General features: G+C 66.4%; 53 protein-coding genes (1 of these 53 cut by a window edge). 24 read left to right on the plus strand and 29 right to left on the minus strand.

Going from position 1 to position 56,918, the window contains the following annotated elements; translation table 11 throughout:
* The first annotated feature begins 141 nt into the window (after nucleotides 1-141).
* The 13 genes from rplO (at nucleotide 142) to ACFFU4_RS17415 (ending at nucleotide 14,109) form a co-directional block, all read left to right on the plus strand.
* Nucleotides 142-615 carry a 50S ribosomal protein L15 gene (gene rplO / locus ACFFU4_RS17355; RefSeq protein WP_377071137.1) on the plus strand — a complete coding sequence of 158 codons (474 nt, stop codon included), beginning with the start codon at nucleotides 142-144 and terminating at the stop codon, nucleotides 613-615.
* Between the two features lie 110 nt (nucleotides 616-725).
* Nucleotides 726-2,096: a preprotein translocase subunit SecY gene (secY, locus tag ACFFU4_RS17360; RefSeq protein ID WP_377071138.1), complete on the plus strand. Its 1,371-nt coding sequence runs from the start codon at nucleotides 726-728 to the stop codon at nucleotides 2,094-2,096.
* Entirely contained in the window at nucleotides 2,093-2,671 is a 579-nt protein-coding gene (locus ACFFU4_RS17365; RefSeq protein WP_377071139.1) for an adenylate kinase, read from the plus strand. The genes secY and ACFFU4_RS17365 overlap by 4 nt, the downstream gene beginning before the upstream one ends.
* Before the next feature lie 195 nt (nucleotides 2,672-2,866).
* Entirely contained in the window at nucleotides 2,867-3,235 is a 369-nt protein-coding gene (gene rpsM / locus ACFFU4_RS17370; RefSeq protein WP_377071140.1) for a 30S ribosomal protein S13, read from the plus strand.
* 15 nt (nucleotides 3,236-3,250) lie between these two features.
* Nucleotides 3,251-3,649, plus strand: a complete 399-nt coding sequence (gene rpsK, locus ACFFU4_RS17375; protein ID WP_377071141.1) for a 30S ribosomal protein S11 — start codon at nucleotides 3,251-3,253, stop codon at nucleotides 3,647-3,649.
* Between the two features lie 112 nt (nucleotides 3,650-3,761).
* Nucleotides 3,762-4,778 (plus strand): DNA-directed RNA polymerase subunit alpha, encoded by a 1,017-nt coding sequence (locus ACFFU4_RS17380; protein ID WP_377071142.1) that lies wholly within the window; start codon nucleotides 3,762-3,764, stop codon nucleotides 4,776-4,778.
* 146 nt (nucleotides 4,779-4,924) lie between these two features.
* The gene (rplQ, locus tag ACFFU4_RS17385) at nucleotides 4,925-5,344 is read left to right on the plus strand and encodes a 50S ribosomal protein L17 (protein ID WP_377071144.1); all 420 of its coding nucleotides are present in this window, start codon (nucleotides 4,925-4,927) and stop codon (nucleotides 5,342-5,344) included.
* Between the two features lie 169 nt (nucleotides 5,345-5,513).
* The gene (locus ACFFU4_RS17390; RefSeq protein ID WP_377071145.1) at nucleotides 5,514-6,893 is read left to right on the plus strand and encodes a trypsin-like peptidase domain-containing protein; all 1,380 of its coding nucleotides are present in this window, start codon (nucleotides 5,514-5,516) and stop codon (nucleotides 6,891-6,893) included.
* Between the two features lie 2 nt (nucleotides 6,894-6,895).
* Complete coding sequence (locus ACFFU4_RS17395) at nucleotides 6,896-8,206, plus strand: replication-associated recombination protein A (RefSeq protein WP_377071146.1); 1,311 nt, start codon at nucleotides 6,896-6,898, stop codon at nucleotides 8,204-8,206.
* A 216-nt stretch (nucleotides 8,207-8,422) separates the two neighbouring features.
* On the plus strand, nucleotides 8,423-10,033 hold the full coding sequence (locus ACFFU4_RS17400) for an ABC transporter substrate-binding protein (protein ID WP_377071147.1): 1,611 nt from the start codon (nucleotides 8,423-8,425) through the stop codon (nucleotides 10,031-10,033).
* A gap of 169 nt (nucleotides 10,034-10,202) precedes the next feature.
* Nucleotides 10,203-11,159, plus strand: coding sequence for an ABC transporter permease (locus tag ACFFU4_RS17405; RefSeq protein WP_377071149.1), 957 nt, complete (start codon nucleotides 10,203-10,205; stop codon nucleotides 11,157-11,159).
* A 12-nt stretch (nucleotides 11,160-11,171) separates the two neighbouring features.
* Nucleotides 11,172-12,410, plus strand: coding sequence for an ABC transporter permease (locus ACFFU4_RS17410; RefSeq protein WP_377071150.1), 1,239 nt, complete (start codon nucleotides 11,172-11,174; stop codon nucleotides 12,408-12,410).
* A gap of 4 nt (nucleotides 12,411-12,414) precedes the next feature.
* Nucleotides 12,415-14,109, plus strand: a complete 1,695-nt coding sequence (locus tag ACFFU4_RS17415; RefSeq protein ID WP_377071151.1) for an ABC transporter ATP-binding protein — start codon at nucleotides 12,415-12,417, stop codon at nucleotides 14,107-14,109.
* Between the two features lie 610 nt (nucleotides 14,110-14,719).
* Here ACFFU4_RS17415 and carB read toward each other — a convergent pair.
* Nucleotides 14,720-18,043: a carbamoyl-phosphate synthase large subunit gene (gene carB / locus ACFFU4_RS17420; RefSeq protein WP_377071152.1), complete on the minus strand. Its 3,324-nt coding sequence runs from the start codon at nucleotides 18,041-18,043 to the stop codon at nucleotides 14,720-14,722.
* Between the two features lie 108 nt (nucleotides 18,044-18,151).
* A complete protein-coding gene (locus ACFFU4_RS17425; protein ID WP_377071153.1) occupies nucleotides 18,152-18,667 on the minus strand; it encodes a hypothetical protein in 516 nt (171 codons plus the stop codon).
* Between the two features lie 166 nt (nucleotides 18,668-18,833).
* On the opposite strand from ACFFU4_RS17425, the gene ACFFU4_RS17430 reads away from it, so the two are divergent.
* Nucleotides 18,834-19,958 (plus strand): aminodeoxychorismate synthase component I, encoded by a 1,125-nt coding sequence (locus ACFFU4_RS17430; protein WP_377071154.1) that lies wholly within the window; start codon nucleotides 18,834-18,836, stop codon nucleotides 19,956-19,958.
* Between the two features lie 4 nt (nucleotides 19,959-19,962).
* On the opposite strand, the gene ACFFU4_RS17435 is transcribed toward ACFFU4_RS17430, so the two are convergent.
* Complete coding sequence (locus ACFFU4_RS17435) at nucleotides 19,963-21,195, minus strand: class I SAM-dependent methyltransferase (protein ID WP_377071155.1); 1,233 nt, start codon at nucleotides 21,193-21,195, stop codon at nucleotides 19,963-19,965.
* Between the two features lie 199 nt (nucleotides 21,196-21,394).
* Between ACFFU4_RS17435 and aspS the strand changes: the two genes are divergently transcribed.
* Both aspS and ACFFU4_RS17445 read left to right on the plus strand, forming a co-directional pair.
* Nucleotides 21,395-23,176 carry an aspartate--tRNA ligase gene (gene aspS / locus ACFFU4_RS17440; RefSeq protein ID WP_377071157.1) on the plus strand — a complete coding sequence of 594 codons (1,782 nt, stop codon included), beginning with the start codon at nucleotides 21,395-21,397 and terminating at the stop codon, nucleotides 23,174-23,176.
* An 8-nt stretch (nucleotides 23,177-23,184) separates the two neighbouring features.
* Nucleotides 23,185-23,907, plus strand: coding sequence for a GNAT family N-acetyltransferase (locus ACFFU4_RS17445; protein WP_377071158.1), 723 nt, complete (start codon nucleotides 23,185-23,187; stop codon nucleotides 23,905-23,907).
* 39 nt (nucleotides 23,908-23,946) lie between these two features.
* On the opposite strand, the gene ACFFU4_RS17450 is transcribed toward ACFFU4_RS17445, so the two are convergent.
* The 13 genes from ACFFU4_RS17450 to ACFFU4_RS17510 all read right to left on the minus strand — a co-directional run bounded on the left by ACFFU4_RS17450 (nucleotide 23,947) and on the right by ACFFU4_RS17510 (nucleotide 36,812).
* Entirely contained in the window at nucleotides 23,947-24,660 is a 714-nt protein-coding gene (locus ACFFU4_RS17450) for a BglII/BstYI family type II restriction endonuclease (RefSeq protein ID WP_377071159.1), read from the minus strand.
* Nucleotide 24,661: 1 nt separating this feature from the next.
* Nucleotides 24,662-25,294, minus strand: a complete 633-nt coding sequence (locus ACFFU4_RS17455) for an MT-A70 family methyltransferase (protein WP_377071160.1) — start codon at nucleotides 25,292-25,294, stop codon at nucleotides 24,662-24,664.
* Nucleotides 25,295-25,390: 96 nt separating this feature from the next.
* Nucleotides 25,391-25,711: a DUF8846 family protein gene (locus ACFFU4_RS17460; protein ID WP_377071162.1), complete on the minus strand. Its 321-nt coding sequence runs from the start codon at nucleotides 25,709-25,711 to the stop codon at nucleotides 25,391-25,393.
* 62 nt (nucleotides 25,712-25,773) lie between these two features.
* On the minus strand, nucleotides 25,774-26,808 hold the full coding sequence (locus ACFFU4_RS17465) for a sodium:calcium antiporter (protein ID WP_377071163.1): 1,035 nt from the start codon (nucleotides 26,806-26,808) through the stop codon (nucleotides 25,774-25,776).
* A gap of 80 nt (nucleotides 26,809-26,888) precedes the next feature.
* Nucleotides 26,889-27,716, minus strand: a complete 828-nt coding sequence (gene dapD / locus ACFFU4_RS17470) for a 2,3,4,5-tetrahydropyridine-2,6-dicarboxylate N-succinyltransferase (protein WP_377071164.1) — start codon at nucleotides 27,714-27,716, stop codon at nucleotides 26,889-26,891.
* A 166-nt stretch (nucleotides 27,717-27,882) separates the two neighbouring features.
* Nucleotides 27,883-30,330 (minus strand): GcvT family protein, encoded by a 2,448-nt coding sequence (locus ACFFU4_RS17475; protein WP_377071165.1) that lies wholly within the window; start codon nucleotides 30,328-30,330, stop codon nucleotides 27,883-27,885.
* 57 nt (nucleotides 30,331-30,387) lie between these two features.
* Entirely contained in the window at nucleotides 30,388-31,284 is an 897-nt protein-coding gene (locus ACFFU4_RS17480; RefSeq protein ID WP_377071166.1) for a homocysteine S-methyltransferase family protein, read from the minus strand.
* Complete coding sequence (locus tag ACFFU4_RS17485; protein ID WP_377071205.1) at nucleotides 31,281-32,345, minus strand: zinc-binding dehydrogenase; 1,065 nt, start codon at nucleotides 32,343-32,345, stop codon at nucleotides 31,281-31,283. Before ACFFU4_RS17485 ends, ACFFU4_RS17480 begins: the two co-directional genes overlap by 4 nt.
* 2 nt (nucleotides 32,346-32,347) lie before the next feature.
* Complete coding sequence (locus ACFFU4_RS17490) at nucleotides 32,348-34,798, minus strand: GcvT family protein (protein ID WP_377071167.1); 2,451 nt, start codon at nucleotides 34,796-34,798, stop codon at nucleotides 32,348-32,350.
* 12 nt (nucleotides 34,799-34,810) lie between these two features.
* The gene (locus ACFFU4_RS17495) at nucleotides 34,811-35,182 is read right to left on the minus strand and encodes a GFA family protein (protein ID WP_377071168.1); all 372 of its coding nucleotides are present in this window, start codon (nucleotides 35,180-35,182) and stop codon (nucleotides 34,811-34,813) included.
* Complete coding sequence (locus ACFFU4_RS17500) at nucleotides 35,175-35,576, minus strand: GFA family protein (RefSeq protein WP_377071169.1); 402 nt, start codon at nucleotides 35,574-35,576, stop codon at nucleotides 35,175-35,177. Before ACFFU4_RS17500 ends, ACFFU4_RS17495 begins: the two co-directional genes overlap by 8 nt.
* Nucleotides 35,576-36,196 carry a LysE family translocator gene (locus ACFFU4_RS17505; RefSeq protein WP_377071170.1) on the minus strand — a complete coding sequence of 207 codons (621 nt, stop codon included), beginning with the start codon at nucleotides 36,194-36,196 and terminating at the stop codon, nucleotides 35,576-35,578. The genes ACFFU4_RS17500 and ACFFU4_RS17505 overlap by 1 nt, the downstream gene beginning before the upstream one ends.
* A gap of 13 nt (nucleotides 36,197-36,209) precedes the next feature.
* On the minus strand, nucleotides 36,210-36,812 hold the full coding sequence (locus tag ACFFU4_RS17510; RefSeq protein WP_377071171.1) for a helix-turn-helix domain-containing protein: 603 nt from the start codon (nucleotides 36,810-36,812) through the stop codon (nucleotides 36,210-36,212).
* 158 nt (nucleotides 36,813-36,970) lie between these two features.
* Between ACFFU4_RS17510 and rnr the strand changes: the two genes are divergently transcribed.
* Nucleotides 36,971-39,226, plus strand: coding sequence for a ribonuclease R (gene rnr / locus ACFFU4_RS17515; protein WP_377071172.1), 2,256 nt, complete (start codon nucleotides 36,971-36,973; stop codon nucleotides 39,224-39,226).
* Nucleotides 39,227-39,323: 97 nt separating this feature from the next.
* Entirely contained in the window at nucleotides 39,324-40,652 is a 1,329-nt protein-coding gene (locus ACFFU4_RS17520) for a lytic murein transglycosylase (RefSeq protein ID WP_377071173.1), read from the plus strand.
* 10 nt (nucleotides 40,653-40,662) lie between these two features.
* Here the strand turns inward: ACFFU4_RS17520 and ACFFU4_RS17525 are convergent, their stop codons facing one another.
* From ACFFU4_RS17525 to ACFFU4_RS17555, 7 genes are all read right to left on the minus strand, one after another.
* Entirely contained in the window at nucleotides 40,663-41,016 is a 354-nt protein-coding gene (locus ACFFU4_RS17525) for an H-type lectin domain-containing protein (RefSeq protein WP_377071174.1), read from the minus strand.
* A gap of 117 nt (nucleotides 41,017-41,133) precedes the next feature.
* Complete coding sequence (locus tag ACFFU4_RS17530) at nucleotides 41,134-41,559, minus strand: F0F1 ATP synthase subunit epsilon (RefSeq protein WP_377071175.1); 426 nt, start codon at nucleotides 41,557-41,559, stop codon at nucleotides 41,134-41,136.
* Between the two features lie 51 nt (nucleotides 41,560-41,610).
* The gene (atpD, locus tag ACFFU4_RS17535; protein WP_377071176.1) at nucleotides 41,611-43,035 is read right to left on the minus strand and encodes a F0F1 ATP synthase subunit beta; all 1,425 of its coding nucleotides are present in this window, start codon (nucleotides 43,033-43,035) and stop codon (nucleotides 41,611-41,613) included.
* A gap of 19 nt (nucleotides 43,036-43,054) precedes the next feature.
* Nucleotides 43,055-43,930, minus strand: a complete 876-nt coding sequence (locus ACFFU4_RS17540; protein WP_377071177.1) for a F0F1 ATP synthase subunit gamma — start codon at nucleotides 43,928-43,930, stop codon at nucleotides 43,055-43,057.
* Between the two features lie 15 nt (nucleotides 43,931-43,945).
* Nucleotides 43,946-45,484 carry a F0F1 ATP synthase subunit alpha gene (gene atpA / locus ACFFU4_RS17545; RefSeq protein ID WP_377071179.1) on the minus strand — a complete coding sequence of 513 codons (1,539 nt, stop codon included), beginning with the start codon at nucleotides 45,482-45,484 and terminating at the stop codon, nucleotides 43,946-43,948.
* Nucleotides 45,485-46,051: a F0F1 ATP synthase subunit delta gene (locus ACFFU4_RS17550; RefSeq protein ID WP_377071206.1), complete on the minus strand. Its 567-nt coding sequence runs from the start codon at nucleotides 46,049-46,051 to the stop codon at nucleotides 45,485-45,487. It abuts the gene before it with no gap.
* Between the two features lie 274 nt (nucleotides 46,052-46,325).
* Nucleotides 46,326-47,354, minus strand: a complete 1,029-nt coding sequence (locus ACFFU4_RS17555) for a ribose-phosphate pyrophosphokinase (protein ID WP_377071180.1) — start codon at nucleotides 47,352-47,354, stop codon at nucleotides 46,326-46,328.
* A gap of 106 nt (nucleotides 47,355-47,460) precedes the next feature.
* Here ACFFU4_RS17555 and ACFFU4_RS17560 point away from each other — a divergent pair, with 106 nt between their 5' ends.
* Entirely contained in the window at nucleotides 47,461-48,060 is a 600-nt protein-coding gene (locus tag ACFFU4_RS17560) for a 2-hydroxychromene-2-carboxylate isomerase (RefSeq protein ID WP_377071181.1), read from the plus strand.
* 3 nt (nucleotides 48,061-48,063) lie between these two features.
* Entirely contained in the window at nucleotides 48,064-48,900 is an 837-nt protein-coding gene (locus tag ACFFU4_RS17565; protein WP_377071183.1) for an alpha/beta fold hydrolase, read from the plus strand.
* Here the strand turns inward: ACFFU4_RS17565 and ACFFU4_RS17570 are convergent.
* The 5 genes from ACFFU4_RS17570 to ACFFU4_RS17590 all read right to left on the minus strand — a co-directional run bounded on the left by ACFFU4_RS17570 (nucleotide 48,857) and on the right by ACFFU4_RS17590 (nucleotide 54,704).
* On the minus strand, nucleotides 48,857-49,831 hold the full coding sequence (locus ACFFU4_RS17570; RefSeq protein WP_377071184.1) for a glutathione S-transferase family protein: 975 nt from the start codon (nucleotides 49,829-49,831) through the stop codon (nucleotides 48,857-48,859). The two genes, ACFFU4_RS17565 and ACFFU4_RS17570, sit on opposite strands and share 44 nt — an antisense overlap.
* Nucleotides 49,832-49,977: 146 nt before the next feature.
* The gene (ptsP, locus tag ACFFU4_RS17575) at nucleotides 49,978-52,221 is read right to left on the minus strand and encodes a phosphoenolpyruvate--protein phosphotransferase (protein WP_377071185.1); all 2,244 of its coding nucleotides are present in this window, start codon (nucleotides 52,219-52,221) and stop codon (nucleotides 49,978-49,980) included.
* A gap of 67 nt (nucleotides 52,222-52,288) precedes the next feature.
* Nucleotides 52,289-53,527, minus strand: a complete 1,239-nt coding sequence (locus tag ACFFU4_RS17580; protein WP_377071186.1) for an aspartate kinase — start codon at nucleotides 53,525-53,527, stop codon at nucleotides 52,289-52,291.
* A 104-nt stretch (nucleotides 53,528-53,631) separates the two neighbouring features.
* A complete protein-coding gene (locus ACFFU4_RS17585; protein WP_377071187.1) occupies nucleotides 53,632-54,279 on the minus strand; it encodes an SDR family oxidoreductase in 648 nt (215 codons plus the stop codon).
* A gap of 8 nt (nucleotides 54,280-54,287) precedes the next feature.
* Entirely contained in the window at nucleotides 54,288-54,704 is a 417-nt protein-coding gene (locus ACFFU4_RS17590) for a DUF1178 family protein (RefSeq protein ID WP_377071188.1), read from the minus strand.
* A 215-nt stretch (nucleotides 54,705-54,919) separates the two neighbouring features.
* Between ACFFU4_RS17590 and ACFFU4_RS17595 the strand changes: the two genes are divergently transcribed.
* From ACFFU4_RS17595 to bfr, 4 genes are read left to right on the plus strand one after another with little or no spacing between them, the layout of a single operon-like run.
* The gene (locus tag ACFFU4_RS17595; RefSeq protein WP_377071189.1) at nucleotides 54,920-55,084 is read left to right on the plus strand and encodes a hemin uptake protein HemP; all 165 of its coding nucleotides are present in this window, start codon (nucleotides 54,920-54,922) and stop codon (nucleotides 55,082-55,084) included.
* Complete coding sequence (locus ACFFU4_RS17600; RefSeq protein WP_377071190.1) at nucleotides 55,081-55,554, plus strand: hypothetical protein; 474 nt, start codon at nucleotides 55,081-55,083, stop codon at nucleotides 55,552-55,554. Before ACFFU4_RS17595 ends, ACFFU4_RS17600 begins: the two co-directional genes overlap by 4 nt.
* A gap of 17 nt (nucleotides 55,555-55,571) precedes the next feature.
* On the plus strand, nucleotides 55,572-55,865 hold the full coding sequence (locus ACFFU4_RS17605; RefSeq protein ID WP_377071191.1) for a (2Fe-2S)-binding protein: 294 nt from the start codon (nucleotides 55,572-55,574) through the stop codon (nucleotides 55,863-55,865).
* Nucleotides 55,813-56,298, plus strand: a complete 486-nt coding sequence (gene bfr, locus ACFFU4_RS17610; protein WP_377071192.1) for a bacterioferritin — start codon at nucleotides 55,813-55,815, stop codon at nucleotides 56,296-56,298. Before ACFFU4_RS17605 ends, bfr begins: the two co-directional genes overlap by 53 nt.
* 18 nt (nucleotides 56,299-56,316) lie before the next feature.
* Here the strand turns inward: bfr and ACFFU4_RS17615 are convergent, their stop codons facing one another.
* A protein-coding gene (locus ACFFU4_RS17615; protein WP_377071193.1) for a cation:proton antiporter domain-containing protein crosses the window boundary here: on the minus strand, nucleotides 56,317-56,918 show its 3' end. Its footprint extends 1,309 nt past the window's final position; the window shows 602 of its 1,911 coding nt (coding positions 1,310-1,911); the start codon falls outside the window, past its right edge — the gene reads right to left on this strand; the stop codon is at nucleotides 56,317-56,319.

Genomic DNA, 56,918 nt, shown 5'->3' on the forward strand with positions numbered 1-56,918 from the left:
AACTCGGCCACAACTCGGCCCTTGATCCCCGCGCGGCCTGCGTCTATACGCCCCCGGTGGCCCGAGGGCCTTCATCAACCCGCAAAGCCGTGGTCGGCCGCTCCCGTCGCTGGGGGCCGCATCCGGCAAGGAGAAGCGACAATGAAACTGCACGACCTTCACGACAATGATGGCGCCACCCGCCGCAAGAAGCGCATCGGCCGCGGCCCCGGCTCTGGCATGGGCAAGATGGGCGGACGCGGCATCAAGGGCCAGAAATCCCGCTCCGGCGTGGCGATCAAGGGCTACGAAGGCGGCCAGATGCCGCTCTACCAGCGCCTGCCCAAGCGCGGCTTCACCAAGCCGAACCGCAAATCCTACGCGGTGGTCAACCTCGGCCTGATCCAGAAATTCGTCGAGGCCGGCAAGATCGACGCAGGCCAGCCCGTCACCGAGGACGTGCTCGTGGCCTCGGGCCTCGTGCGCCGCAAGCGCGACGGCATCCGCGTGCTGGCCAAGGGCGAGGTGAGCACCAGGCTCGACCTGCACGTGTCCGGCGCGTCGAAATCCGCGGTCGAAGCGGTCGAGAAGGCCGGGGGCAGCCTCACGGTCACGACGGCGCAGGCCGCCGAATAAGAGGTTGTGAGCGGGCCCGGGCCCGCTTACATACGCCTCAGGTTTTCCGATGACGCCGCCTGAGCTGAAAACCGGCTTTGGCGGCGTTCGCACATGAGAGAGACCCGCGCATGGTATCTGCAGCAGAGCAAATGGCCGCCAACACAAGCTGGTCCGCGCTTGGCAAGGCCACCGATCTCCGCAACCGCATCCTGTTCACGCTCGGGCTGCTGATCGTCTATCGCCTTGGCACGTTCATTCCCGTCCCCGGCATCGACGGCGCGGCGCTGCGCGAGTTCATGGACGGCGCGCAGGCCACCATCGGCGGGATGCTATCGATGTTCACCGGCGGTGCGCTGGGGCGGATGGGCATTTTCGCCCTCGGGATCATGCCCTACATCTCGGCCTCGATCATCGTGCAACTCCTGACCGCGATGGTCCCGAAGCTTGAGCAGCTCAAGAAAGAGGGCGAGCAGGGGCGCAAGAAGATCAACCAGTATACCCGCTTCGGCACCGTCGGCCTTGCCACGCTGCAAAGCTACGGTCTGGCGGTCTCGCTCCAGTCGGGAGACATGGTTACCGATCCGGGCCTGTTCTTCATCGCGTCGTGCATGATCACGCTGGTCGGCGGTACCATGTTCCTGATGTGGCTGGGCGAGCAGATCACCGCGCGCGGTGTGGGCAATGGCATCTCGCTGATCATCTTCGTGGGCATCATTGCCGAGGTTCCCGCGGCGCTGGCACAGTTCTTCGCGTCGGGCCGCTCGGGCGCGATCAGCCCGGCGGTCATCATCGGCGTGATCCTGATGGTGGTGGCGGTCATTGCCTTCGTGGTGTTCATGGAGCGCTCCTTGCGCAAGATCCACATCCAGTACCCGCGTCGGCAGGTGGGGATGAAGGTCTATGACGGCGGCTCGTCGCACCTGCCGGTCAAGGTCAACCCGGCGGGCGTGATCCCGGCGATCTTCGCCTCGTCGTTGCTGTTGTTGCCGGCCACGGTGGGAACGTTCTCGGGCAATGCCACCAGCCCGGTCATGTCCACGATCCTCGCCTATTTCGGCCCCGGACAGCCGCTCTACCTGCTGTTCTTCTCGGGCATGATCATCTTCTTCACCTATTTCTACACGTTCAACGTGGCGTTCAAGCCCGATGACGTGGCCGAGAACCTCAAGAATCAGAACGGCTTCGTCCCCGGCATCCGCCCGGGCAAGCGCACCGAGGAATTCCTCGAATACGTGCTCAACCGGCTGCTTGTTCTGGGATCGATCTACCTGACGGCGGTGTGCCTGTTGCCCGAGATTTTGCGTGGGCAGTTCGCGATCCCGTTCTATTTCGGCGGTACCTCGGTGCTGATCGTGGTCTCGGTCACGATGGACACGATCCAGCAGGTGCAATCGCATCTCCTGGCCCATCAGTACGAGGGGCTGATCGAGAAATCGCAACTGAGCGGCAAGGGCCGGAAGAAGGGCCGCCGCAAGGCCAAGGGAGGGGCACGCCGATGAACATCATTCTTCTGGGACCGCCGGGCGCGGGCAAGGGCACGCAGGCGCAGATGCTGGTCGAGAGCCGCGACATGATCCAGCTTTCGACCGGCGACATGCTGCGCGAGGCCAAGGCGAGCGGCTCGGAGATGGGCAAGGTGGTGGCCGACGTGATGGCGCGCGGCGATCTGGTGACCGACGACATCGTGATCGGCCTGATCCGCGAGAAACTGCAGGGCGACAAGCGCGGCGGGTTCATCTTTGACGGCTTCCCGCGCACGCTGGCGCAGGCGGACGCGCTCGCCGCGCTGCTCGAAGAGCAGGGCGAGACGCTCGACGCCGTGGTGGAAATGCAGGTCGATGACGAGACGCTCGTGAAACGTATCGTCGGTCGCGCCGCCGAGGCCGCCGCCGCCGGGCAACCCGTGCGCGCCGACGACAACGAGGACAGCGTCCGCCACCGGCTGATGGAGTACTACAAGAAAACCGCGCCGCTGATCGGCTATTACCACGCCAAGGGGCAGCTTGCCTCCGTCGATGGCATGGGCAGCATGGACGAGGTCAAGGCGGCGATTGCGGACGCGCTTGACAAATGACCGGACGGGGCTTGACGCCCCCTTCATTTCCCCATAACCAGCCCTATCTCTCGCGCGAGAGCGATTCCCACCGGGGGCAGCCCGGCGGTATCGACATCCCGAATTCAGCTGCGGCCCGGAGCGGTAAACGCCTCGGGCCTGCGTTGTGAAAAAAGGTTCTGGTGCTACGGAACCGCAACGAAAAGGAAAAGACACTTGGCACGTATCGCCGGCGTTAACATCCCGACATCGAAACGGGTGCCCGTCGCCCTCACCTACATCACCGGAATCGGCCCCTCCTCGGCGCGGGCCATCTGCGAGGCCGCTGGCATCGACCAGGCCCGCCGCGTCAACGAGCTGTCTGACGCCGAGGCGCTGGCCCTGCGCGAGCACATCGACGCCAACTACACCGTCGAGGGCGATCTGCGCCGCGAGACGCAGATGAACATCAAGCGTCTGATGGATCTCGGCTGCTATCGCGGGCTGCGCCACCGCCGCAACCTGCCGGTCCGCGGCCAGCGCACCCATACCAACGCCCGCACCCGCAAGGGCCCGGCGAAACCCATCGCCGGCAAGAAGAAATAAGGGAGGGCACAGGATATGGCACGCGATACACGCAAGACAAGCCGCACCAAGAAGAAGGCCTCCAAGAACATCGCCACCGGCGTGGCGCATGTGAACTCGTCCTTCAACAACACCAAGGTCCTGATCTCCGACGTGCAGGGCAATGCCATTGCCTGGTCGTCGGCGGGCACGATGGGCTTCAAGGGGTCGCGCAAATCGACGCCTTACGCCGCGCAGCTTGCCGCAGAGGACGCCGGCAAGAAGGCGCAGGAGCACGGTATGCGCACGCTCGAGGTCGAGGTGCAGGGCCCCGGATCGGGCCGCGAATCGGCGCTGCGCGCACTCGCCGCGGTGGGGTTCAACATCACCTCGATCCGCGACGTTACCCCGATCACCCATAACGGCTGCCGCCCGCCGAAGCGCCGCCGCGTCTGACCGGATCGTAATCCAGGCGGGCCGTGCCATCTGCGCGGCCCGTCACGTCATTTGAAAACCTCGGGCGTCGCAGCCCACCGGACATGGGGCTGCGACAGGAATGGAGGGATGCATGATCCACAAGAATTGGGCCGAGCTGGTCAAGCCGACACAGCTCGAGATCAAGCCGGGCAACGATCCGCTGCGTCAGGCGGTTGTCGTGGCCGAGCCTCTCGAGCGCGGCTTCGGCCTGACGCTCGGCAATGCGCTGCGGCGCGTGCTCTTGTCGTCGCTGCAGGGCGCGGCCATCACCGCCGTGCAGATGGACAACGTGCTGCACGAGTTTTCCTCGGTCGCCGGTGTGCGCGAGGATGTCACCGACATCGTGCTCAACCTCAAGGGCGTGGCCATCCGAATGGAGGTCGAGGGCCCCAAGCGGCTGACCGTCAACGCCAAGGGGCCGGGCGTCGTCACCGCCGGGGACATTTCCGACAGCGCGGGGATCGAGATCCTCAACCGCGATCACGTCATCTGTCACCTCGACGAGGGGGCGGAATTCTACATGGAACTGACCGTCAATACCGGCAAGGGCTATGTCGCCGCCGACAAGAACAAGCCCGAGGACGCGCCGATCGGCCTGATCCCGATCGACGCGATCTACTCGCCGATCAGCCGGGTCAGCTACGAGGTGCAGCCCACCCGCGAGGGCCAGGTGCTCGACTATGACAAGCTGACCATGAAGATCGAGACCGACGGCGCGATCACCCCCGAGGATGCCGTGGCCTATGCCGCGCGGATCATCCAGGACCAGTTGTCGATCTTCGTCAATTTCGACGAGCCGGAATCCGCCGGTCGGCAGGATGCCGACGACGGGCTCGAATTCAACCCGCTGCTGCTGAAGAAGGTGGACGAGCTCGAGCTCAGCGTGCGCTCGGCCAACTGCCTGAAGAACGACAACATCGTCTATATCGGCGATCTCATCCAGAAGACCGAGGCCGAGATGCTGCGCACGCCGAACTTCGGCCGCAAGTCGCTCAATGAGATCAAGGAAGTGCTGTCGGGCATGGGCCTGCACCTCGGCATGGATGTCGAGGACTGGCCGCCGGACGATATCGAGGACCTCGCCAAGAAATTCGAGGACGCCTTTTGAGATAGGGGGAACGGAAACTTCAAAGGTTTCCGTTCCGATTTCTTTCAAGGAAATCGGTTCCCCCGACACCCGGGCAATCCCGCCCCAAGGAGAGCGGCTGACACGCATCAGACCGCCGGACAAAGCAAAACACGAAGGAGAAAGACATGCGTCACGCAAGAGGATACCGCCGCCTCAACCGCACCCACGAGCACCGCAAGGCGCTGTGGGCGAACATGGCCGGCGCGCTCATCGAACATGAGCAGATCAAGACCACCCTGCCCAAGGCCAAGGAATTGCGCCGGGTGGTGGAAAAGCTCGTCACCCTGGGCAAGCGCGGCGATCTGCACGCCCGCCGCCAGGCCGCCGCGCAACTCAAGCAGGAGGCGCATGTCGCCAAGCTGTTCGACGTGATCGGACCCCGCTACAACGACCGGCAGGGCGGCTATGTGCGCGTGCTCAAGGCCGGGTTCCGCTATGGCGACATGGCCCCGATGGCGATCATCGAGTTCGTCGAGCGCGACCCCGACGCCAAGGGTGCCGCCGACCGCGCCCGCGTCGCCGCCGAAGAGGCCGAGGACGAATAAGCCCGTCCAACGCTTCTGAACGGATTTGCCCCCGCCCTCACCGGCGGGGGTTTTTCGTGCGTGGGATTTGGGTATTTGGGCCAGGAAGAAGCGCAGGAGCCTTGCATTGCGGCACCCGCCCCGCCTATCTCGGGGCACGCTGTGCGATAACAGAAAGGCCGCGCTACCCGTGTTCCGACGCCTCTGCCTTGTCCTGACCCTGCTCGCCGCGCCCGCCGCCATGGCCCAGATGCGCGTGCCCGGCACCGCCGCCGAAATCGCCACCGGCTTCGTGCCCGTGGTGCGCGAGGCGGCCCCGGCGGTGGTCAACATCTATGCCAGCCGCGTCGTCGAGAGCCGACGCAGCCCGTTCATGTCCGACCCGTTCTTCGGGCGGTTCTTTCGCGAGTTCGGGCGCGCGCGCCCGCGCGTGCAGAATTCGCTCGGCTCGGGCGTGATCCTGTCGCCCGATGGCATCGTGGTGTCGAATTACCATGTCGTCGGCGAGGCCACGGATATCCGCGTGGTGCTCAACGACCGGCGCGAATATGCCGCGCGGGTCCTGCTGGGCGACGAGGAATCGGACCTCGCCATCCTGCAGGTGGAGGACGCGCCGGACCTGCCCGCGCTCAAGCTGCGCGACAGCGACAGCGTCGAGGTGGGCGAGCTGGTGCTGGCCATCGGCAACCCGTTCGGCGTGGGCCAGACGGTCAGCAGCGGGATCGTGTCGGGGCTGGCCCGGTCGGGCACGGCGATGGGCTCGGCGCGGGGCTATTTCATTCAGACCGACGCGCCGATCAATCCCGGCAATTCCGGCGGCGCGCTGGTGGACGTGAACGGCCAGCTCATTGGCATCAACACCGCCATCCTGTCGCGCTCGGGCGGCTCGAACGGCATCGGCTTTGCCATCCCCGCTGACCTCGTGGCGCAGTTCGTGGCACAGGCACGGGCGGGTAACAAGAGCTTCGAGCGGCCCTGGGCCGGGCTTTCGGGGCAGATCGTGACCCCTGACATGGCCGAGGGGCTGGGCCTCGACCGGCCGCGCGGGCTGGTGATCTCGCAGGTGCACAGCCGGAGTCCCTTTGCCGGGCATCTCGTCCCCGGCGACGTGGTCACCGCCGTCGATGGTGAGCCGGTGAACAGCCCCGCCGAGATGGTCTATCGCCTGTCGCTGGCGGGCATCGGGGCCGAGGCCACAGTCACCCGGCTGCGCGACGGACAGGCCGCGCAAATCCCGGTGGCGCTCATCGCCGCGCCCGGGACGCCGCCGCGCGACCGGCGCGTGACCGGGCGGGCGGCGGCGCTGCCGGAGGTGACACTGGTGACAATCAATCCCGCCGTCATCGACGCGCATGACCTGCCGCTGGCGGCCTCCGGCGTGCTGATCGAGGCACCGGGCCCCTATGGCGGGCGCGTCGGACTGCGGGCGGGCGACATCCTGCGCGAGATCAATGGTCAGGAGACGCCCGACACCGCCACCGCCGCTGCCGCGCTGCGCGCCGCCGGGCGCACGCTCGTGCTCGGGCTCGTGCGCGACGGGCGCCGCCTGTCGCTTCGGCTCAGGCTCTGAGCGTGGCGGACCTGTTCGATACCGCCCCCGGCGCAGAGCCGCCCGCGGGCGCTCCCCGCCCGCTCGCGGACCGGCTGCGGCCGCGCGCGCTGTCCGAGGTGATCGGGCAGCAGGACCTGCTCGGCCCCGAGGGCGCGCTTGGCGCGATGCTGGCGGCGGGCAGTCTCGGCTCGCTTATCCTGTGGGGGCCGCCGGGCGTGGGCAAGACCACCATCGCGCGGCTTCTGGCCGACGAGACCGATCTGCATTTCGTGCAGATCAGTGCCATTTTCAGCGGCGTGGCCGAGCTGCGCCGCGTGTTCGACGAGGCGCGCCACCGGCGCGCGCAAGGACAGGGCACGCTGCTATTCGTGGACGAGATTCACCGCTTCAACCGCGCGCAGCAGGACGCGTTCCTGCCGCATATGGAGGACGGCACGATCCTGCTGGTGGGGGCGACCACGGAAAACCCGTCGTTTGAATTGAACGCCGCGCTGATGAGCCGGGCGCAGGTGCTGGTGCTGGCGCGGCTGGGCCTCGCCGACCTGGAATTGCTGGCGCAGCGGGCCGAGCAGGATCTGGGCCGCGCGCTGCCGCTCGACGGCCCGGCGCGCGAGACCCTGCTGGAGATGGCCGATGGCGACGGGCGCGCGCTTCTCAACCTGATCGAGCAGGTGGCGGCGTGGCGGGTGGAGGGCAGGCTCGACACGCAGGCGCTCACCTCGCGGCTGATGCGGCGCGCGGCGCAATACGACAAGTCGGGTGACGCGCATTACAATCTCATCTCGGCGCTGCACAAATCGGTACGCGGCTCGGACCCGGATGCGGCGCTCTACTGGCTGGCGCGGATGCTGGCGGGGGGCGAGGACCCGCGTTACCTTGCCCGGCGCATCACGCGGATGGCGATCGAGGATATCGGCCTCGCCGACAGCCACGCGCAGACCGTGTGCCTGCACGCATGGGAGATATACGAGCGCCTCGGCAGCCCCGAGGGCGAGCTGGCGCTGGCGCAGGCAGTGATCTATCTCGCGCTGGCACCCAAGTCGAACGCGGGCTACGCCGCCTGGAAATCCGCCCTGCGCGACGCGAAGAAGACCGGCTCCGAGCCGCCCCCCAAGCATATCCTGAACGCGCCCACCTCCCTGATGAAGGAACAGGGTTACGGCGCGGGCTACGAATACGACCACGACGCCGAGGACGGGTTCTCGGGGCAGGACTATTTCCCCGAGGGCATGAAACGCCCGGTTTATTACCTGCCGCCCGAGCGCGGATTCGAGCGCGAGCTGAAAAAGCGGCTCGATTACTTCGCGCGCCTGCGCGCGCGGCGGGGCTGATCTGCGCGCGATGCTGCGGCGCGGCGATCCGGTTCACCTTATCTTATTGATTTGCAAAAGCTTGTTATCAAGGCTGGAAACCGGGGTTATTTCGTGTTTTGATAAAGTCATGTCGTTTTTGAGCATCCTGACAGGGCCTCTGACACGGAAGCTGAACCCCAAGGCCGCGCAAGCGAGTCTTGCAACGACAGATCAACCACAAAACAGGGAAGTCCCATGACGAGGAAAACCGACCAGATCCTTATGGATCGCCTGGCGATGGCTGCCCGCGAGGGCAAGATCTCGCGGCGCTCCTTTATGCATTACGCGGGGGTCGCGGGTGTCACCGCCACCGCCGCCACCGGCTTGTGGAGCAAATCCGCAGCCGCCCAGCCGCAGCGCGGCGGCACGTTCCGCTGGGGTGTTCATGACGGCAACAGCTCGGACACCCATGATCCGGGCACCTATGTGACGCGGCAGATGATCTTCCTGGCGCACACGCACCGCAGCTACCTGACCATGATCACACCCGAGAACGGTCTCGGCCCCGATCTCGCGACCGAATGGTCGGCCACCCCCGACGCGGCGGAGTGGACGTTCAAGCTCAACGAGAACGCCACCTTCCACAGCGGCAGGAAATGCACCGCGCAGGACGTGGTGGACAGCCTCAACCACCACCGCGGCGACGACTCGACCTCGGCGGCCAAGGCGCTGCTGACCGACGTGACCGACGTCAAGGCCGATGGCGATTACACGGTGGTCATCACGCTGTCGCGCGGCAATGCCGACCTGCCCTGGCTGATGACGGACTATCACTTTGCCATCTGCCCCTCGGACGGCGAGGGCGGCATCGACTGGGCGTCCGGCGACGGCACCGGCCCCTACAAGATCGACTCGGGCGAGCCCGGCATCCAGTGGGAGCTGAGCCGCCACGACGGCTGGCACGGCGAGGGCGCGTATTTCGACAAAGTGGCCATGATCATCCTCAACGACCCGAACGCGCGCCAGACGGCGCTGGTGACGGGCGATGTGGATGCCGTGTCGCTGATCGAGCTCAAGACGCTGGCCCTGCTGGAGCGCAACCCGAACATCACGGTGGACAACATCCCCTCGGGCGGCGCGATCACCATGCCGATGCACTGCAACACCGCGCCGTTCGATGACGTCAACGTGCGCAACGCGCTCAAGCTCTCCATCGACCGCGACGAGATCATCGAGAAGATCTCGTTCGGCGCGGCGACCAAGGCCAACGACTTCCACCTGTCGCCGGTGCAGCCCTACTGGCCCGACGACATCCCGCAGCGCGAGTATGACCCGGATCAGGCGAAATCGCTGCTCAAGAAGGCGGGGCAGGAGGGGCTTTCGGTCAACATGTCGGTGGCCGAGAGCGTCTATACCGGCGCCGTGGACATGTGCGTGCTCTATGCAGAGCAGGCCAAGGCCGCGGGCATCAACATCAACGTGGTGCGCGAGCCCAATGACGGCTACTACTCCGATGTCTGGCTGAAAAAGCCGTTCTCGGCCGTCTCCTGGGGTGCGCGTCCGACGCCCGACGTGATGTTCACGCTGGCCTACAAATCCGACGCCGCCTGGAACGAGACCTACTGGAAGAACGAGCGCTTCAACGAGTTGCTGCTTCAGGCCAAGGGCGAGCTTGACAACGATCTCCGCGCCGAGATGTACCGCGAGATGTGCCTGCTGATGCGCAACGACGGCGGTACGCTCCTGCCGTTCTTCAACAACTGGGTCTATGCCCGCGGCAAGGGCGTCGAGCGCGGCGAGAACGTCGCGGCAAGCTGGTCCTGCGACGGCGCGCGCGCCGCGAGCCGCTGGTGGTTCTCCACCTGACCGGTCGACACGACATGGCGGCGGCCCCCGCGTGACGGGGGCCGCTCGCGTCACTCAAAGGCGGGAGAAAACGCGAAAAATGTTTCGCCGCCCACGAAAAAAACCGCTAGCCTGACCGGATAACAACGCAGCCGGCAAAGGCGCGGATGCACAACAGCAGGAGGGAAAGATGGGGGACATTCTTGGACTTGTCGCCAAGCGACTGGGTCTGGGACTGATCATTCTACTGGTCATTTCCGTGATTATCTTCTTCATGGTCGAATTATTGCCCGGCGATATCGCCACCGCGGTGCTGGGGCAGGGCGCGACGCCCGAGAACCTCGCCGCGCTGCGCAAGGAAATGGGCCTCGATCAACCGGCCATCGTTCGTTACTTCGACTGGCTTTCCGGCGCGGTGATGTTCGATTTCGGCAACTCCATCGTCACCGGGCAGAGCGTGACCGAGACCATCGGCGAGCGCTTCGCCAACACGCTGTTCCTCGCGACCTATGCCGCCGCGATCGCGGTGCCGGTGTCGATCGTGCTGGGTGTGCTCGTGGCGCTGGCGCGCAACTCGATCTTCGACCGGGTGGCCAACGTCGCCACGCTCACCTCGATCTCGAGCCCGGAATTCTTCCTCGGCTACATCCTGATCCTGTATCTCGCGGTCAACACGGGCATGTTCCCGGCCATCGCGAGCCTGCGCGAGGGCATGGATTTCTTCGAACTGCTGCACCGCACCTTCCTGCCGGCGCTGACGCTGGTGCTGGTGGTGACGGCGCACATGATGCGCATGACGCGCGCGTCGATCATCAACCTGCTGTCGTCGCCCTATATCGAGATGGCGCGGCTAAAGGGCACGCCGCCCTGGAAGGTGATCGTCAAGCACGCCCTGCCCAACGCCTGGGCGCCGATCATCAACGTGGTGGCGCTCAACCTCGCCTATCTCATCACCGGCGTGGTGCTGGTCGAGGTGGTGTTCGTCTATCCCGGCATCGGACAGGCGCTTGTGGACGCGGTGTCCAAACGCGACTTCCCGGTGGTGCAGGCCTGCTGCCTGATCTTCGCCGCGACCTTCATCCTGCTCAACCTGGCAGCCGATGTCGGCGCGATCCTCACCAATCCGCGTCTGCGGCATCCGAAATAAGGGGGCAGGGACATGAGTGTTTTCGTCATAATCTACTACACCCTGCTTCTGGGCGCATCCTGCCTGGCGGCGTATTACAACAAGCGGTCGGCCTTCCTGCTGCTGTTCTCGCTCACGCTCGTTTCCTTCGTGCTGGGCATCGTCGGCGGTGTCCCGGCGCTCAAGTTCGTGGCGATCTCGGCGGGGCTTCTGGCCATGGCCGCAATGGTCTCCTACGGGTTCCGCGAGTTTCTCGTCGCCATTTCCTCGGTCAACATGGCCAAGGAACTGCGCACCGCGCCGCTCACTGCGGGGTTCGGGATGTTCGTGATCTTCACCTACGCGGTGGCGGGCATCTTCGCGCCGATCATCGCGCCGTTCGGCGAGGCAGAGGTGATCGCCTCGGCCTTTGCCCCGGCGGATGAGACCATGCTCCTCGGGGGGGATCAGTTGGGGCGCGACATGTTCAGCCGTCTCATCTACGGCGCGCGCAATACCGTGGCGCTGGCGCTGGTGGGGACGGTTCTGGCCTTTGTCCTCGGCGCGCTTGCCGGGCTTCTGGCGGCGACGACGGGGGGCTATTTCGATCAGTTCCTCGGGCGGATGTCGGATGTCATCATGTCGATCCCGTCGCTGATCTTCGCGCTGCTGATGCTGTCGATCTTTGGCGGTGACCTCGCCAACAATACCACCAGCTTCTGGCTGCTCGTGGGCTTTGCGTCGGTGGTGGGCGTGCTGATGGTGGCCGCCGTGTCCGAGAGCAGCGTCATCGGCTGGGTCATCGGCCTCGCCGTCATGGCCGGGTTCGCGGCGGTGTTTGCCGGGGCCATGCTCACCATCTTCAACTCGTCCGAGGTGATCCTCGTGCTCGTGGTGGCGGTGATCTACAGCCCCCGCGTCTTCCGCCTCACCCGGGCGGTTGCGGGCAACGTGGTGGTCATGGACTATATCGAGGCGGCCAAGCTGCGCGGCGAGCGCAAGTGGTACCTGATCCGCCGCGAGATCCTGCCCAACTCCACCGCCCCGCTGGTGGCCGAGTTCGGGCTGGAATTCTGCTTCGTGTTCCTGCTCATCGCCGGCCTTTCGTTCCTTGGCCTCGGCATTCAGCCGCCCACGGCGGACTGGGGCTCGATGGTGCGCGAGAACGCGACGCTGATCTCGTTTGGCGAGATCACGCCGCTCATTCCGGCGGCCGCGATCGCGCTTCTGACCGTCGCCGTAAACTTCGTGGTGGACTGGATGCTCTACCGCTCCTCTGGCCTGAAGGTGTGAACCGATGACCAAGAAAAAAGACGTTCTGCTGAAAATCCGCGATCTCAAGATCGAGGGCTACTCCGACGAGACATGGGTGCCCATCATCAAGGGGGTGGACCTCACGCTCCACCGCGGCGAGGTGATGGGTCTCATCGGCGAGTCGGGGGCCGGCAAATCGACCATCGGCGCGGCCTGCATGGGCTATGCCCGCGACGGCACGCGCATCGTGGACAGCACCATCGAGTTCGACGGGATGGAGCTGACCACCGCGACGGAGGCCGACAAGCGCGCCCTGCGCGGCTCGCGGATCGCCTACGTGGCGCAATCCGCCGCCGCCTCGTTCAACCCCTCGCACAAGCTGATCGACCAGCACACCGAGGCCCCCCTGCAATACCGGCTCAAGAAACGGCTGGAGGCGCAGGAGGACGCGATGGAGCTTTACGAAAAGCTCCGCCTGCCCAACCCGCAGGAGATCGGTTTCCGCTATCCGCACCAGGTCTCGGGCGGGCAGTTGCAGCGCGCGATGACCGCGATGGCGATGTCCTGCCGCCCCGATCTCATCATCTTCGACGAGCCGACGACGGCGCTCGACGTGACCACGCAGATCGAGGTGCTCTCGGCGATTCGCGACATCGTGGACGAGTTCAACACCGCGGCGATCTACATCACCCATGACCTTGCGGTGGTGGCGCAGATGGCCGACACGATCAAGGTGCTCCTGAAGGGCGAGGAGGTCGAGGAGGCCCCCACCCGCGAGATGCTCGAGAACCCGCAGGAGGACTACACCAAGTCGCTCTGGGCGGTGCGCGGCTTCAAGAGCCCGCAGCGCAAGCGGCCCGATGACGGCTCTCCGCCGCTCATCTCGGTGCGTAACGTGGACGCGTCCTATACCGGCGGCGAAAAGGTGCTCGACGATGTCAGCTTCGATATCTACCCCGGCATGACTGTCGCGGTGGTGGGCGAGTCGGGCTCGGGCAAATCGACCACGGCGCGCTGCATCACCGGGCTGCTGCCGCCCTCCAAGGGCGAGGTGCTGTTCAAGGGCGAGCCGTTCCCGCCCGATTACCGCAACCGCACCAAGGATCAGTTGCGGCAGTGCCAGATGATCTACCAGATGGCCGACACGGCGCTCAATCCCAAGGTGCGCATCTCTGAGATCATCGGCCGCCCGGCGGCGTTCTACGGCGGGCTCAAGGGGGCGGCGCTGAAGAACCGGATCGACGAGTTGCTCGACCTGATCGAGCTGGAGCCGGCGCAATACTACAACCGCTATCCGCCGGAGCTGTCGGGCGGGCAGAAACAGCGCATCGGCATCGCCCGCGCGCTCGCCGCCGAGCCTACATTCATCGTCTGTGACGAGGTGACATCGGCGCTCGATCAGCTCGTGGCCGAGGGCATTCTGCGGCTTCTCGACCGGCTCCAGAACGAGCTCAACCTCGCCTACATGTTCATCACCCACGACCTCGCGACCGTGCGCTCGATCGCCGACGAGGTGGTGGTGATGCAGCACGGCAAGGTGGTCGAGCAGGGGCCCAAGGACGAGATGTTCACGCCCCCGCACCACCCCTATACCGACCTGCTGCTCAGCTCGGTGCCCGAGATGGACCCCGACTGGCTCACCACGCTTCTTGAAGAACGCGGCGTGGACAACGTGGGCGACGCGGCATCGGCCAAGATCGACCCGAACGACCCCAGGGTCTCGGGGGCGTCGGCCTGACAACGCAAAAGCCGCGACCGGACAATCCCGGTCGCGGCGAAATGCTGCGCGGTGCCGTGCTCAGGTGCGGCTCAGAGGACCGCCATGGCCGACAGCACAAAGGTGCCGACGATCGCGCCATAGACGATCAGGACAGCCTGCCAGGAGGCAGAGTGCATACGCAGTTCGCGGTTCAGCTCATCGCGGGTCATATCTTGCCTCCTTGGCGCCAGAGTTGTTCCTGCAAGCGGTGCATCGCTCACACCCGCCACATAAGGATAAATCGTGGCGGCGCAATGACCATCTGAACGAAAATCCATGCATTGGCGGAATGCCGCTGCGGCGTTTTTAGCATGGCGGGCAAAAGCGAAACGGCTGGGGGCGAAAACGACATTGACTCCCGGCCTGGAGGGGACCTTTGCAGCCTGGTGCCGATGCGCGGAATCGAGGCGTGCTCGCACGCCCCCGAGCGGGCGCCATTCACCCTCTCAACCTATTGCAATCGTTGGCATATGCCGCACCATAAAGCGCGCTGATGAACGGTTGGAGCGCCCACTCGCGGTCGGGCAGTGCGCGGCTCACCCGAATGTCCGCAACCGGCCGGAACCGCCCCGCCGGGCGCTTCGCGCCGTCACGCGGCGTTGCCCTGCAACGCCATCACCTCCAGCGCCCCCTCCTGCCGCGCACGGATCGCCTGCGCTGCCGCGTGCGCGCCCGCAAGCGTGGTGAAATACGGGATCTTGTCGTAGAGCGCGACCGAGCGGATGTCGCGGCTGTCCTCGACCGCCTGCGCGCCCTCGGTGGTGTTCATCACCAGCGCGACCTGCCCGTCCTTGAGCAGGTCCACGATGTTGGGCCGACCCTCGTAGACCTTGTTGACCACCTCGCAGTCGAGCCCCGCTTCGGTCAGGAACGCCGCCGTGCCGCGTGTCGCCACTAGGGTAAAGCCCAGCCCGGTCAGCACCTGCGCGGTCTCCACCAGTTGCGCGGTCTTGTCGCCGTCCCTGATCGACACGAACACGCGCCCCCCCTCGGGCAGGTGCACCCCCGCCCCCATCTGCGCCTTCAGAAACGCACGGGGGAAGGACACGTCCCAGCCCATCACCTCGCCAGTCGAGCGCATTTCCGGCCCGAGGATGGTATCGACGCCCGGAAAGCGCGCGAAGGGCAGCACCGCCTCCTTGACCGAGAACCACGGCATGTCCGGGTCCGCCAGCGTCATCTGGTCGGCCATCGGCAGGCTGCCGGGCACCGCCCCCTCGGGATAGGGGCCGCGCGCCGGGAAATTCTCCATCGTCTCGCCCGCCATCAGCCGCGCGGCAATGGCGGCGATAGCCGAATCGGTGGCCTTGGCGACAAAGGGCACGGTGCGGCTGGCGCGCGGGTTCACCTCGATGAGGTAGATCTCCTCGCCCTTGACCGCGAACTGCACGTTCATCAGCCCCACGACATTGAGCGCCCGCGCGAGCGCCTCGGTCTGGCGCCTGATCTCGCCGATGATCGCCGGCGGCAGCGAGTAGGGCGGCAGCGAGCAGGCTGAATCGCCCGAGTGCACGCCCGCCTCCTCGATATGCTGCATGATCCCCGCGACATGCACGCGCGTGCCGTCGCACAGCGCGTCCACGTCGCACTCGATCGCCCCCGACAGATAGCCGTCGAGCAGCACCGGGCTCTTGCCCGAGACCACGACCGCCTCGGCGATGTAGCGTTCCAGATGGGCCATGTCGCGCACGATCTCCATCGCCCGTCCGCCCAGCACGTAGGACGGGCGGATGACCAGCGGAAAGCCGATGTCCTCGGCAATGGCCAGCGCCTGCGCGTCGGTGCTGGCGATGCCGTTCTGCGGCTGCCTGAGGCCCAGCCGGATCACCAGGTCCTGGAACCGCTCGCGATCCTCTGCGAGGTCGATGGCGTCGGGTGTCGTCCCGAGGATCGGGATGCCCTCGGCCTCCAGCCCGCGGGCCAGTTTGAGCGGCGTCTGCCCGCCGAACTGCACGATCACGCCGTGCAGCGTGCCGTTCTCCTGCTCGACGCGCAGGATTTCCATCACATGCTCGAACGTCAGCGGCTCGAAATAGAGCCGGTCCGAGGTGTCGTAATCGGTGCTGACCGTCTCGGGGTTGCAGTTGATCATGATCGTCTCGTAGCCCGCGTCGCTGAGCGCGAAACAGGCGTGACAGCAGCAGTAATCGAACTCGATCCCCTGGCCGATCCGGTTCGGCCCGCCGCCGAGGATCACCACCTTTTTCGCGTCCGAGGGGCGCGCCTCGCATTCCACATCGTCCGAACCGGGGCCCATCATCGGGGCCTCGTAGGTGGAATACATGTAGGGCGTCTGCGCCTCGAACTCGGCGGCGCAGGTGTCGATCCGCTTGAACACCGCGTGCACGCCCAGGTTCTGCCGCGCGCGGCGCACCTGATCCTCGTCGCGGCCCGTGAGCATGGCCAGCCGCGCATCGGTAAAGCCCATCATCTTGAGACGACGCAACCCGTCCTCGGTCATCGGCAGGCCGTCGTGGCGAATGCGCGCCTCGGCCTCGACGATCTCGCGGATACGGGCGAGGAACCATGGGTCATAGGCGGTGGCAGCGTTGATCTCGTCATCGCTCAGCCCGTGGCGCATCGCCTGCGCGATGGTGCGCATCCGGTCAGGCGTGGCGACCGACAGCGCACGCGTGATCGCGGCCTTGCCCTGCACGGGGTCTGCGGCCCCCTCGATCTCGACCTCGTCAAAGCCCGACAGGCCGGTCTCCATCGACGCCAGCGCCTTTTGCAGGCTCTCGTGGATGGTGCGGCCGATGGCCATCGCCTCGCCCACCGATTTCATCGCGGTGGTGAGGTGGGGCTGGCTGCCGGGGAATTTCTCGAAGGCAAAGCGCGGGATTTTCGTAACCACGTAGTCGATGGACGGCTCAAAGCTGGCAGGCGTCACCTTGGTGATGTCGTTGTCCAGCTCATCGAGCGTATAGCCCACCGCCAGCTTGGCCGCGATCTTGGCGATGGGAAAGCCGGTGGCCTTGCTTGCCAGCGCCGAGGAGCGCGACACGCGCGGGTTCATCTCGATCACCACCATGCGCCCGTCCTCGGGGTTCACGGCCCATTGCACGTTCGACCCGCCGGTCTCGACCCCGATCTCGCGCAGCACGGCAATGGAGCCGTTGCGCATGATCTGGTATTCCTTGTCGGTCAGCGTGAGGGCAGGGGCCACGGTGATCGAATCGCCCGTGTGCACGCCCATCGGGTCGACGTTCTCGATGGAGCAGACGATGATCGCGTTGTCCGCGCGGTCGCGGACCACCTCCATCTCGTATTCCTTCCAGCCCAGCAGGCTCTCGTCGATCAGGATCTGGCTGACCGGCGAGGCATCGAGGCCGGATTTGCAGTAGTGGATATAGTCGTCGCGGTTATACGCCACCCCGCCGCCGGTGCCGCCCAGGGTATAGGCCGGGCGGATGATCGCGGGCAGGCCGACGTAATCAATCGCCGCCATGCACTCGTCCATGTTGTTGGCGATGGTGGCCTTGGGGTTCTCGATGCCCAGCCGGTCCATCGCCTCGCGGAAAAGCTTGCGGTCCTCCGCCATCTCGATGGCGGCGCGGTTGGCACCGATCAATTCCACGCCGAATGTCTCCAGCACGCCCATGTCGGCCACGGCGAGCGCGGTGTTGAGACCGGTCTGCCCGCCCATCGTCGGCAGCAATGCGTCGGGCCGCTCCTTCTCGATGATGCGGGCCACGGTCTCGGGGGTGATCGGCTCGATATAGGTGGCGTCGGCCAGCCCCGGATCGGTCATGATCGTCGCCGGGTTCGAGTTCACCAGGATGACGCGATAGCCTTCCTCGCGCAGCGCCTTGCAGGCCTGCGCCCCGGAATAGTCGAACTCGCAGGCCTGTCCGATGATGATGGGCCCCGCGCCGATAATCATGATGGACTTGATATCGGTTCTTTTCGGCATGTCGGTCCCCGGCAGCTTGGTGGCCGCGCGCGGTCACGGCCCGCGCGCAAATTGCTGGGGTTATATCCATCAACGGCCCGTGTGCAAGGGGCATCGCCCGCCCGCGCGTCACGACGCGGGGGCGTGGCCCGGCGCGTCGTCGAGGATCACCCGGTCGAGCGCGCCCATGCCCCGCCGGTCGCGTTGAGGATAGAGGATCAGCCGGTCGATAACCCGCCCTTTCAGCGCCCCGGCGGCAAAGGTGACAAACCTCTCCCCGCGCGCGGCAAACCGCTCGCGCGCCACGAGATCGGGCCCGAGATAGCCCTCGGCCACCACCTCCGGTGCGCCGCCCTCGGACTGCCAGTCGAGCGAGACGAAGGTGAACGGCACGCCGCGCAGGATCGCGATGGCCCCGCGCCCGCCCATCGTGCCCTCGATCTCGTTCGGCCCGTCGCTGCCGTCGCCGGACTTGCCGGGGCCCGAGATCACCGCGTCGCGGGTGACGATGCGGTATCCGTCCTCGGCCATCTCCCCCGGTGCCGCGCCCTCGCCCGGACCCTCGAAGCCGATCGAGACGGGCCCCGCCTGTGCCATCGCCGCGCACAGGCACAGCGCGCAGGCCCCCGCAATGCCCCGGATCATCGCCAATGCCTTTCCTGAAAATTCCCTTGGTCCAACGCTCGCCCGCCGCCCCCGGCCTGTCAAGCGCGCGGGACCTTGCGCAAACGCGCGGCGAGGCGGCGCTTTTGTGGGTGTCATTCGCCGTGCCAGGCCCTAGGTTCGGGCCAGCAGCGCAAGAGGGTGCAGTTTGCAGATTCGTTTCGATCACGGGCCCATGGACGGGGCTTGCGCCTTTGCGCAGGCCGACCTGCTGATCGTGGCGCGCACCCCGGACGAGGTGCCCGCCGCGCTCGCCGCGATGGATGCCGCGCGCGCCGATGGTGCCTGGCTCGCCGGGTTTGCCAGCTACGAGCTTGGTTACGCGCTTGAGCCGCGGCTCGCGCCGCTCATGCCCGCGCGCCGCCGCCTGCCGCTGTTGCAGTTCGGGGCCTATGCCGCCCCGCGGGGTGCCGCCCCGCCCGATCCCGCCCCGGTGCGGCTCGGCCCCGTCTGCCCCGAATGGGACGCGCGGCGCTACGCAAGCGCCTTCGAGACGGTCCACGGGCTGATCGGTGCGGGCGATATCTACCAGGCCAATCTCACCTTCCCGCTCGGCCTTGACGCGTCCGGCACGCCGCAGGCGCTCTATGCCGCTCTCGCGGCGGTGCAGCCGGTGCGCTTCGGGGCCCTGATCGAGGCCGCCGGCCTGCCCGCGATCCTGTCGCGCTCGCCGGAACTGTTCTTCCGCACCGATGCCGACGGCACCATCGAGACGCGCCCCATGAAGGGCACCCAGCCGCGCAGCGATGACCCGGTCGAGGACGCGCGCCGCCGCATCTTCCTGCAAACAGACGAGAAGAACCGCGCCGAGAACCTGATGATCGTGGACCTCTTGCGCAACGATATCAGCCGGGTGAGCGTGCCGGGCTCGGTCCGGGTGCCGGCGCTCTTCTCGGTCGAGACCTACGAGACCGTGCACCAGATGACCTCGCGCATCGCCGCCGATCTCGCCCCCGGCGTGACGCTCTCGGACATCCTGCGCGCGCTCTTTCCCTGCGGTTCGATCACCGGCGCGCCCAAGATCCGCGCGATGGAAATCCTCGCCGGGCTCGAACCGGCCCCGCGCGAGATCTATTGCGGCACCATCGGCTGGGCCGCGCCCGACGGGCGGGCCGAGTTCAACGTCGCCATCCGCACGCTGATGGTCGAGGCGGGGCGCGCCCGGCTCGGTGTGGGGGGGGGCGTCGTTTACGACAGCACGGCGCACGGCGAATACGAAGAGGCGCTGTGGAAGGCGCGCTTTGCCCGCGCGCTCGCCCCGGCCCCGGTCTGATACCTCACGCCGCCGCGCCGCGCCCCTCCGCGTCAGCGTCCTCGCGATAGAGATAGTCTCGCGTCAGCGGTACCGCATCCTGACTGCGCGCCATCTGGAACTGGAACACCACCTGATTGTTGAGCCGGAAGGTCAACTCGCTGGCAATCAGGTAATAGCGCCACATCCGGCAGAACCGCTCGTCATAGAGCGCGCGCACGCGGTCGATATTGGCCTCGAACCGCCGCCGCCATTCCTTCAGCGTCTCGGCATAATGCAGCCGCCACACCTCCACGTCGGTGGTCACGAGGTCCTGTCGCTCCACCGCGCCCACCGCCTCGGACATGGCCGGGCAATAGCCGCCGGGAAAGATGTATTTCAGGATCCACGGGCTCGTCGCCCCCGGCGGCTCCGCGCGCCCGATGAAATGGATGAGCGCGATCCCCTCGGGTTTCAGCAGCCGCGCCACCGTCCCGAAATACGCGTCGTAATGCGGCACGCCGACATGCTCGAACATGCCGATCGACACGATCCGGTCGAACTGTCCCTGCACATCGCGGTAATCCATCAACTCGAACCGCACCCTGTCCGACAGCCCCGCCCGTGCGGCGCGGGCATTGGCGATCTCGTGCTGTTCGCTCGACAGCGTCACCCCCGTCACCCTGGCCCCGAAATCGCGCGCCAGCGTGATCCCCATGGCACCCCAGCCACAGCCGACATCAAGCACCCGCATCCCCGGCTCGATCAGCAGCTTGCGGGCGATATGCTGTTTCTTGGCCGCCTGTGCCTCTTCCAGCGTCATGTCGGGCCGCGCGAAATAGGCGCAGGAGTAATTGCGGTCCTCGTCGAGGAACAGGTCGTAAAGCTCACCCGACAGGTCATAGTGATGCGCCACGTTGGCCCGCGACCGCGCCACCGGGTTGAACTGATCCAGCCGCCGCCTGAGACGGCGCAGCGCCTCCAGCGGACGGCGGAACCACGGCTGCCCCTGCGCCGCGATGTTGGCGATGGCGAGGCGCAGAAAGCCCTCGATATCGTCGTCCCCGATGGTGAGCGTGCCATCCATGTAGCCCTCGCCCACCCCCATGTCGGGCGACAGCACGATCCGCCGCGGCAGCGAGGGATCGTGCAGCACCACCGCGCTCTGCGGGCCGTCGCCGGGGCCATAGGCGCGCGTCGTGCCGTCGGGATAGGTCACGCGCAGCCGCCCGTGGCGGAAAAGATGGGTCAACAGATGATCGAGGGCCTTGCTCCACATCGCACACCTCCAATCCCGCGCCGTTCCGGCATCGCGCATTCGGGATGCCGACCCGCAGCGTCGGTATTCTATTGGATTCAAGCCGTCTGTAAAGGATTGGTCCCGCCCCCGGCCTTGACTTTGCCGCGCGCCCCATGTGTATCGGCGCGAACCCGATGACGAACGCCACCACCGCCGATCCCGGCCCCGGAGAGTGAAAATGCACGCATATCGCAGCCATACCTGCGCCGATCTGAGACAATCCCATGTCGGAGAGGGCGTCCGCCTCGCCGGGTGGGTTCACCGTATCCGCGATCACGGCGGCGTGCTGTTCATCGACCTGCGCGATCACTATGGCGTGACGCAGGTGCTGTGCGACCCCGACAGCCCGGTTTTCGATGCCGCCGAGGGGCTGCGCGCCGAAAGCTGCATCCGCATCGACGGCACCGTCAAGGCCCGCGACGCGAGCCTCGTGAACCCGAAAATCCCCACCGGCGGGATCGAGGTCTATATCCGCGACATGGAGGTGCTAGGCGCCGCGGGCGATCTGCCGCTACAGGTGTTCGGCGATCAGGAATACCCCGAGGAGACGCGCCTGCGCTACCGCTATCTCGATCTGCGCCGCGAGGCGATGCAGCGCAACATGGTGCTGCGCTCGGATGTGGTGGCGTCGATCCGGCGGCGCATGTGGGAGCGGAGTTTCCGCGAGTTCCAGACGCCGATCATCACCGCGTCGAGCCCCGAGGGCGCGCGCGATTTCCTCGTGCCCTCGCGCCTGCACCCGGGCCGATTCTACGCGCTGCCGCAGGCACCGCAGCAGTTCAAGCAGCTCATCATGGTGTCGGGCTTCGACAAGTATTTCCAGATCGCGCCCTGCTTCCGCGACGAGGATCCCCGCGCCGACCGCTCGCCCACCGATTTCTACCAGCTCGACATGGAGATGTCCTTTGTCGAGCAGCAGGACGTGTTCGACGCCGTCGCCCCGGTGATCGCGGGCGTGTTCGAGGAATTCGGCGAGGGCGCGCGGGTAGACGCGCCCGAGACATGGCCGCAAATCCCCTTCGCCGAGGCGATGCTCAAATACGGCTCTGACAAGCCCGACCTGCGCAACCCGATCGAGATGCAGGACGTGTCCGAACATTTCCGTGGCTCCGGCTTCGCCATCTTCGCGAAATTGCTGGAGCAGGAGGGCACGCAAATCCGCGCCATCCCCGCCCCCACCGGCGGCAGCCGCAAGTTCTGCGACCGCATGAACGCCTTCGCCCAGAAAGAGGGGCTGCCGGGGATGGGGTACATCTTCTGGCGCGATCAGGGCGACGGCATTGAGGCCGCAGGCCCCCTCGCCAAGAACATCGGCCCCGAGCGGACCGAGGCGATCCGCCAGCAGCTTGGCTTGGGCGTGGGCGACGCCGCCTTCTTCCTCGGTGGCAAACCGCAGGCGTTCGAGCGGGTGGCCGCCAAGGCGCGCGACGTGATCGGCGAGGAGTTGAAACTCACCGAGCAGGACCGCTTCGCCTTTGCCTGGATCGTCGATTTCCCGATGTACGAGGCGGATGAAGAGACCGGCAAGGTCGATTTCAGCCACAACCCGTTTTCCATGCCGCAGGGCGGGCACGACGCGCTCGACGGCGATCCGCTCGATGTGCTCGGCTACCAGTACGACCTCGCCTGCAACGGCTACGAGATCGTCTCCGGCGCGATCCGCAACCACCGCCCCGAGATCATGTTCAAGGCGTTCGCACTCGCCGGCTACGACGAATCGGAGGTGCGCAACCGCTTCGGCGGCATGGTTAACGCGTTCCAGTACGGTGCGCCCCCCCACGGCGGCTGTGCGGCGGGGATCGACCGCATGGTGATGCTGCTCGCGGGCACCTCCAACATCCGCGAGGTCATCATGTTCCCGATGACCCAGCGCGCCGAGGATCTGATGATGAACGCCCCCTCCGAGCCGACCCCGGATCAGCTCATGGAACTCGGGCTCAGGGTCATCCCGCAGGAGTGACGCCCGCCATGTCGGACAGCCGCCCCCTCGGTCCTCAACTGTCGGATTGGCGGCCACCGCCCGCACCCGATGGCACGCCGCTGACCGGGCGCTACGCGCGGCTCGACCGGCTCGACGCGGACCGACACGCGGTCGATCTGCACCGCGCGATGAGCGACGATAACGCGCTCTGGGATTACATGCCCTACGGCCCGTTCTCCTCGGCCTCGCAATACCACCGCTGGGCGCGCGAGGCGGCGGCGTGGGACGACCCGCTGTTCTACGCGATCACCGATCTGGATACGGGCCGGGTCGGTGGTGTCGCCAGCTATCTGCGGATCAAGCCGGAGGCGGGCAGCATCGAGGTGGGTCATATCACCCTCGCCCCGGCGTTGCAGCGCACCCGCGCCGCGACCGAGGCGATTTACCTCATGATGGATTGGGCCTTTGACGCGGGCTATCGCCGGTTCGAGTGGAAATGCGACGCGCTCAACATGGCCTCGCGCCGCGCGGCGCAGCGCTTGGGGCTGAGCTACGAGGGCACGTTCCGGCAGGCCACCGTGGTCAAGGGCCGCAACCGCGACACCGCATGGTTCGCGGCGATCGACGCGGACTGGCCCGCGCTGAAAGAGGCGTTCGGCTTCTGGCTCGACCCTGCGAATTTCGACGCCGCCGGACAGCAGCAAGAGCGCCTCGGCACGCTCACCCGCCTCGTCCGCGTGACGTCGGATCCGGCACAGCACGAGGGCTGACAGCCCCGGGCAACGCCGCTCAAGTTGCCGCGCGTGTCGTCAATCGGGCGAGATATTGCCCGGCAGGATCCCGAACACCAGCACCGGACAGCCGCCGCTCCGCCCGGCGGCGATCCGGCTGATGAGCTTGTGCGTGCCGGTGGTACTGGCCCCGAATTTCGCAGCAACGGTGTTTGACGTCTCTCGCCCCTCGCGGTCGAGGCAATAGCCCAGCGACTGAAAGAACTCCTGAGACAACTCGCGCGTCACGATCACGCCCACGTCGATCACGCCCGCCTCGAAGAAACTGCGAAAGGCGTAAAGATCGCGGTCGTAGGTCTGGTCCTTGCTGTTCCATTCGTAGTCAAAGGCGACACGCCCGCGCCAGAAATCCACGAGGTGATTGTGGATGTAATCCGCGCGCAGGATGCGGTCGATTTCCGGGGCCTTGTCGCCCTTGCCCTCGCGCAGCCGCACCAGCAGGTCGGCCTCGATCCGCACTTCCTGGTGAAATCCCTCCGCCGCGGCCAGTTCGGCAAACCGGGCCGTCGCCGACATCCGGTTTCCTCCGGGAGAGCGGATTTCGGTCCGGCTGATGGTGAAGCGTTCGAGAACGCGCAGGATCGCCGCCAGTTCCTCGGGCGAACGCTGCGCCAGCACCGCCGCCGCGCTGCGGTAGCTTGTGACCGAGTATCGTGATGCAAGCTGTCCGCCGATCTGCGCCCGGACCTGCGCGGCCTCGTCGAACACCGCATCTTCGACGCGCCGGGCCATGCTATTCCGCCGCAACGCCCGAATTATACGGATACGTCTTCCACCCAGGCTTGTAATCGGCATCCGCCTGATTGCCCCAGACGGTCCAGCCGTCACGCACGCCGCGTCCGAACAGCTCCAGATACGGGCCCCAGGAACAGCCCTCGATCAACTCGTATTGCTCATCCGGCTTGCGCGAATGCTCGCGCTTGCGGGTCTGCATCATGTTCACCTGCCGCCGTCCGGGGGGCAGGGTGCGGGCGTTCTTGCCGCGCGTGCCGAACAGCAGCAATTCCGTCACGTTGCGGAAATAGAAGCCCACGCCGCGCCCGTCGCTGCCGCCGTCCTTGCGGATCTTGTGCCAGACGATGTTGGACTTGTAGTCGAACCCCCATGCGCGCAGCACCTCCAGCCCCTCGGGCAGGAGCGCGTTGGGCACCCACAGGTAGCAATGCGCCGCATCGGTCAGATACTCGGCCACCGGCAGCGCGCAAATCTCGCCCAGCGTCATCGTGGGATAGCGCGACAGGCGCTTGTGCTCCGGCGCGACCTTGCCGGTGCGGTTGGTGAATCGCCACGGCGGGTCGGCCATGACACAGCCGAACCGGTCTTGCCCCAGGAAACGGCGCAGGTCTTGTGTGGCGGGATGCTCCATAGCCGACATCTTGATGGACTCCCCCCGTACTGTCATGGTGAACAAGACTAGAACATAGCCCTTAACAGACCGTCAAGACAAGCCCGGCAAACCGTCTCAGTCGTGAAACGGCGTCACCTGCGCCACGATCACCGCGTTCTCGTCGCGGGCGCGGGCCATGAGCGCGCGCTCGTCGTCGCCGATATCAAAGCCGTCGGCCTCGCGCTCCTCGCATGTGCCGTGGCCGGTCACGTCGAGCGGCGCCATCCCCGCCTGCTTGAGAATCGCCACCGCCTCGCGCACCGCCTCGGCCTCGTCCACGCCCGAGGCGTAGACCATCAGCGCCGCGCCGGTGGCGTCGCCCGGCAGCCCGTCGCCCGCCTTGCGCCCGACCTCGACGACGAGGGTATAGACCTGTTGTGCCGTGTCCCTGCTCATCCGCGCGACATGCGCCGGTGCCCGCCGCATGTCAAGCCGTGCCGGGCCCTTGTCGCCCGGTCTCAGCCCTGCGCGATCACCTGCACCGTAACCGCCCCGATATAGATCGCGAAGAGCAGGACGCTCTCGATCCCGATCCGCGCCGGCCCGTGTTTCTGCCGCAGGATCAGCCCCGCCAGCAGGACCGAGGTCATCAGCAGGCCGACCGCGATCCAGAACACGTCCGCCGCCTGCATCGCGTGATAGATCGAGCCGTCGCGATAGGCGATGTCCGACAGCACAAGAAACAGTACGTCGAAGGTGTTGCCGCCGATGATTCCGCCCACGGCCAGTTGCAATGCGCCGCGCCGGATCGCCGCCAGCGTGGTGACAAGCTCGGGCATCGAGGTGACGACCGCCGTGATCAGCGCCCCCACGAGGCTGGAGCCGAGCTGGTAGCGCGCGATAAGCTCTGTCCCGACCTGGCTGATCACCCATCCCCCGGCCCCCATCAGGCAGACGAGCCCGCCAAAGACCAGCAGCGGGCCGGTCACCGGACGGTGGCGTTCGGCCGCGTCCTCGGGCACGTCTTGGCGCGTTTGGCTGGTTTGCGTCGGCCGCCACATCGGCGTCTCACGGATGCGCGCGCCCACCCGCACCGAGGTCGCGTAGACCAGGAACAGCACGACCGAGACCGGGTGAAGCCCGGCCACCGCCACCTCCGGCCCGGCCATCGCCGCCAGCGGCAGGCTCAGGAGGCCGATCAGCACCACGCACTGGAACAGGTTGGCCGGTTCGGCCACCGCGTGTTCGAGGTTGCTGCGCCGGTAGAGCACATCGGCGATGGCGAGGAACAGGGTCTGTGCCGCGATGCCGCCGATGGCGTTGGAGATGGCAAAGCTCGCATCTCCCGCGCTTGCCGCGGTGACCGATACCACCGTGCCCGACAGCGACGTGGCCGCGCCGAGCAGCGTGGCGCCGATGATCGCCTCGCCCAGCCGGGTCCGGTCGGCGATCACGTCGGCCAGCCCGGTCGCCCGCAACGAGCAGACGATGACCACCCCGGCGGCCCCGGCAAACAGCGCCATCAGCAGCGGGAACGACAGCGCCGGGATCATCTGCGTGCCCCGGCGCGCAGCGCAGGATCACCCTCCGCGCTCATGGCCTCGGACCTGTGACAGGGCGCCGTGGTGTCACCTCAGTCGCGCAACAGCTCGTTGATCGCGGTCTTGGACCGGGTCTGCGCGTCCACCCGCTTCACGATCACCGCGCAGTAGAGGTTGACGCCGCCCTTCGACGGAATCGACCCCGAGACCACCACCGAATAGGGCGGCACCTCGCCGATGAACACCTCGCCGCTCTCGCGGTCCACGATCTTGGTGGACTTGCCGATGAACACGCCCATGCCGAGGACCGAGCCCTCGCGCACGATACAGCCCTCGACCACCTCGGAGCGCGCCCCGATGAAACAGTTGTCCTCGATGATCGTCGGCCCCGCCTGCATCGGCTCCAGCACACCGCCGATGCCGACGCCGCCCGACAGGTGCACGCCTTTGCCGATCTGCGCGCAGCTTCCCACCGTCGCCCAAGTGTCCACCATAGTACCTTCGTCCACATAGGCCCCGAGATTGACAAAGGAGGGCATCAGCACCACGCCGGGCGCGATATAGGCGGATTTGCGCACCACGCAGTTCGGAACCGCGCGGAAACCGGCGGCGCGCCACTGATTGTCGCCCCATCCCTTGAACTTGTTGTCGACCTTGTCCCACCAGCCGCCGCCCTGCGCGCCGCCCGGATGGATTTCCATGTCGTGCAAGCGAAAGCCCAGAAGCACCGCCTTCTTGGCCCATTGGTTGACGCGCCAGTCGCCGTTCTCCTGCCGCTCGGCCACCCGCAGGCGGCCCGAATCGAGCGCGTCGAGCGTCGCCTCGATGGCCTCGCGCGTCTCGCCGCCGGTCTTGGGCGTGATGGTGTCGCGCGCCTCCCAGGCGGCTTCGATGGCGGTTTCCAGTTGGGCGTTGGACATCTGCGTTCCCCCGGGGTCAGTGTTCGCGTTGTCTTCGCCTATAGGGGCAAGTCCGGGCCGGATCAATGCGACGCGATGCGGGGCGCAAGCGACCCGGGCCCCGCCGCGCCCCGTCATGCCCGCCTGCGCGGGCATGACGGGGCGCTCGCTCAGGGGCGTGGCGGCCTCAGCCGCGCATCCGCTCGGATTTCGGGTCGTACATCGGCCGCAGGCTCGCCTCGGCCCGCACCCGGCTGCCCGCCACGTCGATCTCGTAGGACGAGGCCAGCACCTGTTCGGCGCTCTCACCCTCGCACGGCACGTATCCCATGCCGATGGCCCCGCCGAGATGATGGCCATACGCCCCCGAACTCAGATACCCCACGATCTCGCCATCGCGCAGCACCGGCTCGTTGTGGTAGAGCATCGGCTCCGGGTCGGTCAGCCGGAATTGCAGCATCCGCCGCTCCAGCCCCGTCTCCTTCTTCCGCAGCACCGCGTCGCGCCCGATGAACGCGGGCTTGGCGGTCTTGACGGCAAAGCCGAGCCCCGCTTCCAGAACGTGATCCTCGCAGGTGATGTCATGGCCGAAATGGCGAAACGCCTTTTCGATGCGGCAACTGTCCATCGCGTGCAGCCCGCAGAGTTTAACCCCGTGATCGCTGCCCGCCTCGGTCAGTACCTCGAAGACATGGCCCGCCATGTCCGCACTCACGTAAATCTCCCAGCCAAGCTCGCCCACGTAAGACACGCGATGCGCCCGCGCCAGCCCCATGCCGATCTCGATCTGCCGCGCCCATCCGAAGGGATGGGCGTCGTTCGACAGGTCATCGGGCGACACCGCGCGCATCAGGTCGCGTGCCTTCGGCCCCATCACCGCCAGAACGCCCTCGGCAGCCGTCACATCCGTGATCACCACCATCCGGCCCCCCAGATGCCGCCGCAGCCAGGTCTCATCCGCCAGCCGCGTGGCGGCGGGCGTGACCACCAGCCAGGCGGTCTCCGAAAGCCGCGTCACGGTCACATCCGCCTCGATGCCGCCGCGCGCATTCAGAAACTGCGTATAGACGATCCGCCCCACCGGCACGGCCATATCCGCCCCGCAGACATGGTTGAGAAACGCCTCCGCCTCCGGCCCCTCGACCCGCAGCTTGCCGAAGCTCGACATGTCGTAAAGGCCCACGCCCTGCCGGATCGCGCGGTGTTCTTCGGCGGCATTGTCGAACCAGTTCTGCCGGCCCCAGCCATAGCGATACTCGCGCTCTTGCCCGTCGCGCGCATACCAATTGGCGCGCTCCCAGCCCGCCGCCTCGCCCATCACCGCGCCGCGCGCCAGCAATTGCGCGTGAAACGGCGAACGCCGCACGCCCCGCGCGGTAGCCTTCTGCCGGTAAGGGTAGTGATCGGCATAGAGCAGGCCAAGCGTCTCTTTCGATCGCTCATAGAGGTATTGCCGGTTGCCCTGAAACGGCTGCATCCTGGAGACATCCACATCGCCCAGGTCAAAGGGCTTCTCGCCATCCTCCATCCATTGCGACAGCGCATGCCCCGCGCCGCCCGCCGACTGGATCCCGATGGAGTTGAACCCCGCCGCCACCCAGACATTGTCCATCTCGGGTGCCAGCCCCAGATGATAGGCATCATCGGGGGTAAAGCTTTCGGGACCGTTAAAGAACGTGTGAATCCCCGCCTCGGCCAGCATCGGCATCCGGCTCACCGCCGATTCCAGAATGGGCTCGAAATGGTCGAAATCCTCCGGCAACTGGTCGAATTCGAAACTCTCGGGAATGCCCGCCATCCCCCACGGCTTGGCATCGGGCTCAAACGCCCCGAGCATCATCTTGCCCGCATCCTCCTTGTAATAGGCGCATTCATCCGGCACCCGCAGAACCGGAAGCTGCGAAAGCCCTGCGATCGGCTCGGACACGATATAGAAATGCTCGCACGCATGCAGCGGCACGTTGGTGCCCGCCATGCGCCCCACCTCATGCCCCCACATGCCCGCGCAATTCACTACATGCTCGCAGGCGATATGGCCCTCGGCACCATCCTCACCGCGCCAGTCCACACCGGTCACGCGGCGGCCCGTCCGCGCGATCCCCGTCACCTTCACCCGCTCGGCCACCCGCGCGCCCCGGCTGCGCGCGCCCTTGGCCAATGCCAGCGCAATGTTTGCCGGATCCGCCTGCCCGTCGGTGGGCAGCCAGACGCCCCCCGTCACCCCCTCGATGTTGAGATGCGGATAGCGGTCCTTGATCTCGGACGGCGACAACTCCTCCACCGGTACGCCGAAGGCGCGCGCCATCGCCGCGCTGCGCTTGAGCTCCTCCAGCCGCTCCGCCGTCAGCGCCGCCGAGATCGAGCCCACCTGTCTGAGCCCCGTGGCGATGCCGGTCTCGGCCTCCAGCCCGGCATAAAGCTCCGCCGAATAGCGCGCGAGCCGGGTCATGTTGGCGCTGGCGCGCAACTGCCCGATCAATCCGGCGGCGTGCCACGTCGTGCCCGAGGTCAGCGCCTTGCGCTCCAGCAGCACCACGTCGGTCCAGCCCAGTTTCGTCAGGTGCCAGGCGACAGAGCAGCCCACCACGCCGCCGCCGATGATGACCACGCGGGCCTGATTGGGAAGATCGGTCATGTTGTGCCTCCTGTCAGCGTTGCGCATTGAGTATTTTTACCAGGAAGAAACCGGGGCTCAGGCAATCCCGTACCCCGCCGCCCGGATGCGCCGCGCCAGTTCCGCGATGTGATCGGGGCCGATCTCGCAGCAGCCGCCGACGATGGTGGCCCCTGCGTCGATCCAGCCCATCACGGTCCCGGCATAGGCGGCGGGGCCGAGGTCGGTGCGCTGTTCGAGCGCATCGACGGTGGGGGCGCTGCCCAGAAACCCCTCGCTGATCTCGGGAAAGCCGTTGGCATAGGCGCCGAAGGGCAGGCCGAACCCGGCGATATGCGGCAGCCCCTGCGTGATCGCCTCGGGCGGCGAGCAGTTGAGCAGGATCGCGGCGGGCGGCATCTCGGCCAGAAGCGGCGCGAGCGCCGAGAGCGGCTCGCCCGAGCGCAGCCGCGTGCCGTCCTCGTCCATCACCGAAACCGCGAGCCAGAGCGGCACGCCCGCCGCCTGCGCGGCCAGACACGCGCCGCGCGCCTGATCGACCGAACACATGGTCTCGAACAGCAGCAGGTCGACGCGGCCTGCGAGGGCCGCCACCGGTTCGGCATAGATGCTTGCAGCCTCATCGCTGGGCGGGCAGAGGTCCGGCCGATAGGATTGCACCAATGGCCCCACGGCCCCCGCCACCCGGCCCGACCCGTGCGCGTCGCGCGCGGCAAGCGCGGCGGTGACCGCGGTATCGGCGAGGCGGCCCACCTGATCGTCCAGCGCGACCCGCACCAGCCGGTCGCGCAGGGTGGCATAGGTGTTGGTGGTGGCCACCGTGGCCCCGGCGGCGAAATAGGCGTCATGCACGTCGCGCACGATCTGCGGGTGATCCATCATCACCTGCGTCGACCAGAGCGGCGTCGCCCGGTCGCCGGAGCGTTTGACCAGCTCCTGCCCGATGGAGCCGTCGAGGAGGGTGATGTCTGTCATGAGTCGGCCTCCGGGGGCAAGAGGACCAGCTTGCCGGTGTGGCTCTTGGCCTGGAACTCCGCCTGCGCGCGGGCGATGTCGCGCAGGGGGTAGGTGGCGCTGATCCGTGGTCGTACCTCTCCGGCGCGCACCATCTCCATCAGCCGGGCAAAGACGCGCGGCGGCTGATACGTGCAGCCGTGAATGGTGATGTCGCGCAGGTAGATGCGGCGCAGGTCGGCATGAATCATCGGCCCGGCGATGGCCCCCGCCACGGCGTAATGCCCGCCGGGGCGCAGCGCGTCGATCTGCGCGGCAAAGCCCGGCCCGCCCACGAGGTCGATCACCGCGTGATAGCGATCTTGGGGCAGGGGGGCGTCGCGGGCGATCACCTCTGCCGCGCCGTCATCCGTCACGGTCGCGGCCTTGGCAGGGGCGGCGGTTCCCGTCACCCGCGCACCCATCCGCGCGGCAAGCTGCACCGCCGCGAGGCCGACATTCCCCGAGGCCCCGGTGATCAGCACCTCCTGCCCCGCCGTGACCCCGGCGCGATCCAAAAGCCCCATCGCGGTGCCGAAACCGCAGGGCACGGCGGCGATCTCGATATCCGAGAGCGGCGCGTCGGTCACATCGCAAAGGTCATCCGCCCGCATCAGGCAGTATTCGGCAAAGGCCCCGTCGATCTCCGAGCCGAGCGCGACGAACCCCACAGGGTTCTCCACCGTGGGCCGGGGGATGTTGATCGGGCAGGTCACGCGCGCACCGAGCGCCGGGGTGGTGACGCCCGCGCCCCGCGCCACCACCTCGCCGCAAATGTCGCCGCCCTGAATGAGCGGAAAGCGCAGCGCCCCCGACCAGCCCCCGGCCTCGACGCCGTCAGCCGTCTCGCCCGTCGCCCCGGTCACCTCCGCCGCATACCAGCCCTCGCGGGTGTTGATATCGGTGTTGTTGACCCCCGCCGCCCGCACACGGACCAGCACCTCGCCCGCACCGGGGCGCGGCACCGGGATATCCTCGCGCCATTCCAGCACCTCGGGTCCGCCATGGCGGGTGAGGGTGACGCCGCGCATGGTGGCGGGCAGGGTCACGCGCGCAGCCTTTCGTTCTCCGGGTCCCAGAGCGGCGCGTCGGGCTGCACCTCCGCCGGGCACCGCTCGCCGTAGATTTCAACCTCCAGCTTTGTGCCCGGAACCGCCAGATCCGCGCGCAGCATGGCGAGCGCCACCGAGGCACTGACCCGGTACCCCCAGGCCCCGGAGGTGGTCTCACCCACGATCTCGCCTCCGTGCCAGATCGAGGACATGTAAGGCGCATCCGCCGCCCCCGCCTCGACGATCAGCGGCGCAAAGCGCTTGGCCACGCCCCGCTGCTTCTCGGCCAGCAGCGCCGCCTTGCCCGGGAAGTCCTGCGGCTTGTCGAGCTTGACGAACCGCTCCAGCCCGCCCTCAAGCATCGAGTAATCGGTGGACAGATCGCCCTTCCACGCGCGATACCCCTTCTCGATGCGCAAGGAGTTCAGCGCCCACATGCCAAAGGGTTTTGCTCCCGCGTCGACGACCGCCTCGTAGATCGCCGGGATATCGGCGTTTTCCGCATGGATTTCCCAGCCGAGTTCGCCGGCGAACGAGACCCGCAGCAGCGCGGCCCATCGCCCCGCCACCTCCGCTTCCTGAAAGCTGAGCCAGGGCAGGGACAGGTCGGCGTTGGTGAGGGGGCTGAGCACGTCCCGCGATTTCGGTCCGGTGACGATCAGGGTCGACATCCGGTCGGTCCAGTCCTCCAGCGTGAAACCGGCCCCCTTGGGCATGTGCCGCTCCAGCCATTCGCGGTCATGCCATTGCGCAGACGCGGCGGTGACCAGCACGAACAGGTCCTCGGCCTCGCGCGTCACCGACATCTCGGTGACGATGCGCCCCCGGTCGTCGGTGAAATACACGAGCCCCACGCGCCCCACCTTGGGCAAGGCGCCCGTGACCAGCCCGCGAAGCCAGTCATCGGCCCCCGGCCCCTGCACCTTGAACCGTGAGAAACCGGGCAGGTCGAGCACGCCGCAATGGTCTCTCACCGCCTCGCATTCTTGCCGGATGCGCGGCTCCCACGGCCCCGCGCGGTCCCAGGTCTGCGTGGCCTCTTCAGACGTGTCGTCGCCCGGTTGCGCAAACCAGTTGGCGCGCTCCCAGCCGTTATAGTCGCCCATCTGGCCGCCCATTTCCTTGATCCGGTCATGCACGGGGCTGAGCTTGCGGTCGGGTGCAGCCGACCAGCGGTGCCAGGGGAAATGCATGGCGTATTCGTGGCCATAGACTTCCATCCCCTTCGCCACGCAATACTCGTGATCGGTGTAATCGGTGTAGCGGCGCGGGTCGCACGACCACATGTCCCACTCGGGCGCGCCTTCCGTCACCCATTCGGCCAGCACCTTGCCCGCGCCACCGCCCTGCGCGATGCCAAAGGTGAACACACAGGCCTCGAACGCATTGGGCACCCCCGGCATGGGGCCAAGCAGCGGCATCCCGTCCGGCGCATAGGGGATCGGCCCGTTGATGATCTTGCTGATCCCCGAGGTGCCCAAGAGCGGCACCCGCGCCATCGCGTCGGTCACGATCTCCTCGATCCGGTCGATATCCTCCTGCCAGAGCTGAAAGCTGAAATCGTCGGGCATTGGATCGCTCGGGTCGGCCCAATGGGCGCGACAGCGTGGCTCGTAAGGCCCGAGGTTAAAACCGTGCTTTTCCTGCCGCAGGTAGTAGGAGACATCGACGTCACGCAACAGCGGCAGCTTGCGGCCCTGCTCCTTCGACCACGCCTCGATCTCGGGGATTTCCTCGGACAGAAGGTATTGATGGCTCATCACCATCATCGGCACGGTCCGCCCGCCATAGGGCTTGAACCATTCGCCGACACGCTGCGCATAATAGCCCGCGGCGTTCACCACGATCTCGCAGCGGATCTCGCCCTTCTCGGTCTCGACAATCCATTCGCCGTTCTCACGCCGCACGCCAGTCGCGGGGCAAAAGCGGATCACTTTCGCCCCCATCTCGCGCGCGCCTTTTGCCAGCGCCTGCGTCAACTGCGCGGGGTCGATATCGCCGTCGTTCGGATCATAGAGCGCGCCCTTCAGATCATGCGTCTCGATGAACGGATAGCGCGCCTTGATCTCGTCCACCCCGAGGATTTCCAGATCCATCCCCTGATGCCGGCCCATCCCCTTGGCGCGCTCGAATTCCTGCATCCGCTCGCGGCTATGCGCCAGACGGATCGAGCCGGTCTGATGATAGTTCATCGGATAATCGACCTCGCTCCCCAGCCGCGCGTAAAGCTCGGTCGAATAGCGCTGCATGTTCATCACCGACCAGCTTGTCGAGAAGGTCGGCACATTGCCCGCCGCGTGCCAGGTGCTGCCCGCGGTCAGCTCGTTGCGCTCCAGCAGCACAGAGTCCGTCCAGCCCGCGCGGGCCAGATGATAGAGGCACGAGGCCCCGACCGCGCCGCCGCCGATGATCACCGCCCGCGCGGTGCCTGGTATGTCAGCCATGTCTCCCCTCCCTCAGTCCTTCTGCGGCACGCCGTCCGCGATGTCGTAATAGTCGCCCTTGTCGGCGACAAAGATATGCTTCTCCAGCCGCAGCCCGGTCGGCTCCTCCAGCGCGCCGAGCGCAAAGCTCATCGTGTCCTCCGCGTGCGCCGCCCAGAACAGCGACGATCCGCAGCGCGGGCAGAAACCGCGCTTGGCCGTCTCGCTCGCCTCGTACCATTTCACCGTTCCCGAAATACTCAAATCCGACCTTGCCACGTAGGCCGACGCCCAGAGATGGCCGGACTGCCTGCGGCACTGGCGGCAATGACACACGCTGACACCCTCGGGCCTGGCATTGACCTTGAATGAGATGTCGCCACACAAACAGCTACCCTCAAGCATTTGAACCTCCTCTGGAGCCGGGGAATTGGGGCAATCCGTCGTTGATCACGTAATAGTCGCCTTTATCTGCGACAAATACATGCCTCTCCAGCGTCAGCCCCGTAGGCTCGTCAATCGACGCGGCGGTAATGGCGATACGCGCTTCGCCCTCCGGCTTCCAGAACAGGGTAGAGCCGCATATGTCGCAAAATCCGCGTTCAGCCGTGGCGCTGGCACGATACCAGGTCAGGCCCTCATCGTGCTCGAAGGTCAGATCGTCCTCTGCCACCGAGGTGGCCGCCCATAGGTGCCCGGATTGCTTGCGGCATTGGTGGCAGTGACAGGCGGTGATAGACCGCATTGGCCCGCTGATCACAAAGGCCACCGCGCCACAAAGACACGATCCCTGATGCATCACACCCTCCCCGGTGTTGCGGCGCTGCCCAATGCCACGCCATAGATCACGAAGGCGGCGGCCATCGCGCGCCGCAGCCAGACATTGAATACCGCGCCCAATGCCGCCCGCCCCAGCCCCGCGCCAAGCGCGGTGAAACCGGTGTAGCTCAGCGCCGTGATGCTGAGGGCGGTGGGAAAGATCACCCACATCTGCTCCCAGATCGGCACACCCGGTTGCACGAATTGTGAAAACGCGGCGAGGTAGCCCGCCACGCTCTTGGGGTTGATCGTGGCCACCACGAAGGCCCGCCAGAAGACCGACCCGCCGGTTTGCGTGGCCCCCCCGATGGGCCGCCGCGCCCGCATCCAGCCGCGCACCCCCAGCCAGATGAGCACCGCGGCCCCCAGCAGTTTCGCGGCCTCGAACGCCACCGGCGAGGCGGTGATAAGCGCGGTAATCCCCGCCGCCGAGAGCGTCAGGAACAGCACCGCCTGCACCAGGATCGCCGCCACGCCCCATAGGCCGCGACGAAAGCCCACGGTCATCCCGTTGGTGATGCAGTTGACATGATTGGGTCCCGGCGTGGTGACGAACACCACCCAGAAGAGCGCAAAGACGGTCCATCCCTCGACGTTCATCCCCGCCTCCCGCTCAATAGACCGGCGGGGCGATCACCCAGATCGCCACACAGGGGGTGTCATAGGGGTTGGCCCAGGAATAGGTCTCGCCGCGAAAGCGAAAGCTGTCGCCGGGGCCGAGCGTAAAGCAGCGCCCGCCGATGCTCAGGTCGAGCTGCCCCGACAGGACATAGCCGACCTCCTGCGTGGGCCGCTGTGCCGGGCGCTGCATCCGCGAGTGGGGCTTGAAGGTCGAGTGGATCACCTCGAAATCGTCGGTCAGGTCGGGCGACAGCAATTCCTCGATCAGCCCTTCCTCGCCCGAGCCCATCGGCCGCCGCGCGCCCGCGCGCACGACATAGCCCTGCTCCTGCGCGGGCGCGCTCGCGTGCCCGAAGAGCAGCGACATCGGCACGCCCAGCACCTCGGCCACCTGCCGCAGGTCGCTGATCGACGGCTCCGACAGGTCGCGCTCGACCTGACTGAGCCAGCCGACCGACCGTCCCAGCCGCGCCGCGACAGCCGCCAGCGTCAGCCCCCGTGCCTTGCGCAGGGCGCGCAGATCGGCGCCCAGCGTGCGGGATTCGCTCGGGTCCTGTTGCAGCATCGGCGGTCTGTCCCTTCGCAGATTCTTCATGATCCGATCCTGCGCGCGGAAAATGAAAATTCCAAGGATTTTTTCATATGGCGTGGCCGGGACCGACGCGATACCGACGGAATACCGACACGATATCGACACGGCTACAGCCGCTTTTCGCGGATGACGCGCCCGGCGTGCCGTGCTACGTGCAGGCCATGAGCCAACTGCCCTCCAAGGCGGAAATCCTGCAATGGATCTCCGACAACCCGACCCTCACCTCCAAGCGCGATATCGCCAAGGCCTTTGGCATCAAGGGGGCTGCGCGGATCGACCTCAAGCGCGTCCTGCGCGAGCTCGAGGCCGAGGGACATCTTGAGAAACGCAAGAAAACCTACCGCGACCCCGAGCGCCTGCCGCCGGTAACGGTGTTGCAGATCAATGCGTTGACGCCCGATGGCGAGCTTCTGGCGCGGCCTCTGGAATGGCATGGCGAAGGGGTGGAGCCGGTGGTGATGGTGCTGCCCCGCGCCGCCGATCCGGCGCTGGGCGAAGGCGATCGTATCCTTGCGAAATTGCAGGAGGTGCGCGGCGAGACGCATCACTACGAGGCCCGCCTGGTCCGCCGCATCGGCGCCAACCCCCGGAAGGTATTGGGAATTTTCCGCAAAAACGAAGAGGGCGGGCGGATCGTGCCGATCGACAAGGGCGAGGGCAGGGAATGGCTTGTTTCCCGCGACGCCACCGGCGGCGCACAGGATGGCGAGCTTGTCGAGGCCGAGCAGGCGGGGCCCGCAGGGCGCATGGGTCTGCCCCGCGCGCGCGTACTCGACCGGCTGGGCGACCCTTCGGCTCCCAAGGCCGTGTCGCTCATCGCCATCCATCAGCACGGCATCCCGGACGAGTTTCCCGACGAGGTGATCGCCGAGGCCGACGCGATGAAGCCCGCCGGTCTCAAGGCGCGCACCGACCTGCGCGACCTTGCCCTCATCACCATCGACCCGTCCGACGCGCGCGACCATGACGACGCGGTCCTTGCCCATGCCGATGACGACCCGGAAAACCCGGGCGGTCACGTCATCTGGGTCGCCATCGCCGATGTCGCCCATTACGTCCGCCCCGGATCGGCGCTTGATACCGAGGCGAAAAAACGCGGTAATTCCAGTTACTTCCCGGATCGCGTGGTGCCCATGCTGCCCGACCGCCTCTCCGCTGACCTCTGCTCTCTGCACGAGGGTGTACCGCGCCCCTGCATTGCCGTGCGGATGCAGATCGACGCCAACGGCGAGAAGCTCGGCCACCGCTTCGTGCGGGGGCTGATGCGCTCTGCGGCATCGCTCACCTATGATCAGGTGCAGGCGGCGATGGATGGCGCGCCCGATGACAAGGCCGGGCCGTTGCTGGAGGACGTGATCCGCCCGCTCTATGCCGCCCACGCCGCGCTGGCCGAGGCGCGCCACCGGCGGCAGCCGCTCGATCTCGACCTGCCCGAGCGCAAGGTTGAACTGAGCGACGAGGGCCGCGTGACCTCGGTGCGTTTCGCCGAGCGGTTCGAGGCGCACCGGCTGATCGAGGAATGTATGGTTCTGGCCAACGTCGCCGCCGCCGAAGAGCTGAACGCCCGCAAGAGCCCGCTGCTCTTTCGCGTCCACGAGGAGCCGCCGCCGGAAAAGCTCGACACGCTGCGCGAGGTTGCCGAGGCGGCGGGGCTGGTGCTGGCCAAAGGGCAGGTGCTGCGCACGGCGCATCTCAACGCGCTGCTCAAATCCGCGCGCGATACCGATCACTCTGAAATCATTAACATGTCCACCCTGCGCGCCATGACGCAAGCCTATTACGCGCCGCAGAATTTCGGGCATTTCGGGCTGTCGCTGCGGGCCTATGCGCATTTTACCTCGCCGATCCGGCGCTATGCCGACCTGATCGTGCACCGCGCGCTCATCACGGCGCACGGCTGGGGCGAGGACGGGCTGTCGCCGGTCGAGATCGAGCGGCTCGACACCACCGCGCAGCATATCTCGGACACCGAGCGCCGCTCGATGGTGGCTGAGCGCGACACCAATGACCGCTACCTCGCCGCCTTCCTGTCGGAGCGTCTTGGTGAGGAATTCACCGGCAAGATCAGCGGCATCGCCCGGTTCGGCGTGTTCGTGAAACTGGACGAGACGGGGGCGGACGGTCTCGTGCCGATGCGCGCGCTGGGGGCCGAGTACTTCCATTTCGACCGCGAGCGCGGCACCCTGATGGGGGCCGATACCGGGCGCATCATCGCGCTGGGGCAGCGCGTGACGGTGCGGCTGGCCGAGGCGGCCCCGGTCTCGGGCGGGCTGGCTTTTGATCTGATCGACATCGAGGGGGCGAAGGTGCCCAAGGGGTCGGCCACGTCGCGCGGCAAGCCGCCGCGCCGCAAGATCGGCACCGCACGGCGCAAGGCGGCCAAGCTCAAGCGCAAGGCGGCGCGCAAGCGCGGCTGAGATCGGCGGAGCCCCGCGCGACCATGCCGGGATCGCTTTCAAGCGGAAAACAATCGCGTTATCATCAACCGATAATCCGGGCAGACGGAGGCAGGCGATGCGGGCGGGACTGGTGGTGATGACGGGCGTGGCGCTCTTGTTGGGGGAGCCACTTGCGGCATCGGTGACAGAGTCTCTGCGCCCGCAATCGCGCCCCGGATCGGGCACGGTGAACGCGGTGGCGGTGGTTTCGGTAGAGGTGCCGGTTCGCAGCCTGCGCCCGCGCGCGCGCCCCGAGGCGGTCGGGGATGCCCGCGTCACGGAGGCGAGCGGCAATGCCGGTTTTGACCGCTGGATCGTGGGCTTCCGGTCGCGCGCGGCGGCGGCGGGGATCCGGCGCGACGTGCTCGAAAGTGCGTTTCGCGGCGTGCGCTACGATCCTGAGGTGGTGGCCAAGGACCGCAACCAATCCGAGTTCAAGCGCGAGATATGGGACTATCTTGACGCGGCGGTGTCGCCCAAGCGGGTCGAGGACGGGCAGGCGGCGCTGCGCCGCCATCGCCGGACGCTCAACCGGATCGAGGCCCATTACGGCGTGGAAAAGGAGATCGTTACCGCGGTCTGGGGCATGGAGAGCACCTTTGGCACGCGGCTGGGCGATCTGCCGCTGGTGCAGTCGCTGGCGACGCTGGCCTATGACGGGCGGCGCGGGGCGTTCTTCGAGAAGCAGTTGATGGCAGCGTTGCAGATCCTGCAATCGGGTGACGTGAACCCGCGCGCCATGAAGGGCTCGTGGGCAGGCGCGATGGGACACACGCAGTTCATCCCGACCTCTTATCTGGCCTATGCCGTTGATTTCACGGGCGACGGGCGGCGCGACGTGTGGTCGGACAATCCCACCGATGCGCTCGCCTCTACCGCCGCCTATCTCAAGCGGTTCGGCTGGCGCAAGGGGATGCCCTGGGGGGTCGAGGTGCGGGTGCCGCGCGGTGCGTCCTTTGGCGGTGCCAGCCGGATGCCCTCGGACTGGGCTGCACGCGGCGTCGTAGGGACCGACGGGCGCCCGGTGCGCGACCACGGCTCGGCGCGCATCCTGCAGCCGGCGGGGCCGGAGGGGGCCTCGTTCATGGTGTTCGCCAATTTCGACGTCATCAAGCGCTACAACAACGCCGATGCCTATGCACTGGGCGTCGGGCATCTGGCAGACCGGATCGCGGGCGGCCCGCCCATCGAGGCAAGCTGGCCGCGCGGTTACGATCCGCTGAGCTTTGACGAGCGCAAGGAGATGCAGCGCCGCCTCAGGCGCAAGGGCTTTGCGGTGGAAAAGATCGACGGGATCGTCGGGCCCAACACGGTAGACGCGATCCGCGCCTTCCAGCGGTCGGTCGGGGCCGAGGCTGACGGCCTGCCGTCACAGCAGCTTCTAAGCCTATTGCGGCGCTCCTGAACGCCAGCGCTCACTCGAGATCGCGCCAGTCATCCTCGTGATGCGCGGCACCGATGGCGATCCAGCCCGCGCGGATGCGGGCGACGCGGCTGTCCCCCCATGTGCGAAAGACGATATCGAACCCGTCGGTGGCGATGTTCTCGGCGCGCACCTCCATGCGGGCGTTGGTCTTGCAGTCGGTATCCCACAGCGACAGCGCCACATGCACCATCGGGGCGGCGCGGAAGGGCGGGTCGAAGGTCACCCGCTTGCGCCGCTCGCGGGCACCCTTTGCTGTCCACATGTCGCCGCCATCGGCGTAATCCGAGAATAGCGCGACGTCCCCCTGCGCGATCCCGATCGCCTCTCTCAACAAGACCTGCATGCGCCCTCCGTCGGTCTGGTCCGGGAGCGTAACCGTACCCGGGCCGACTGAGAACGGCAAAAGAAAAGGGCCGCGCGGGACGCGGCCCTGCCCTGTCCGTCTTCCGTCGGGATGATCTCAGTTGGGCGACATGCCGATGTGATCGCCCACGGCCACCATGTCGTGCAGCAGCTTGGTGGCATCGTCGATGAGACCATGTTCGTCGGCGCTTTCCTCTTGCACGCGATTGAGGCGCTCGGTCGCTTCGTCCACCATCGACTTGAAGTGCTCCTGCGTCATGTCCTCACGCGGCAGGGCGCGCTCGGCGAGGACCGAGATGCTCTGGCCGTTGATTTCGGCGAAGCCGCCGGTGACGACGTATTCCTTGTCGCCCTCGGCGCTCGAGACCCGCACGATGCCGGGGCGCAGCGTGGTGATGAGCGGTGCGTGATCGGGCAGGGCCGTCATATCGCCCTCGGCACCGGGGATCAGCACCTCGCGCGCCTCGACCGAGGCGAGAAGCCGCTCGGGGCTCACGAGATCGAATTGCACTGTCTCAGCCATATCGGCCTCCTCCTATGGGTGGTGGCGGGCCGGTGGCCCGCCGCGCGGCGCTCAGGCTGCGGCTGCGGCCATCTTCTCGGCTTTGGCAACCACGTCGTCGATACCGCCCACCATGTAAAAGGCCCCCTCGGGCAGGTGGTCGTATTCGCCCGCGACCACGGCCTTGAACGATTTGATCGTCTCTTCGAGCGGCACCTGGATGCCGTCGGAGCCGGTGAACACCTTGGCCACGTCGAAGGGCTGCGACAGGAAGCGCTGGATCTTGCGGGCGCGGGCCACGGTCAGCTTGTCCTCTTCGCTGAGTTCATCCATGCCGAGGATGGCGATGATGTCCTGAAGCGCCTTGTAGCGTTGCAGGATGCCCTGCACGTCGCGCGCGACCTGATAATGTTCCTCGCCGACGATCTGCGGGTCCATCAGGCGCGAGTTGGAATCGAGCGGGTCCACGGCGGGGTAGATGCCGAGCTCGGAAATCGCACGCGACAGCACCGTGGTGGCGTCGAGGTGGGCGAAGGTCGTCGCCGGGGCCGGGTCGGTGAGGTCGTCCGCAGGCACGTAGACGGCCTGAATGGACGTGATCGAGCCCTGCTTGGTCGAGGTGATGCGCTCCTGCATCGCGCCCATGTCGGTGGCCAGCGTCGGCTGGTAGCCCACCGCCGACGGGATGCGGCCAAGTAGTGCCGACACCTCGGAACCTGCCTGCGTGAAGCGGAAGATGTTATCGACGAAGAACAGAACGTCGGTGCCCGACTGGTCGCGGAACTGCTCGGCCAGCGTCAGGCCGGTGAGGGCGACGCGGGCGCGGGCGCCCGGCGGCTCGTTCATCTGGCCGTAGACCAGAGCCACCTGGCTTTCTTCAAGGTTGTCGGGCTTGATGACGTTGGATTCGATCATCTCGTGGTAGAGGTCGTTGCCCTCACGGGTCCGCTCGCCGACACCGGCGAACACCGAGTAGCCCGAGTGCACCTTGGCGATGTTGTTGATCAGTTCCATGATGAGAACCGTCTTGCCCACGCCAGCGCCGCCGAACAGGCCGATCTTGCCGCCCTTGGCGTAGGGCGCGAGCAGATCGACCACCTTGATGCCGGTCTCGAGCACGACGCTTTCAGTCGACTGTTCGTCGAATTCGGGTGCGGGCTGGTGGATGGCGCGGGTCTCGTCGGCCTTGACCGGACCCTGCTCGTCCACCGGCTCGCCGATGACGTTGATGATGCGCCCGAGCGTGGCGTTGCCCACCGGCACCGAGATCGGCGAACCGCTGTCCGTCACCTCCTGCCCGCGCACGAGACCCTCGGTCGCGTCCATCGCGATGGTGCGCACGGTATTCTCGCCAAGGTGTTGCGCAACTTCGAGAACCAGCTTCTTGCCGTGGTTATCGGTTTCCAGCGCGTTGAGGATCGCAGGCAGATCATCGCCGAACTGCACGTCCACCACGGCGCCGATGACCTGCGTCACTTTGCCTTTTGCGTTTGCCATGTTTCGTCTCCGGTTTGTCTTACAGCGCTTCCGCGCCGGAAATGATTTCAATCAGCTCGTTGGTGATCACGGCCTGACGCGAGCGGTTGTACTCGATCGTCAGCTTGTCGATCATCTCGCCGGCGTTGCGGGTGGCGTTGTCCATCGCCGACATGCGCGCGCCCTGTTCCGAGGCCCCGTTCTCCAGGAGCGCGCTGAAGATCTGCGTGGCGACGGCGCGCGGCAGAAGCTCGGTCAGGATCGCGTTCTCGTCGGGTTCGAAATCGTAGAAGGTGCTGGTATCGACATCATCCGTGTCGCCTGCATCGACGGGAACGATCTGCTGTTTTGTCGGGATCTGCGTGACCACGTTCTGAAACCGCGCGTAGAACATCTTGGCGACGTCGAACTCGTCCGCATCGAAGCGCTTGAGCACGTTGGCCGCGACCGCCTGCGCATCGGCATAACCCACGCGCTTCACCTCGGTCATGTCGACATGGTCGATGAAATACTGACCGAAGTCGCGCTTCATCGCGTCGCGGCCCTTCTTGCCGACGGTAATGATCTTGACGGTCTTGCCCGCCGCCAGAAGATCGGCGGCCTCGGCCTTGGCGAGCTTGGCGATGTTACCGTTGAACCCACCGCACAGCCCGCGCTCGGCGGTCAGGACCAAGAGCAGATGCACCTTGTCCTCACCGGTGCCCCTGAGCAGGCGCGGCGCATTTTCCGAGTCGCCCACCGAGGCGGCCAGCTTGGCCATCACCGCGTTGAACCGCTCGGTGTAGGGCCGCGCCATCTCTGCCGCCTCTTGCGCGCGACGAAGCTTCGCCGCGGCAACCATCTGCATGGCCTTGGTGATCTTGCGGGTCGATTTGACCGACGCGATCCTGTTTTTCAGGTCCTTGAGATTGGCCATTGCCGTCTCTCTCCCTTAAGCGAAGTCGGCGGCGTATTCGTCCAGCGCAGCCTTGATCTTGTCCTCGGCTTCCCCCTTGATCTTGGGGTCCTCCTTGGTGATGTAATCAAGCAGGTCCTGGTGCTTGCCGTGCAGGTGCTTGAGCAGCCCCTGCTCGAACCGGCCCACATCGCCCACGGGCATCTTGTCCAGATAGCCCTTGGTCCCGGCATAGATGATGCAGACGATCTCGGCGTTGGTGAGCGGCGAGTATTGCGCCTGCTTCATCAACTCGGTGAGGCGCGCGCCACGGTTGAGTAGCTGCTGTGTCGCGGCGTCGAGGTCCGAGCCGAACTGGGCAAAGGCGGCCATCTCGCGATACTGCGCAAGCTCGAGCTTGACCGGGCCTGCGACCGATTTCATCGCGTTGGTCTGTGCCGAGCCACCAACGCGGCTAACCGAAAGGCCGGTGTTCACGGCCGGGCGGATACCCTGATAGAACAGGTCGGTTTCGAGGAAAATCTGCCCGTCGGTGATCGAGATCACGTTGGTCGGGATGAAGGCCGAGATGTCGCCGGCCTGCGTCTCGATGATCGGCAGAGCGGTGAGGCTGCCCGAGCCGTTGTCCTCGTTGAGCTTGGCCGAACGCTCCAGCAGGCGGGAGTGGAGGTAGAACACGTCGCCGGGATAGGCTTCGCGGCCCGGCGGGCGGCGCAGAAGAAGCGACATCTGGCGATAGGCCACGGCCTGTTTGGAGAGGTCATCGTAGATGATGAGCGCGTGACGGCCGTTGTCGCGGAAATGCTCGGCCATCGCGGTGGCGGAGTAGGGCGCGAGGAACTGCATCGGTGCGGGGTCGGACGCGGTGGCGGCCACGACGATCGAATACTCGATCGCGCCGGATTCCTCGAGCTTCTTCACAAGCTGCGCCACGGTCGAGCGCTTCTGGCCGACGGCGACATAGACGCAGTAGAGCTTCTTGCCCTCGTCGTCGCCCGCGGCTTCGTTGTAGGATTTCTGGTTGAGGATCGTGTCGAGCGCCACCGCGGTCTTACCGGTCTGGCGGTCACCGATGATCAGCTCGCGCTGGCCACGGCCGATCGGGATCATCGCGTCCACCGACTTGAGGCCCGTGGCCATCGGCTCGTGCACCGATTTGCGCGGGATGATGCCGGGCGCCTTGACGTCGGCGAGGCCGCGCGTGTCCGACTTGATCGGGCCCTTGCCGTCAAGCGGGTTGCCGAGGCCGTCCACGACCCGGCCCAGAAGTCCGTCACCGATCGGCACGTCCACGATGGAGTTGGTGCGCTTGACGGTGTCGCCTTCCTTGATGTCGCGGTCGGAGCCAAAGATCACGACGCCGACATTGTCGCTCTCCAGGTTGAGCGCCATGCCCATGATGCCACCGGGAAATTCCACCAGTTCGCCAGCCTGCACGTTATCGAGCCCGTGCACACGGGCAATCCCGTCACCGACCGACAAAACCCGACCGATCTCGGCGACCTCGGCCTCCTCGCCGAAATTCTTTATCTGGTCCTTCAGGATCGCAGAAATCTCTGCTGCTTGGATACCCATTTATCCGACCTCTTTCATTGCATTCTGGAGGGAATCGAGCCGCGAGCGGATCGAGGTGTCGATCATCTTCGAGCCCACTTTGACAACAAGACCGCCGATGAGGGTCTCATCGACGGTCGTTTTCAGTTTCACGTCGCGCCCGATGCGCGCCTTGAGCGTTTTCGCAAGTTTGTCGGACTGCGCGCCGGACAGCGCCTTGGCGCTGGTTACTTCGGCGCTGACCTCGCCCTTGTCCTCGGCGATCATCCCGGACAGCAGGGAGATAAGCTGCGGCAGCACGAAGAGCCTCCGATTGGCCGCCATGAGGGCGAGCCCGTTCTTCAGCTCCGGGACGAGGTCCATCTTGCCGGCGACGGCGGTAATTCCCGCGCCCTGTTCGGCGCGGCTCAGGACCGGCGAGAAGATCAGCGTGCGCAGGTCGGCGCTGTCGTCGAGCGCCACCGACAGGTCATCGAGATTGGCTTCGAGCAAGGCGAGGGATTTGCCCTCTCTGGCAAGCTCGAAGATGGCGGTGGCATAGCGCGCTGCAATGCCGGATGAAATCGAAGCTGGTTCGGACACGTCCACCCTTCCGATAATCTGGCCCCGGTCGAACCCGCTTGATGCAAGAACGAGACCGGGGGCGTTGTCATACGATGCGCCTTGCGAAACACCGAAATTCGGCTGGGGTGTAGCAGAGGCTTTGCTGTCGGGCAAGCGGCTTTGAAACGATTGTATACCGTAGAATACCGTAAACTTTCAACCACTTGATCCGACTGCGACCGATTGCACACTCCTCACCGAGGAAAAAAGACCTCTTTTCGTGCGGTTCCGTCCCTGCAAACGACCCCGGATTCCCTGTCTAGTGCCCCGCGCCACGGACCAGAAGCCCCTCGTAGATCGGCTCGAGCGATGTCGCCTCGAACAGCGATGACACGCTGGTGCCGTTCCAGATGTTGAGGATCGCCTGCGCGAAGATCGGCGCGACGGGCACGATGCGGATGTTGGGCGTGGCCGCCACCGCCTCGGTGGGCTGGATCGTGTCGGTGATGACCATCGACTTGAGCGCCGAGTTGGTGATCCGCTCGACCGCGGGTCCCGACATGACGCCGTGGGTGGTATAGGCATGGACCTCGCGCGCGCCGTTCTCCAGCAGGATGTCGGCGGCCTTGCACAAGGTTCCGGCGGTGTCGCACATGTCGTCCACGATGATGCAGATCTTGTCGGTCACGTCGCCGATCACCGTCATCTCGGCCACCTCGCCCGCTTTCTCGCGGCGCTTGTCGACGATGGAGAGGGGCGCGTCGATCCGCTTGGCCAGTTCGCGCGCCCGCGCCACCCCGCCCACATCGGGCGAGACGATCATCACGTCGCCGAGCGCATCGGCGAACTGCGCCTTGATGTCGAGGGCAAAGACCGGAGAGGCGTAGAGGTTGTCCACGGGGATGTCGAAGAAGCCCTGGATCTGCGCGGCGTGCAGGTCCATTGTCAGCACCCGCTCGATCCCCGCGCCGACGATCATGTTGGCCACCAGCTTGGCCGAGATGGGGGTGCGCGCCTTGGTGCGGCGGTCCTGCCGTGCATAGCCGAAATAGGGGATCACGGCGGTGATGCGCCTGGCCGACGACCGGCGCAGCGTGTCGGCCATGATCAGCAGTTCCATCAGGTTGTCATTGGCTGGCTTCGAGGTGGGCTGGATGATGAACATATCCTCGCCGCGCACGTTCTCGAATATCTCGACAAACACTTCCTGGTCGTTGAACCGCTCCAGCCGCGCGTCCACCAGCCCCACGCTCTTGCCGCGGTGCATGGACATGCGGCGCGCGATGGCCTTGGACAAGGGCATGTTGGCATTGCCCGAAATCAGCTTCGGTTCGAGATTGGCTGGCATGGCGGGGTCCCCGGGGTGGTCTTGTATGACGGATTCGTGATGTTGCACCCCGCTTAGCATGGCCCTACCGTCGCGCAAAGCTGTGCCGGAAGGGGAGCGCGCCGAAATGGCCCATATCGACTATTATTTCTCCACGCTGTCGCCGTTCGCCTGTCTCGCGGGGGACGGGCTCGAGCGGATCGCCGTCCGCCACGGGGCGGACGTGACCTACAAGCCGCTCGACATCATGGCGCTGTTCGCGCGCACCGGAGGCGTGGCCCCGGCCGAGCGCCATCCCTCACGCAATGCCTACCGCGCGCAGGAACTGGACCGTCAGGCAAAAAAGCGCGGCATGACCCTGAACCTGAGGCCCGCCCACTGGCCGACCAACCCGGCGCCGTCGTCCTATGCGATCATCGCCGCGCAGAACGCGGGCGGGGGCGATGTGGGCGCACTGGTGCAATCCATTCTGCGCGCCTGCTGGGCGGAGGAGCGTGACATCGCCGAGGACGCGGTGGTGCGCGACTGCCTCGAACGGGCGGGTTTCGACCCGGCGGTCGCCGATCGCGGGCTATTGAGCGGAGCCGAGACCTATGCGGCCAACCTTGAAGAGGCGGTCGAGGCCGGCGTGTTCGGCGCGCCCTTCTACGTGGTGGACAGCGGGCAGATGTTCTGGGGACAGGACCGGCTGGAGGATCTCGACCTGCATCTTGCCGGCAAACTCTGATCAATGCCCCGTGATGTGCGCGCGGGGCGCGTCACCCATTGGCAGGTCATGGGGCAGGGGCCGCGTGCGGCCCTCGCCATCCATTGCTCGCTCGCCCATTCGGGGAGTTGGGCGGCGCCTGGTGCTGACCTCTCCGAACTGCTGACCGTCACCGCCTTCGACCTGCCGGGTCACGGTCTGAGCGCGCCGTGGAACGAGGCGGGCGAGATACAGGCCGCGAGCACCGCAATCGCCGCGACATTCCCCGAAGGTCCCACGGATATAATCGGCCATTCCTTTGGCGCGACCGTGGCGTTGCGGCTGGCGGTCGAGCATCCGCACCTCGTGCGCTCCTTGTGCCTCTACGAGCCGGTATTCTTTGCCGTGGCGCTGGCCGACCGGCCCGACCTGCGCGCGGACCACGAGGAGGAGATGGCGACCTACCAGGCAGGGATCGGGGCGGGAGACATGGCGGCAGCGGCGCGCGGCTTCCTGTCGGTCTGGGGCGGGGGCGAGGCGTGGGAGGCGCTGCCCGCCTCCGTTCGCGATCGAATGGCCGCGCAGATGCCGCTGATCGAGGCCGCCTCGCCCGCGCTTTACGGGGATGCGGGCGGGATGCTGGCCTCGGGCGCGCTGAGCCGCATTGGCGTCCCGACGCTGCTGATGGAGGGCGCACGCTCTCCGGCCATCATCGGCGCGATCAATGACGGCCTTGCCGCGCGCCTGCCCGAGGTCCGCCGCGCATACATTGACGGGGCCGGGCACATGGGGCCGATCACCCATCCGCACGCCGTGTCCGCCGCGATCCGCGCCTTTCTCAGCCCCGCCCGTGCGGCGCGTCGTAATCCAGAACCGGGTTGATCGGGATGATCCGGTAAGGGTTAACCGTCTCGTGGCTGTAGTGGTAGTGGCGCACGATATGGTCGAAATTCACCGTCTCGCGCACGCCGGGCCATTGGTAGAGCTCGCGGACATAGCCCCAGAGGTTGGGATAATCGACGATGCGCTTTCGGTTGCACTTGAAATGCAGGTGATAGACCGGGTCGAAGCGGATCAGCGTGGTAAAGAGCCGCCAGTCCGCCTCGGTCAGTCGGCCACCCATCAGGTAGCGGTTTTCCGACAGGCGCTCCTCCAGCCAGTCGAGACTGTCGAAAAGCGGATGCACGGCGGCATCATAGGCCTCTTGCGAGGTGGCAAACCCGGCCTTGTAGACGCCGTTGTTGACGGTGTCGTAGATACGCGCGTTCACCGGCTCGATCTCGTCGCGCAGGTCCTCGGGCCAGTAATCGTCGGTGTTGCCGGTAATCCCGTCAAAGGCTGCGTTGAACATGCGGATGATCTCGGAGCTTTCGTTGGACACGATGGTCTCGCGCTCCCGATCCCACAGGATCGGCACCGTCACCCGGCCCGAGATACGGGGATCGGCCTTGAGATAGATGTCGCGGGCATAAGGCAGGCCGTAGAGCCGGTCGCCGGTTGCGCCGGGGTAATCGGTGCGGAATTCCCAGCCATCCGAGAGCATGTCGGGGTGCACGACCGAGACGCCGATGAGATCGGTGAGCCCCTTGAGGGCGCGGAAGATCAGCGCCCGGTGCGCCCAGGGGCAGGCATAGGCGACGTAGAGGTGATAGCGCCCGCTTTCCGCCTTGAACCCGCCTTCACCGCTCGGCCCGGGGGCACCGTCTGCGGTGATCCAATTGCGGAATTTCGCCGTTGAGCGCACGAATTTGCCGCCATGTGACGCGGTGTCGTACCAGGTGTCTTCCCACGCGCCGTTGATCAGTTGTCCCATGCCAGGCCCTCCTTTGGGATTTAGTTAGGACAGCAGTCCATACCGCAGTAGCCGTGGCACCGCGCAGGGGGCGTGCGGGGGTGCACAGGCAAGGGCACCGTCATCCTCGGGTCGAGCCCGAGGATGACGGGATCGGCAAAGAGACATCAGAGCTTGGACCGCAGGTAGTCCATCGCCGCGGGGCGCAGGGACTGTGTGCCGCGGGCGCGCTCCTCGTGCAGGATATCGCGCAGCTCGCCCAGGTTGGTGCGCCGCAGCAGGCTCTTGACCGGCCCTATGGAGGCGGGCCGCATGGACAGCGTGCGAAAGCCAAGCGCCGTCAGGCAGGCCGCTTCGATCGGGCGCCCGGCATCCTCGCCGCAGAAGCTGAGCCGCGTGCCGAGCGTGGCACAGCGATAGACGATGCCTTCGAGAAAGTTGAGGTAGCTCATGTCGAGCGTGTCGTAGCGGCGGCGCACGCGCTCGTTCTCGCGGTCGGCGGCGAAGAAGAACTGCTTGAGATCGTTGCCGCCGACCGAGAGGAAATCCACCTCCTCGTAGAAGGCATCCGGCGCGAAGGCGAGCGACGGGGTTTCGAGCATGGCCCCGACCTCGATTTCGGCGGGCAGCGGGTGGCCAAGGATACGCTCGCGGTCGAGCGCCTTGTCCATCTCGGCGCGGGCGGCGCGGAACTCGGCGTGCTGCGCCACGAAGGGAAACATCACCGACAGGGGCCGCCCCTGCGCGCCGCGGATGAGCGCCTGAAGCTGCATCCGCATCACGCCCGGCTTTTCCAATGCCACGCGCACCGCGCGCCATCCCATCGCCGGGTTGGGCTCGTCGGTGGCCTTCATGTAGGGCAGCACCTTGTCCGAGCCGATATCGAGCGTGCGGAACACCACGCGACGGCCCTTGGCGGCGTCCATCACGCGGCCGTAGAGCGCGCTCAACTCGGCGCGCTTGGGCATGTGGCTGCGGATCAGGAACTGCAATTCCGTGCGGAACAGGCCCACCCCCTCGGCCCCCGAGTTCTCGAGGCTGGGCAGGTCGGCCATGAGCCCCGCGTTCATCTTGAGCGTGATATGCGTGCCGCACAGTGTCTCGGCCGGTTTTTCGCGGATCGAGGTATAGCGCTCCTGCGCCTTGGCCTGCATAGCCATCTTGTCGCGAAACGCCGCCGTCACCGCATCATCGGGGCGCAGATGCACGATGCCCTGATCGCCGTCCACAAGGATCGAATCGCCGTTGAGCGCCTCGGTGGTGGCCCGCGCGGCATGGATAACCAGCGGAATGGCGAGCGCCCGCGCCACAATCGCGGCGTGAGAGCCGACCGCGCCTTCCTCGAGCACGATACCCCGCAGGCTGCGCCCGTAATCGAGCAGTTCCGCCGGGCCGATATTCCGCGCCACGAGGATCGGGTCGGCGGGGATTTCGGCACCGGTCTGGTGGCCCTGCCCGGTTAGGATGCGCAGCAGCCGGTTGCTGAGGTCGTCGAGGTCGTGCAGCCGTTCGCGCAGGTAGGCGTCGGTGACCTGGGTCATCCGCGCACGGGCAGCGGATTGTTCTTTCTCAACCGCCGCCTCCGCCGACAGGCCGCTGTCTATGTTGGCTTCCATACGGCGCATCCAGCCCTTGGAATTGGCGAACATCCGGTAGGCCTCGAGCACCTCGAGCTGTTCCGAATCGCCGCCCTGCGCCGAATCAAGCATCCGGTCCACGCCCACGCGCAGCGTCTCTATGGCCTCGTGCAGGCGCTCCATCTCGCGGGCGGGGTCCTCGGCGATGGGATTGGTCACCACGACGCGCGGCTCGTGCAGCCAGACATGGCCCTGCGCTGCGCCTTCCTGACCGCAGGCACCGCGGAACATCACCGGACGGCTGTGCAGCGCGGTCATTGCCGCGCCCTCGCCGACGAACGCCCCGAGCTCGGCCATCTCGGCGAGCACCATCGCCACCACCTCGAGTGCGTAAATCTCGTCCTCGGAGAATTCCCGCGCCTGTTTCGACTGCGTCACCAGCACGCCGAGCTTTTCGCCGAGTCGCTGAATGGGCACGCCGACGAAGGAGGAATAAGCCTCCTCGCCGGTCTCGGGCATGTACCGGAAGCCGGGGGCAGAGGGCGCGTCATCGGTATTGATGACGTTGCCCGACCGCGCCACCCGCCCGACCAGCCCCTCGCCCAGCCGCAGCCGCGTCTGGTGCACCGATTCGGCCTTGAGCCCCTCGGTGGCGCAGAGTTCGAGCGTGTCGGCGTCGCGGAACAGGTAGATCGAGCAGACCTCGGCGCGCATCTCCTCGGCGATGAGCCAGGTGATCCTGTCGAGTCGCGTCTGCCCGCCACCCTCCTCGGCCATGATCGCGCGCAGGCGTCCGAGCATCTGTCGGCTGTCGGTCTTCAAAGTCGCGCTCATCGCGCCTCGCCCCCCGGGGCCGGTTCAGGGGCGGCCGGCCTGCTGCGTGTTGGCGCGGCGCGGGCCGTCAGGCCGCCTTGTCCAGATCAAACGCATCATGCAGGGCCTGAACCGCGAGTTCCATATATTTCCGGTCGATCAGAACGGAAATCTTGATCTCCGAGGTTGCAATGACCTTGATGTTGATGCCCTCGTCACGGAGCGTCTGGAACATCCGCGCCGCCACGCCCGACTGGCTGCGCATGCCGATCCCCACAGCCGAGACCTTGGCCACGTCGGTATCGGCGAGCAGGTCATGGTAGTTGATCTCGCCTGCGTCCTTGGCCGCAGTGAGCGCCTTTTCCGCGCGTCGGACCTGATCGGTGGGGCAGGAGAATGTCATGTCGGTACGACCACCCTCGGCAATATTCTGGACGATCATGTCGACATTCACACCCGCCTCGGCCAGCGGCCCGAAGATCGCCGCGGCGATACCGGGGCGGTCGGCCACCGAGACGAGGGTCATCTTCGCTTCCTCGCGGGAATAGGCGATGCCACTGACAATTCTTGATTCCATGATTTCCTCCTCGGCGCAGACCAGTGTGCCGGCCTCGTCGCCCTGGTCCTCGAAACTCGACAGCACCCGCAGCTTGACATTGTAGCGCATCGCCAGTTCGACGGACCGGGTCTGGAGCACCTTGGCCCCCAGGGAGGCCAGTTCCAGCATCTCCTCGAAGGCGATCCGGTCGAGCTTGCGCGCCTTCGAGGCAATACGCGGGTCGGTGGTGTAGACGCCGTCCACGTCCGTGTATATGTCGCAGCGTTCGGCGCCGAAGGCGGCCGCGAAGGCCACGGCGGTGGTGTCCGAGCCGCCGCGGCCCAGCGTGGTGATGCGGCCCTCGGGGCTGATCCCCTGAAAGCCCGCGACCACGGCCACGCGCATCCCCTCGGCGAACTTGGCGGTGATGTTGTCGGGGGGAATGTCCTCGATCCGGGCGGCGGAATGCGAGGAATTGGTCCTGAGCGGCACCTGCCAGCCCTGCCAACTGCGCGCGGGGATGTCCATTTCCTGCAAGGTCAGCGCCATCAGCCCGGCGGTCACGTTCTCGCCGGAACTGACCACGGCGTCGTATTCGCGCGCGTCGTAGAGGGGCGAAATCTCGTCCACCCAGCCGACGAGCTGGTTCGTCGTGCCCGACATGGCCGAGACAATGACGATTACATCGTAGCCCTTGGCCACCTCGACGCCCACACGCTTGGCAACGCGGCGGATGCGATCGGTATTGGCGACCGATGTGCCGCCGAATTTCATCACGAGAACGGGCATGGCGCGAGACCTGAAATGAAAACTTCGGCGCGGTTTACGCGCGGTCAGACCCGGGCGCAAGTGGTCGGGTTGAGGCCGGGCCGCGGGCCCGGTCAGCAGAGCGATCAATATGGGTGCGCTTGCCCGTCCCATGTCCGGAAGCAGCCGGTGTCATCCATACCGAGCGCGGCGAAGCGCGCAATCAGTCCTTCGGCGGCTTCTTCCACCCCGATATCCGCCGCGTCGCCGCCCATGTCGGTACGCACCCAGCCGGGGTGGTAGATGCCCACGGCGATACCCTCGGGGGTCAGGTCGGCGGCGAGATTGCGCCCGAGATTGAGCGCCGCCGCCTTGGAGGCGCGGTAGATGTAGCTGCCGCCCGGGGCGCGGGTGTGGCTGGCCATCTGACTGGAGATGATGGCGATTCGCGCGCTGTTGCCCGCGCGCAGGTTGGGCAGGAGCGCCTGCACCGTCAGGAACACGCCGGTCACGTTGGTGGCGAAGGTCTCAGCCCACATCGGCGCGGGATAGCCGGTGTCGATCGCCTGCCCCTTGTCGGGGTAGATGCCCGCGTTGCACACCAGCAGATCGACCGGGCGCCCACCGAGATGCGCGGCGAAGGTCGCGACGCTGTCGGACCGCGTCACGTCGAGCGCGACGAGGCCGTCGCCGGCGCGGCGTCCCGTGCCGGTGACCGTGTGCCCCTCGGCCCGGTACCGTTTGGCGAGTTCCGCGCCGATGCCCCGCGATGCGCCCGTGATGACAACATGCATGGCGGTCCTCAGTGCGTCTTGCGGCGCGGGGAGAACGGCAGGGGGGCCACGGGGATGCCGTCGTCGAACAGGCGCTTCGCCTCCTCGGGCCGCGCCTCGCCATAGATGGCGCGCTCGGGCAGCACGCCGTCATGCATGTCGCGCACCTCCTGTGCGAAGCGCGTGCCGACATAGTCGGCATTGGCCTCGACCTTGCGGCGCAGTGCGGCGATGGCCAGCTCGGCGGTGTCGGGCGAAGACGAAAGCGAGCGGTCGTCCCGCGCGCCCTGAACCTGCGGCGTCATGAGCGCCTTTTCGACCTGTGTCGATCCACAGACAGCGCAGGCCACCATCCCCGTGCCGGACAGACGGTCAAAGGCCGACGCGGATTGGAACCAACTGTCGAAGCGGTGACCCCGCTCGCATTTCAGAGTAAATTTTATCATGCCCACACACCTGTTTACCCGGACCATAGTTACCCCTGCGGGCGCGAAGATCAAGCGTGAGAAATCTGAGTGAAAGATTCAGAATTGACTTATCCGACTCTTTCACTCAGATTGTTCGAGCCAAGCCACTCCATAATGGTCAGCCCGGCATCCTGTACCCGAATAGCGGGCTCGCGAGACACGCCCCCGCCGCCCGAGCGAATGGAGACCATGACATGATCCGCGCCCAGACCGGACCTGAGCAAAGCCTGTTGGCAGAGGCCGCCTGCCACGACGCCCGAGACCTGACCGAGGGCGGCAATACCGCCTATATCGTCCTCGACGGGAAGACCTACACCCTGCGCATCACCCGCGCGGACAAGCTGATCCTGACGAAATGAAACAAGTGCGCGATCTTTCCGGCGAATTGCCCGTCGGTGCCATCGAGGGGCTGCAGCCCTTGGCTGTACTCGTCATCGCGGCGCTGCGCGGTTGGAACCGCGGCGGCGCAGGTGCAGCGCTTGTGGCGCTGCGTGCGCGCATGAGTGAGGGCCAGGCCGCGGCGGCGATGGCGGCGATGTGCGACCTTGCGGGCATACTTGGCACCGCGCGGCGGCGGCCGCTGGCCTGCCACGCGCCCCAATGCCCCTGCGTGGGCGCGGACGAGGCGGCCTTTGCGCGCTTCGTGCAGGAGGCGGCGCTGGGCGAGCGCGAGGATGCGCTGCTGCTCGCCAGCCTGATGGTTGACGGCCCCGCCATCGTCTGCCTCACAAGGGCGGCACAGCGCTTCGGCCTGCAGCTTCACCGGGCCACGCTGCGCGATACTGCCGCGTTGACAGTCGTCGCTCCGGCAGGCACCACGCTCCACTGAGAAAGGACCGAGTTACGATGATCGTCTGTCACTGCATGACCATCAGCGATACCGACATCCGCCGCGCTGTGGATTGGATGCGCGCCTCCGATCCCGAAACGGTGATCACCCCCGGCAAGGTCTATCGCGCACTGGGCAAGCGCGCCGATTGCGGCGGTTGTCTGCCGCTCTTCATTGAAACCATGAGCGAGCAGGTTACGCTCGCTGTCCCCATGCATCTGCGCGCCCTGCGGCGCGCATCCACACAGGGAGACCTCCATGAAAGGCGACCAGAAGGTCATCGACTATCTCAACAAGGCGCTCAGGAGTGAACTGACCGCCGTCAGCCAATACTGGCTCCACTACCGGCTTCAGGAAGACTGGGGATACGGCAGGATCGCGGCGAAATCCCGTGAGGAGAGCATCGAGGAAATGCACCACGCCGACAAGCTGATCGAGCGGATCATCTTTCTCGGCGGTCACCCCAACCTGCAGAAACTCGACCCGCTGCGCATCGGCCAGACCCTGCGCGAGACGCTCGATTCCGATCTTGCGGCCGAGCACGATGCCCGCACCCTCTACATTGAGGCGCGCAACCACTGCGAAAGCGTGGGCGACTATGTGTCCAAGAACCTGTTCGAGGAACTGATCGCCGACGAGGAAGGCCATATCGACTTTCTCGAGACGCAGATCGACCTCTACGACAGCCTCGGGGCCGAGCGTTACGGGCTTCTCAACGCCAGCTCCGCCGACAGCGCCGGGTGACCGTGGCCGCGCCGCGGTTCAGTCGTCGCGGCGTTCCTTCGGGGCGGCGGTCCCTTCCTCGATCTGGCTGAGCAGCATGGTCTGCAAATCTGACTCCAGTTCCCGTGCGCGGGCGATGTAGGCGGCATTCTCCAGCGTCGGCACGTCCGGGTCCCACAGCGCGGCCAGTTCACGCACGGATTGACGGTCGTGCTGATAGAACAGCTTTTCTGCCTCCGCCGCCTCGAAATCCGTCAGCCCGACATTTTCCAGCACGTAGCGCCCGGCGCGCAGCGAGCCGTCGAACACCTCGCGCACGATGTCGTTGGCCCCCGCCTGGTAGAGGCGGAAAACGTGCGTGCGGTCGCGCGCGCGGGCGACGATATGCATGTCGGGCCGCTCTCGCCGGGCGAACGAGACCAGCCGCACGCAGGCATCCGGGTCGTCCAGCGCGGCGACCAGCACCCGCGCCTCGCCCAGACCCGCGGCGTGCAGCAGGTCGGGTCGGGTCGGATCGCCGAAGAAGCCCTTGACACCGAAGCGGCGCATCCGCTGGATTGCCGCCAGGTCGTTGTCCAGCACCACCGTGCCGAAACCGCTCGACCGCACCAGCCGGTTGACGACCTGTCCGAACCGCCCGA

It is taken from the genome of Roseovarius ramblicola (assembly GCF_042430665.1).
GTDB lineage: Bacteria > Pseudomonadota > Alphaproteobacteria > Rhodobacterales > Rhodobacteraceae > Roseovarius > Roseovarius ramblicola.

Coding starts and splice junctions, on each gene's coding strand:
- rplO (WP_377071137.1), top strand. CDS start 142: ATGAAACTGCACGACCTTCACGACAATGATGGCGCCACCCGCCGCAAG.
- secY (WP_377071138.1), top strand. CDS start 726: ATGGTATCTGCAGCAGAGCAAATGGCCGCCAACACAAGCTGGTCCGCG.
- ACFFU4_RS17365 (WP_377071139.1), top strand. CDS start 2,093: ATGAACATCATTCTTCTGGGACCGCCGGGCGCGGGCAAGGGCACGCAG.
- rpsK (WP_377071141.1), top strand. CDS start 3,251: ATGGCACGCGATACACGCAAGACAAGCCGCACCAAGAAGAAGGCCTCC.
- ACFFU4_RS17380 (WP_377071142.1), top strand. CDS start 3,762: ATGATCCACAAGAATTGGGCCGAGCTGGTCAAGCCGACACAGCTCGAG.
- rplQ (WP_377071144.1), top strand. CDS start 4,925: ATGCGTCACGCAAGAGGATACCGCCGCCTCAACCGCACCCACGAGCAC.
- ACFFU4_RS17400 (WP_377071147.1), top strand. CDS start 8,423: ATGACGAGGAAAACCGACCAGATCCTTATGGATCGCCTGGCGATGGCT.
- ACFFU4_RS17405 (WP_377071149.1), top strand. CDS start 10,203: ATGGGGGACATTCTTGGACTTGTCGCCAAGCGACTGGGTCTGGGACTG.
- ACFFU4_RS17410 (WP_377071150.1), top strand. CDS start 11,172: ATGAGTGTTTTCGTCATAATCTACTACACCCTGCTTCTGGGCGCATCC.
- ACFFU4_RS17415 (WP_377071151.1), top strand. CDS start 12,415: ATGACCAAGAAAAAAGACGTTCTGCTGAAAATCCGCGATCTCAAGATC.
- carB (WP_377071152.1), bottom strand. CDS start 18,043: ATGCCGAAAAGAACCGATATCAAGTCCATCATGATTATCGGCGCGGGG.
- ACFFU4_RS17425 (WP_377071153.1), bottom strand. CDS start 18,667: ATGATCCGGGGCATTGCGGGGGCCTGCGCGCTGTGCCTGTGCGCGGCG.
- ACFFU4_RS17435 (WP_377071155.1), bottom strand. CDS start 21,195: ATGTGGAGCAAGGCCCTCGATCATCTGTTGACCCATCTTTTCCGCCAC.
- aspS (WP_377071157.1), top strand. CDS start 21,395: ATGCACGCATATCGCAGCCATACCTGCGCCGATCTGAGACAATCCCAT.
- ACFFU4_RS17445 (WP_377071158.1), top strand. CDS start 23,185: ATGTCGGACAGCCGCCCCCTCGGTCCTCAACTGTCGGATTGGCGGCCA.
- ACFFU4_RS17450 (WP_377071159.1), bottom strand. CDS start 24,660: ATGGCCCGGCGCGTCGAAGATGCGGTGTTCGACGAGGCCGCGCAGGTC.
- ACFFU4_RS17455 (WP_377071160.1), bottom strand. CDS start 25,294: ATGGAGCATCCCGCCACACAAGACCTGCGCCGTTTCCTGGGGCAAGAC.
- ACFFU4_RS17460 (WP_377071162.1), bottom strand. CDS start 25,711: ATGAGCAGGGACACGGCACAACAGGTCTATACCCTCGTCGTCGAGGTC.
- ACFFU4_RS17465 (WP_377071163.1), bottom strand. CDS start 26,808: ATGATCCCGGCGCTGTCGTTCCCGCTGCTGATGGCGCTGTTTGCCGGG.
- dapD (WP_377071164.1), bottom strand. CDS start 27,716: ATGTCCAACGCCCAACTGGAAACCGCCATCGAAGCCGCCTGGGAGGCG.
- ACFFU4_RS17475 (WP_377071165.1), bottom strand. CDS start 30,330: ATGACCGATCTTCCCAATCAGGCCCGCGTGGTCATCATCGGCGGCGGC.
- ACFFU4_RS17480 (WP_377071166.1), bottom strand. CDS start 31,284: ATGACAGACATCACCCTCCTCGACGGCTCCATCGGGCAGGAGCTGGTC.
- ACFFU4_RS17490 (WP_377071167.1), bottom strand. CDS start 34,798: ATGGCTGACATACCAGGCACCGCGCGGGCGGTGATCATCGGCGGCGGC.
- ACFFU4_RS17495 (WP_377071168.1), bottom strand. CDS start 35,182: ATGCTTGAGGGTAGCTGTTTGTGTGGCGACATCTCATTCAAGGTCAAT.
- ACFFU4_RS17500 (WP_377071169.1), bottom strand. CDS start 35,576: ATGCATCAGGGATCGTGTCTTTGTGGCGCGGTGGCCTTTGTGATCAGC.
- ACFFU4_RS17505 (WP_377071170.1), bottom strand. CDS start 36,196: ATGAACGTCGAGGGATGGACCGTCTTTGCGCTCTTCTGGGTGGTGTTC.
- ACFFU4_RS17510 (WP_377071171.1), bottom strand. CDS start 36,812: ATGAAGAATCTGCGAAGGGACAGACCGCCGATGCTGCAACAGGACCCG.
- rnr (WP_377071172.1), top strand. CDS start 36,971: ATGAGCCAACTGCCCTCCAAGGCGGAAATCCTGCAATGGATCTCCGAC.
- ACFFU4_RS17520 (WP_377071173.1), top strand. CDS start 39,324: ATGCGGGCGGGACTGGTGGTGATGACGGGCGTGGCGCTCTTGTTGGGG.
- ACFFU4_RS17525 (WP_377071174.1), bottom strand. CDS start 41,016: ATGCAGGTCTTGTTGAGAGAGGCGATCGGGATCGCGCAGGGGGACGTC.
- ACFFU4_RS17530 (WP_377071175.1), bottom strand. CDS start 41,559: ATGGCTGAGACAGTGCAATTCGATCTCGTGAGCCCCGAGCGGCTTCTC.
- atpD (WP_377071176.1), bottom strand. CDS start 43,035: ATGGCAAACGCAAAAGGCAAAGTGACGCAGGTCATCGGCGCCGTGGTG.
- ACFFU4_RS17540 (WP_377071177.1), bottom strand. CDS start 43,930: ATGGCCAATCTCAAGGACCTGAAAAACAGGATCGCGTCGGTCAAATCG.
- atpA (WP_377071179.1), bottom strand. CDS start 45,484: ATGGGTATCCAAGCAGCAGAGATTTCTGCGATCCTGAAGGACCAGATA.
- ACFFU4_RS17555 (WP_377071180.1), bottom strand. CDS start 47,354: ATGCCAGCCAATCTCGAACCGAAGCTGATTTCGGGCAATGCCAACATG.
- ACFFU4_RS17560 (WP_377071181.1), top strand. CDS start 47,461: ATGGCCCATATCGACTATTATTTCTCCACGCTGTCGCCGTTCGCCTGT.
- ACFFU4_RS17565 (WP_377071183.1), top strand. CDS start 48,064: ATGCCCCGTGATGTGCGCGCGGGGCGCGTCACCCATTGGCAGGTCATG.
- ACFFU4_RS17570 (WP_377071184.1), bottom strand. CDS start 49,831: ATGGGACAACTGATCAACGGCGCGTGGGAAGACACCTGGTACGACACC.
- ptsP (WP_377071185.1), bottom strand. CDS start 52,221: ATGAGCGCGACTTTGAAGACCGACAGCCGACAGATGCTCGGACGCCTG.
- ACFFU4_RS17580 (WP_377071186.1), bottom strand. CDS start 53,527: ATGCCCGTTCTCGTGATGAAATTCGGCGGCACATCGGTCGCCAATACC.
- ACFFU4_RS17585 (WP_377071187.1), bottom strand. CDS start 54,279: ATGCATGTTGTCATCACGGGCGCATCGCGGGGCATCGGCGCGGAACTC.
- ACFFU4_RS17590 (WP_377071188.1), bottom strand. CDS start 54,704: ATGATAAAATTTACTCTGAAATGCGAGCGGGGTCACCGCTTCGACAGT.
- ACFFU4_RS17595 (WP_377071189.1), top strand. CDS start 54,920: ATGATCCGCGCCCAGACCGGACCTGAGCAAAGCCTGTTGGCAGAGGCC.
- ACFFU4_RS17600 (WP_377071190.1), top strand. CDS start 55,081: ATGAAACAAGTGCGCGATCTTTCCGGCGAATTGCCCGTCGGTGCCATC.
- ACFFU4_RS17605 (WP_377071191.1), top strand. CDS start 55,572: ATGATCGTCTGTCACTGCATGACCATCAGCGATACCGACATCCGCCGC.
- bfr (WP_377071192.1), top strand. CDS start 55,813: ATGAAAGGCGACCAGAAGGTCATCGACTATCTCAACAAGGCGCTCAGG.